We start from the raw sequence: 55,028 nt of genomic DNA, 5'->3' as shown, positions 1-55,028 counted from the left end.
AACGGCGTCTACGCGCAGGCGAAACTCGTGGGATCGCCGCGGGTCTACTGGCAGACGCACGAGACCAACCACACCGCAATGCAGCTATATGACAAGGTCGCGGACAGACCGGGCTTCGTGATCTATCGCAAGATTCTCTGAGCGAACATGCGCGGCCTGTGGATTGCACAGAGGTGTCACCGGCACGTTACAAAGCCCGGCTACGCTTTCGCTCGCGTAAGATCAGGCCCCCCGTCTCAGATCTTCGCCCCGAGCGGTCCCCGTCAGTCGCCGCGTCTGACCGGGACCGCTTTTTTTGTGACATCGAGCAGAACGATCCGCTGGAAGCTCTCCGAAGGGGACGACGGAAATCGACCGGATGACGAAGGGCTAGTTATCTGCGTCGTCCCGGCGAAGGCCTGGACCCATAACCACAAATCCTCGTAGTTGCGCCGTGCTGTGGCTCCAGCGTATTCCATCAATCGTCAACGGTGGTAATGCGTCCCGGCCCCCGTGCGCAATTGCGCACTCGGCCGGGACGACACCGAGGATGTGGCGCCCCACTCACGCCACCAGCCCCTTCATCGGCTTCGCCGGCGCGCTGTCCGGAAACACCGTGTCTGCCAGCACCCGCTCGCCGAGCCCGAACTGGTCGTGCAGCACGCCCTTGATCACGGCGCGCAGGTCGGTGGTCGGGGCGAGATCGCGCGCCTGGTAGAGGTTGGCGGGCTTCAGGCCCGGCCAGTCGGTGATCATCCGCCCGCCATTCACCGCGCCGCCGGCGAGCAGCGCGATGGTGCCGGTGCCGTGGTCGGTGCCCTCTGTGCCGTTGATGCGCGCGGTGCGGCCGAACTCGGTGGCGACCACGATCACGGTGTCGCGCCAGCGCGCGCCGAGGCCGCTCTGAAATTCCGCCAGCGCGCCGTCGAGCCCGCCGAGCAATTGTGCAAGCCGGCCGACCGGACCGCCTTCGTTGGCATGCGTATCCCAGCCGTCGAAGGCGAGCGCGCCGATCCGCGGACCGTCGTCGGCGGCCATCAGCTTGGCGGCGCCGCGCGCCACCAGCCGCATCGCCGCCGCGCCGCCGCCGCCGGGCTTCGGCTTCATCTCGTCGCCCTGCGCCTGCTTCTCGAGCTGCAGGCCCTGGGTCAGCGCGCTCGCCAGCACCGGATCGCGGTGCTGATAGAGGTCAAGCAGCCGCATCGCGGTGTCGTCGGCAGCCTGCGGCAGCGCGGTCGGCGCCCAGCCGACGGTCGGCGCAGCGCCACGCAGCACCAGCGGCGTGGTCGGGCCGACCGCGAGCGCGCTCGTCACCCGCTCGCCCTTCGGCAATGCTTCGAGCGCGCGGTTGAGCCAGCCTGACTGCACGCGGCCGGGACCGGGAAAGCCGCTCTCCAGCACGTCCTGGCCGTCGAAATGCGAACGGTCGCGATAGGAGGTCGCCACCGCATGAACCACCGCAGCCTGCTTGGCGCGGTACATCCGCGCGAATTCCGGCATCGCCGGATGCAGGCCGAAGAACGGATCGAGTATCACGGCGGCGTTCTGGCCATCGGCTTTCAGCGCGATCGCGCCGTGCAGGCCGGCATAGTCGGGATCGCCGACTGGAGCTACTGTAGCAAGGCCATCGAGCGCACCGCGCAGGATGATGGTGACGAAGCGCGGATCGCGGCCATCGGCCGCGCGCGCGAATTTCGGCAAGTAAGCCCAGGCCGCAAACGAGGCACCGCCGAGCAGCAGCGCGCGCCGCGACGTCGCCTGCACCAAGGAGCTCTCGGAGCAATCCATCGTCATCTCCTCTGGAATTCCGGCGACATCAGCAGCAGCGCCAGCGCCTGCTGGCGCGATTCCGCGCGCTCGATGGTGCGCCGCGTCTCCGACGAAGCGGCGTCTGCGGCAACCAACTCGAGCAGGTCGCGCGGGTCGAACCGGTCGGCGAGCTGGGAGCCGAGCTGCGCGGAGATGTCGAGCCTGAGCTTGATGCCTTCGGGCGCCGCCCAGGCCGCAGCGGTATCCGGAAATCCGTTCGGCCCGGCGGGCGACCACAAGGGTTGGCCGAGCAGGTTGAGGCCGTTGAGATAGCGGCCCGGGTCTTCCGGGTTGCGCGCCAGCAGGCGGCCGGAGGCGAGCAGGAATTCGTAAGGCGAGCGCATCTTTGTGAGTTGCGGCTGCCACGCCTCGTTGGACCCGACCAGCGCGGTGGCGAGCGCCCTGAGATCGCCGTCGGTCTTGCTGAAGCTGTCCTGCAGCTTCGCCACCAGCGCCGGCGGCGGCTCGTCGGCAACGAAGTGGCGGGCGAACTTGGTTGCGATGAATCTCGCGGTCGAGGGATGCCGCGCGATGTCGGACAGCACCGCCTCGCCCTGCGCGATGCCGGCCTGCGCGTAGGTCTTGCCCAGCACCTGCTGCGGACCGGGCTGGTGCGCATTGGCATTGAACACGAAGCTGCCGGGCGCACCGAGCTGGCCTTTGCGGCCGGCGAAGGTCCAGCCGGTGATGACGCGTGCCAGCGAGGTCACGTCGTCCTGGGTGTAGCCGCCGCCGACGCCGAGCGTATGCAGCTCCATGATCTCCCGCGCGAGATTCTCGTTCAGCCCGCGATTGCGGTTGATGCCGGCGCGCGAGTCCGGCCCCAGCGATTGTTGGTTGTCGAGGAAGAACAGCATCGCCGGATGCTGCTCGACGGCCTTCAGCATGTCGCCGAAGCGGCCCAGCACGTGCGGGCGGATCGCCTCGCGTTCGAACGAGCCCGCCCACATCCGTGCCAGCGCGCCCTTGTTGGCGGAGACGCAGAAATGGTTGGACCAGAACACCACGAGCCGCTCGACGAAACCGCAATCGGCGACCACGCCGCGTTGCAGCCGCGCCAGCGCCTCGGCGCGGAACGTCTTCTGGATGATGTTGAGCGGCTGCGCCGGCGGCTTCGGCGGACCGGCCACCGGCTGCATGGTCGGAGGCTGCATCGTCGCGGACGGCGTCATCGCCGCATTGGCACCATCGGCCGCCTGCGGCTGCATCGCCGAATCCTTCCCGGCGATCTCCTTGGCGGCCGTCGACAGCGACAGATTGCGCCGCTGCTGTGGTTTCGCGTCCGGTCCCTGCGGCGGCGTCTCGCTCGCACCTTGCTGCGCGGCCTTCGCAGCATTGCGCGCCTGCTGGACCTCGAACTGATAGTCGAACACCTGCTTGCCAAGCTCCGGCGTCGAGAGCAGGCCCGGCACTTCGAGCAGCGCGCCGTTCGGACGCACCAGTTCCGCCAGCACGAAACCGCGCGGATCGGACGCCGCATTGATGAAGTCGCCGGACGCCCCGCCGCGGGCGCCAAATCCAAACCGGTTGAGCGCAATCAGCGCGGCTTGCGAATCACGGGCCATCAGAATTCCCTTAACGGCCTATCCCGGCTATATCAGTTGCCGGCATCATAGCGCGGTCCGGGATGAACCCGAGATTAATTCGCGCATTAAATCGCGGTTAGAAATGGACCTCTCGTCAAACGATCGTCCCGAACAAGCCTCGCCGCGCCGGCTTGCCTGCACGGCATGCGGCAGCGAATTCTCCTGCTCGCTCACGGGATCGTGCTGGTGTTCCGACGAGAGCTTTCGCCTGCCGATACCGACCGGCGGCACCGACTGCCTCTGCCCCGCATGCCTGCGGAAACTGGCAGAACAGCAAGCTGCAGTGAGCGGCACGTGAACACACGCTGGACCGTCGACGCCGTCCTGCTCGACATGGACGGCACCTTGCTCGACACCGAGAAGGTCTACTTCGACAGCCTGATCGCGGCGCTGAATGCATGCGGCTACACCGACGACGTCGTCGCGCTGTGCCATTCGATGGTCGGTCTTCCCGGCCCGGACTGCGAGGCGATGCTGCGCGACCATTACGGCGCGGCGTTCCCGCTGGAGGCCGTCAACCAGGCCTTCCTCGACCATCGCGATCGGATGATGCGCGCGGGCCTGCCGCTCAAACCAGGCACGCTCGATCTGCTCGACGCCATCGCCACGGCCGAACGCCCGATGGCGATCGTCACCTCGTCGTCGCGCCGCTCGGCCGAACGCAACCTCACCCTCGCCGGTATCCGCGATCGCTTCGAGACGCTGCTGACGCTCGACGACGTGACGCACGGCAAGCCGGACCCGGCGCTCTATCTCAAGGCGGCTGCACGGCTCGGCGTGACCCCGGCCGCCTGCATCGCGGTCGAGGATTCCAACCACGGCGTCGCCGCCGCCCACGCCGCCGGCGCGATCACGCTGATGGTGCCGGACATGGCGCCTCCGACCGAAGAGACGCGTGCGAAATGCACGGCCGTGCTGCCGGACCTCAATGCGGTGCTGGCGCTGCTGCAGCAGCGCGGCGCGCTGTAGCCGTCATTGCGAGGAGGCCCGTTGACTGCGGCACCTTGCGGCCGCCGGAGGTGCGCGCCGCCAAAATATCGAAAACAACCCCATGCAAAGGAGCCGGCGGCCGCCAGCGTTCGGCCGGGCCGCTTGACGCGTCGGGCAAATCAGGGATACACTTCTAATATTCCGAAATCGTGAAGGTCCCTCTGGAGCTCCTATTTCGTGAATCTCGGCCTGGAAGGTGTCGGCGGCGTTGGCGCCGCGGGCTGAAGATTGAACGTCAACCAGACGTTCCAGCCTGCTGGCCGATTTTCATTGGCAAATTCGCCGTAGCCCTTCAGGTTCAAATATCCCTGCATGTCTCCGACCGGGAAAATGTAGCCGACCTGCGGGCCGACGCCAGCCACGCGCGACCGGAAGCAGCCGACGCGATCGCCGGAGCCACTGTCGCAGCCGAGCTGCTGATAGAGGTAACCGACGAGGCCGACCTGCCACTGCTTGGTCAGGAATTGCGATGCGCCCCAGTCGAGGTGCATGTCGATGCCGTTTTGATATTGAGTGGCGGGGTTGACGAAGTTGTAGGTGAATCCCAGCACCGTCGAAAATTCATGCCCGGTCTTTGGATCGAAATAGGTGTAGCCACCGCCCGCGTCGATCGCCCAGTGCCCAATCCCCAAATTCGCCAGGCGGTCCGACTGGTAGGCGCCGGCCGGGAGGTCGGCGGTAATGTACGTCATGTAATTGTTGACACCGGCATTCCAGCGCAGCGCGAACTGCGGGATCAGGTCGCCGAATGCAGTCAGCGAGCTGTCGATGCTGTCGAACCGGGAGAACGGGAACGCGGCGCCGCCCGGTCCCGTCAATGTCCCAACGAGCGATCCCGCCAGCGACGTGGAGTTGGAGCCGTAGGTCGCCAACAGGCTGGCAGAGGCCTGACCGCCCAGCACGGGCGTTGCAAAGGTGTAAGTCCCGGCGACAAGTCCAAGATTCACATTCGCATTGACGCTCGCGTTGACGTTGGCTGTCAGATTCGCGGGAAAGCGACCAAGCGTGATTTCGCGAGACCGCGCCACGTCGCCGCCGGCGGAAACAGAGGTGTGATAATAAACCGTGGTCATCGACCAGCCCGGCGCCTGCTGAGGAACGGCCGCGAGGCTGCCAAAAAATCCGGGTATCCAAAAGCTGATGCCGTTTTCATCGGCGCGAGCCGCTTGGGTGGAAAGCACCAGCAGAGCGGCAAGCGCCCCAACACTCAAATGCCACTGCGAAAAGAATCTACGTCCCAAGTTCGATTTAAAGTACCGCATCGCCGATTCCCCGACTCTCGCGATCCCACCATTGCTCCGGCGGGGTAGAAACTCGGAAACAATAAGCTGACGCCGCCGTTCGTCCACGCGAATTCGGCATACTTGCGTTCAGCCGGAGGTTTATTGAAAGGTTGTGTCCATGGCGCCACAACCCTGGCACTTTTTGCATAGTCATCAGGGGCTCGGCCGCGTGTCATGCCGAGCCGATCGACGACACCTCAGCAAGCCATGTCGGCTTCAGGTGCATCATCAGGAAGAGGATCTTGTCATGAGTAACGATACGATTCCGGAAAAGCCTGAGAATACCGGGCCGAACAGCGTGGGATTGAAACGCCGCGATCTCTTGTTGCGCGGTAGTTCGCTGGTCGCCGCTTCAGCACTCGCTGCCGCCGGGGCGACAAGCTTCGCGCAAGCGCAGCAGCCGACGCCGGTCCCGGCGCCCGCGCCGGCCGGGCAGCGGCCCAACATCGTGGCATGATGGCCGGCCGGTCGCCGAACCTCGACAAGATCGCCGCGGAAGGCATGTTGTTTACCGATTATTACGCCGAGGCAAGTTGCACCGCAGGCCGCGCCACTTCATCACCGGCCGGGCGCCCGCGATGATCCGCTGGCCGGGCAAGGTGCCGGCGGGCAAGGTCGAGAACGGCATTATCTCCGGGCTTGACTGGTTCCCGACCTTGCTGGCCGCTGCCGGCACCCGAACATTGTCGAGGAACTGAGGAAAGGCAAGCAAATCGGGGATCGCACCTACAAATGCCATCTGGATGGCTATAATCAGATGGACATGATCACCGGCAAGGGGCCGTCCAACCGACACGAAATCTGGTACTTCGGCGAGAGCGAGCTGGGGGCCGTGCGCATCGACGACTACAAGTATCGTTTCATCGACCAGCCCGGTGGCTGGCTGGGCGCAAAAACCAAGGTTGACGTCCCCTACCTGATCAACCTCCGCCTGGATCCGTTCGAGCGAACGGGCTGGCCCGACGACGGGACCAAATACGGCGCCCAACAATACTTCGACTGGTTCAAATATGAGTTCTGGCGCTTCGTGTTCGTTCAACAGGAGGTCGAGAAGCTGGCCATGACCGCGATCGAGTTTCCGCCGATGCAGAAGGGCGCGAGCTTCAACCTCGATTCCGTGAAGGCGAAAATCGAGGCCGCCAGGACCGCAATGGCAAAATAAGATTCATGATCGTGTTGGGCGGCGTCCATGCCGCTCAACACCATCTCCTCCGGCCTCGCCTTTATCAGAGCGAAGCGGACCGGCCTCGGGACTACACGCCCTAGCCTCGTTTCCGCCCCGGCCTCGCCAGCGCCGTCTCGATCAGCGTGCGCGCAGCCTCGCCGGCGGTCTCCATGTAGCTCGCGTCGCGATGCAGCAGCACCACGGCGAATGATCCGTCCAGCAGCAGCAGGATCTGCCGTGCCAGCTTGAGCGGATCGGCGATCCCCTGCTCCGCAAACGTCGTGCGCAGCCAGTCCTCGAACTTCTTCTTGTGCGCGGCGCCGATCCGGATCGCGGGATGGCCGGGCATGTTGGCAAGCTCGGCAGAGGTGCGCAGGAAGCCGCACCCCTTCCACTTCGGATGCCGCGCCGAGCGCGCGAGGTTCTTGAAGATCGCCTCGACCTTCACCGGCAGGCCGCCCTCGGCCTCCGCGAACCATTTGCGGAACAGCGCGAGATTCGGCTGGTCGCGCGCGGCGAGATAGGCGGCAACCAGATCGTCCTTGCTCTTGAAGTGATAATAAAGCGTGCGCTTGGTGAGGCCGGCCTTGGCGGCGACCTCGTCGACGCTGACGCGGCGGATGCCTTCATTGTAGAACAGCGCGCTCGCCGCCTGGACGATGCGTGCGCGGGTGGGCTCGGACGGTCTGGGCATCCGCCGTATGTATACTAACCAGTGAATATACACAAATTCCGGCCGCCGCTACATTCAATACCGACACACGCGAATGCCGGAGACTGCACCATGCCCGACCTCATCCTGCTCGAGACCAATGACGGGATCGCCCTGATCACCTTCAATCGTCCCGAACAGCTCAATGCGCTGAACTACGCGCTGATCGATCAGCTGATGGCGGCGCTCGACCGCATCGAGGGCGACGCCGACGTGCGCGCCGTGATCCTGACCGGCGCCGGCGAGCGCGCGTTCTCGGCGGGCGCCGACATCAAGGAATTCTCGGACAGCGTCAAACAAGGTGCAGCAGTTGCGGTGCGCGACTTCGTCCGCCGGGGACAAGCCATGACCGCGCGGCTCGAAGCGTTCAAGAAGCCGGTCATCGCCGCGGTCAACGGGCTCGCCTTCGGCGGCGGCTGCGAGATCACGGAAGCGGTGCATCTCGCGATCACCAGCGACCGCGCGCTGTTTGCAAAGCCCGAGATCAAGCTCGGCATGCCCCCGACCTTCGGCGGCACGCAACGGCTGCCCCGGCTGGCCGGACGCAAGCGCGGACTGGAGTTGCTGCTGGCCGGCGATCCGTTCCCGCCCGAGCACGCGCGCGAGATCGGGCTCATCAACCAGATCGTGCCGCACGATCAACTGCTGACGGCGGCGCGCGAACTCGCCGGCCGGATCACGAGGCATTCGCGCGGCGCCGTCGCCGGCACCATCACCGCGGTGACGCGCGGGCTCAACATGCCGATCGCCGAGGGCCTCCTGGTCGAGAGCGAGCAGTTCGCCGCACTGGTGCCGAGCCGCGACCTCGCCGAGGGGCTCGCGGCGTGGAAGGAGCGGCGGCCGGCGAAGTATGTCGGGGGGTGAGCTCCACTCACGCCACATCAGTCATTGCGAGGAGCGAAGCGACGAAGCAATCCATCCATCCGTTATGCCGGAGAGATGGATTGCTTCGCTTCGCTCGCAATGACGGTGGATAGGCTCGCTGCGCCCTACCGCACCACCGCCGCGGTCTGCCCGAACAGCAGCTTGCGTTCCTCTTCGGTGCGGATCGCGGGCTGGCCGAAATTCGGGTTGACCTCCTTCGCCTTGGCATAGGCGCGCTCGGTCGCCGGGCGCTTGCCGATCGTCTCCAACCAGCGCTTCAGGTGCGGGAAGTCGTCGATCTCCTGGCCCTGGTTCTTGTACGGCACGACCCAGGGATAGCTCGCCATGTCGGCGATCGAATAGGTGCCGGCGATGAACTCGCGGTCGGCGAGCCGCTTGTTGAGCACGCCGTAGAGCCGGTTGGTCTCGTTGACATAACGGTCGATCGCGTAAGGGAGCTTCTCGACCGCGTAGTTGCGGAAGTGATGGTTCTGCCCGGCCATGGGCCCGAGCCCGCCCATCTGCCAGAACACCCACTGGATCGCGTCATAGCGGCCGTAGAGATCTTCGGGGAGGAATTTTCCGGTCTTCTCGGCGAGATAGAGCAGGATCGCGCCGGACTCGAACAGGGAGATCGGCTTGCCGCCGCCCTTCGGCGCGTGATCGACGATGGCCGGAATGCGGTTGTTCGGCGCGACCTGGAGGAAGTCCGGCTTGAACTGGTCGCCCTTGCCGATGTTCACCGGGAAGACCTTGTATTCGAGGCCGGTCTCTTCGAGGAACATCGTGATCTTGTGACCGTTCGGCGTGGACCAGTAATGGAGATCGATCATGGGGGTGACCCTGCATTTCAAGGGATTGCTGAGGCATCGGCGAGAAAGATGCGAATGCATGAACTTGGGCGCAAAGCCGCGCCCGAGTCAATGGCGCGCGCATTGCACCGCGCGCGAATGTGATCTGCAATCAACGCAAGCGACCGATTGAGCCGCGCCCCGATTGCTCCTACGCTCGGCGTGCTTCGTATTGAAGAATTTTCAGAACAAGGGGGATTTCAATGACACGGGATTTGGCACGACGTGATTTCCTCAAGGGTTCGGCAGCGATCGCGGGCGCCGCGGCCGCCGGCGCATTCTCCTGCGTCGAGATCGCCAGCGCGGCGCCGATCGAGGTGCCGACCGTCGACAAACTGTCGATCCGCGTCCTGGTCGATTCCAGCTTCGATTTATTCCTGCGGCCGAAGCAGGCGCACGGCGTCTCGATCGCGCCGGCGGCGCGCGGCTCCGACTTCCGCAAATCGCTGCACAATGAATGGGGCCTGTCGCTGTGGCTGGAATCGGAGGCCGCGGGCAGCCAGCGCACGCTGATGCTGGACTATGGCTATACGCCGGAAGTGCTGCTCAACAACATGGAGTTGGTCGGCGCCGATCCGTCGAAGCTCGACGCGCTGATCGTGAGCCATGGGCATTACGACCATTTCGGCGGCCTCAACGGCTTCCTCGACAAATTCCGCGACAAGCTGCCGGCCGACGTCAAGCTCTATGCCGGCGGTGAGGACAATTTCTGCCACCGCGTCAGCCCGACGCCGACCAAGGGCCAGTTCACCGATTTCGGCACGCTGGATCGCCGCCAGCTCGCCGCGCAGCGCGTCACCACCGTGCTGTGCGAGACGCCGACCGTGATCGCAGGCCACGCCTTCACGACCGGCAAGATCACCCGCCGCAGCATCGAGCGCGTGCTGCCGCAGACCTGGGTCGAGTTCGGCATCAAGGACGGGCTCGGCTGCAACGCCAGCCACTATCTGCCGGCCGAGCTGGACGGCAAGATCGTGCCCGACGAACACATCCATGAGCACGCGACCTGCTTCAACGTGAAGGATTTTGGCCTGGTCGTGATCTCGTCCTGCGGCCATGTCGGCATCGTCAATTCGGTGAAGCAGGCGCAGGAGGTCTCGGGCGTCCAGAAAGTGCACGCGATCGTCGGCGGCTTCCATCTCGGACCGGCGCCGAAGGATTACCTCACCGAGGTCATGGCCGAGATCAAGAAGCTCGATCCCGACGTGGTGGTCCCGATGCATTGCTCCGGGCTCAACTTTGTGCAGGAGGCGACCGCGCAGATGGGCGACAAGGTGCTGGTCACGACGACGGGCAGCCGCCTCTCCTTCGGCATATGACGCCGATCCTGCGTACGCTTGCATGCGCTGCCGCGGGCCTGGCATGCGCCAGCGCCGGCCTGTGGCTGACGCCGGCGGCCGCGCTGGCCGGCGACGCGCCACAGCAGTCGGCGCGCTCGGCCGCCGAGATCATGGACATCCTGATGTGGAACAGGGAGCCGGTCGGCGGCCCGTTCGCGCTGACCGATCAGGCCGGCCATGCGCGCACGGACAAGGAGTTTCGCGGCAGCCTGATGCTGGTCTATTTCGGCTTCACGTATTGTCCCGACGTCTGCCCGACCGATCTGCAGGCGATCGGACTTGCGCTCGACAAGCTCGGCCAAGACGGCGATCAGGTGCAGCCGATCTTCATCACGGTCGATCCCGAGCGCGACACCGCGGCCCATCTCGCCGACTACGTGCCGATGTTCCACCCGCGGCTGATCGGGCTGACCGGCAGCGCTGATGCGATCCGCAAGGTCGCCGATGCCTACAAGGTCTACTACGCGCGGGTGCCGCAGGACGCCGGCGACTACACCGTCGACCACACCGCCTACATCTATCTGATGGACCGCGACGGCAATTATCTCGGCTTCTTTCCGCCGGGCACCTCGGCCGAGCGGATGGTCGAGATCATCCGGCCGCGGCTCGCCGCGCCGGCGCGCTGACGGAGGTTACTCCTCATGGTGAGGAGGCGCACCAGCGCCGTCTCGAACCATGAGGCCCGGGCGCTGGCCTCGTCCTTCGAGACGCTTGCTTCGCAAGGTCCTCAGGATGAGGGGATGGAGCTGATCGCGACGCAACTGAATCAGGACGCTCAGTGCATCCGCCCATGCGCGCGCAAGAAGGTCTCGCCGCTTGCCGTCACCATCACCCGCATACCCTCCACCGAGGGGCGGCGCGCGACATAGCCGCGGTCGACGGCGTCTTCCCAGATCGTCAGCCGCGGGCATGAGGTGCGCCAGACCTCGAGCACCTCGGCATAGGGCCGCGGCTCGCGGGCGACCCATTCCACGAGATCGAGCACCAGGGCGTCCGTGGTCTCAGTCATTTGGTCCTCGCTTGGGTCAGCAGGGATAGTCGTTGCTGCATATTTCTGCGCTGCTTGGCCTCCGCCCGCAAACTGAGTTATCTTGACCTTGCATCAGTTTTCCTGAGGGTTCATGCGGCGGCTGCTCTTTCTCAACGGCATCAAGGCATTCGAAGCCGCGGCACGGACCGGCAGCTTCGCAGCCGCGGGGCACGAGCTCAACGTCTCGGCCGCCGCGATCAGCCGCATGGTGCATCTGCTGGAAGAGCGGCTCGGCGTCGCGCTGTTCGAGCGCAAGGCGAACCGGCTCGTCACCACGCCGGCCGGACGCGCCTATCAAGGCGGGCTCACGCCGATCTTCGACGCGCTGGCGAGCCTCACCGCGCAGGTCACGGCGTCGGCGAGCGCGCGGGTGCTGACCGTCGGCGTCGGGCCGACATTCGCGATGAAATGGATGATCCCGCACCTCGCGGAATTCCGCAGAGCCGAGCCCGACATCGAGGTGCGGATCACGACCGGCGGCATGGCGGTGCCGTTCGCCGACGACTGGAGCTGCGGCATCCAGCTCGGCGACGGCCAGTGGCCGGGTCTCGTCGCCGAGCCGCTGTTCGCCGCCGACCTGATGCCGGTGTGCACCGCGCGGCTCGCCAACAGCCTGAAGCGTCCCGCCGACCTCAGGGGGCCGAGCCTGATCCGCGTCGCGCATTCGCCCGACGACTGGCCGTCCTGGCTGAAGGCCGCGGGCGTGCCGCGCCTGACCGCGCGCGGGCCGGAATTCCAGTTCTACGGCCAGGCGCTGCAAGCCGCGGTGGACGGGCTCGGGATCGCGATGGGCATCCGGCCCTATATCGATGACGATCTCGCCGCCGGCCGGCTGGTGGCGCCGTTCGGGCTCAGCGTGCCGAAGGGGATGCGCTGGTATCTCGTCTATCGCGGCTTCCACGCCGAGCAGCGCGATTTCGCCGCGTTCCGGCGCTGGATCATCCGCGCCGCGGCAGAGCCCGCCGCCGGCCGCAAGGCGACGCGCAATGCCGGCTGAGACGATCGATACGCTCGTCATCGGCGGCGGCCAGGCCGGGCTCACCATGAGCCATCGGCTGAAGCAGCGTGGCATCGGCCATCTGGTGCTGGAGCGCGGACGCATCGCCGAGCGCTGGCGCAGCGAACGCTGGGACGGGTTGATGTTCCAGTTTCCGAACTGGTCGGTGCGGCTGCCGGAGTTCGCGTTTCCGCACGGCGATCCCGACGGATTCTCGGACACCGCTGCCATCATCGCCTTCATCGAGAACTACGCCGCGTTCGTCGCGCCGCCGATCCGCTGCGGCGTCGAGGTGACAAGGCTGCGCCGCGACGCCACGGGCTTCGTTGCCGAATTTGCCGGAGGCAGCATCGCCGCCCGCAACGTCGTGATTGCCACCGGCCCCTATCAGCGGCCGCTGCGGCCCGAACTGCTTGCCGAGCATCCCGGCCTGTTTCAGGTCCATGCCTCCAGCTACAAAAAGTCCGCGCAATTGCCGGATGGCGCGGTGCTGGTGGTCGGTGCCGGCGCCTCGGGGGCGCAGATCACCGAAGAGCTGATGCGCGCCGGCCGCCATGTCTTCCTGTCGGTCGGACGTCACAACCGCCTGCCGCGCCGCTATCGCGGCCGCGACCTGTTCTGGTGGCTGGCCGAGATGGGCGTCGACCGGACGCCGGTCGAGCAGCGCGGCCCGTCACGCCTGCTGCCGGTGATCTCGGGTGCCCATGGCGGCCACACCATCGATTTCCGCCGCTTCGCCGCCGCTGGCGTGACGCTGCTCGGCCGCGTGGCGGCGGCACGCGACGGCGTGCTCGAGATCGCGCCCGATCTCGTCACCAACATCGCCAATGGCGATGCCTACTACGCGACCTTCCTCGGGATCGTCGACGACTTCATTGCGGCTCGCGGCCTCGATCATCCCGACGATCCGGCGGCACGCATCCGCCTGCCCGACCCGCCCTGCCTCACCGCGCCGCTTGCGACGATCGACCTGCGCGCCGAGCGGATCGGCAGCGTGATCTGGGCCACCGGCTATGGCCTCGACCTGAACTGGATCGACATACCGGTGCTGGACGCCAATGGAACACCGCAGCACCGTCACGGCGTCTCCGACGTGCCGGGCCTCTATTTTCTGGGCCTGCAATGGCTGTCGAAGATGCGATCCTCGTTCCTGTCGGGCGTCGGCGACGACGCAGCTGATCTCGCCGATCACATCGCGGCGCGCGGTTCCTCTGCTCCGCGGAAATAAACCAGGCGCCTTGTGATCTGGTTCACATTTCGCGCCACGCGCTCGTGCTTCCTATGAGAAGGGCATCTCGAGGTCAGACATGATTTACAGCGGTTTTGAGATCAAGTCGTTCGAAGTGGGGAAGGGGCAATGGCACGCCAGGATTCAACGGGTCGATCAAAGGCCGGTCGTCATCGATGGCATGCCGTTTCCGATGCTCGACATCGGCTTTGCGTGGTCCGATCCGGATGCGGCGATCGCCGACGCCAAGAAAACTATCGACCGGTTCCCACAGCGCTATGGCATGACGATGCCGGCAACCGGCGCGTCGGCGTAACCGGCAACGTGGTGCTCGCCGTGGTCCCGCAATGCGAGACGGATCCGGTCTGGCCCGCGCAGGTCCGCACCAGCTGCCCGGAATGTGCCGCCCAGCTCTCGCTATTGCGCGTCATTCCCGGGCGCGCCGCCGAATACTGGACCATGCGCTGCGATGACTGCGGCGGTATCCATCTCGACATCGTCGACCTGCCGCGGGCCTGACATTCGCGACCGCGCCGGCTGCTGACACCCTGCTGTCAGCAGCCTCGCCGGCCGGCAAATCCAGGCCCCCCTTTGCCCTTTTCTCGCTGCCGGACTCGTCCCATATTCCGGCCATGGCGAAGACACCGAAGACTCCGAAAAAGCCCGGCAAATCCCCCAGATCCAAAGCACACCGGCCCGAGGTCCTGCCGATCGGGCCTGCGCTCGCCGAACTGCTCAATCCCGCGATCAACCGCGGCGATGCCGGCATGGGTTCGGGCACCGGCCTGCAGCCGCCGCCGGACAATTCATGGGACCGCCGCGCCGGCGGCGAGGCCGCCGCGCATCGCGCGCGGGCGTCGACCCGCGAGACCAGCGGAGACGTCGCCAGGCGCGACGCCACTGGCCTCGAGGAGGCCCCGCAGGCCAATTACGGCACCTCGGCCACCATCCCGACGCTCGATCCGGAACTGGCGCGGCAGCTTGGGCTGCCGACCGCCGGGGATGACGAGGACGCGCTGGCCCGGCCGCCGCGCAGCAAGATGGAGGCGCTCGGCGTCAAGGCGACCGCCGACGCGCTGGAAAACCTGATCCGCGACGGCCGCCCCGAATTCCGCAAGGACGACGGCTCGATGCGGGTGTGGACCCCGCACCGCCCGCCGCGCCCGGAGAAATCCGAAGGCGGCGTGCGCTTCGAGATCAAGTCATCCTACGAGCCCAAGGGCGACCAGCCGACCGCGATCGCGGAACTGGTCGAGGGCATCCAGCGCAACGACCGCACCCAGGTGCTGCTCGGCGTCACCGGCTCGGGCAAGACCTACACCATGGCCAAGGTGATCGAGGCGACGCAGCGCCCGGCGCTGATCCTGGCCCCGAACAAGACGCTGGCGGCCCAGCTCTATGGCGAGTTCAAGAACTTCTTCCCCGACAACGCCGTCGAGTATTTCGTCTCGTATTACGACTACTACCAGCCCGAAGCCTACGTGCCGCGGACCGACACCTATATCGAGAAGGATTCCTCGATCAACGAGCAGATCGACCGCATGCGCCACTCGGCGACGCGCGCGCTGCTCGAGCGCGACGACGTCATCATCGTCGCCTCGGTGTCCTGCATCTACGGTATCGGCTCGGTCGAGACCTACACCGCGATGACCTTCGCGCTGAAGAAGGGCGAGCGCATCGACCAGCGGCAATTGATCGCCGATCTCGTCGCGCTGCAATACAAGCGCACCCAGGCCGAATTCACCCGCGGCACCTTCCGCGTCCGCGGCGACGTCATCGACATCTTTCCGGCGCACTATGAGGACCGTGCCTGGCGCGTGAACCTGTTCGGCGACACCATCGAGACCATCGAGGAATTCGACCCGCTCACCGGCCACAAGCAGGACGAGCTCGAATTCATCAAGATGTACGCCAATTCGCACTATGTGACGCCGGCGCCCGACGCTGGTGCAGGCGATCAAGTCGATCAAATCAGAATTGAAGATGCGGCTCGACCAGCTCAACGACCAGGGCCGGCTGCTGGAGGCGCAGCGGCTCGAGCAGCGCACCACCTTCGACCTCGAGATGATGGAAGCGACCGGAAGCTGCGCCGGCATCGAGAACTATTCGCGCTATCTCACCGGCCGCCGCCCCGGCGAGCCGCCGCCGACGCTGTTCGAATACGTCCCCGACAACGCGCTTGTCTTCGCCGACGAGAGCCACGTCACCGTGCCGCAGATCGGCGGCATGTTCCGCGGCGACTTCCGCCGCAAGGCGACCCTGGCCGAATACGGCTTCCGCCTGCCCTCCTGCATGGACAACCGCCCGCTCCGGTTCGAGGAATGGGACATGATGCGGCCGCAGACGGTGGCGGTGTCGGCGACGCCGAGCGGCTGGGAGCTGAACGAAAGCGGCGGCGTGTTCGTCGAGCAGGTGATCCGCCCGACCGGCCTCATTGATCCTCCCGTCGACATCCGCCCTGCCCGCACCCAGGTCGACGACCTCGTCGGCGAGGTCCGCGCCACCGCGGCGGCGGGCTATCGCTCGCTGATCACCGTGCTGACAAAACGCATGGCGGAGGATCTCACCGAATACCTGCATGAGCAGGGCATTCGCGTTCGCTACATGCATAGCGATATCGACACCATCGAGCGCATCGAGATCATCAGGGATCTCCGCCTCGGCGCATTCGACGCGCTGGTCGGCATCAATCTGCTGCGCGAGGGCCTCGACATTCCCGAATGCGCGCTGGTCGCGATCCTCGACGCCGACAAGGAAGGTTTTTTGCGCAGCGAGACCTCGCTGATCCAGACCATCGGCCGCGCCGCGCGCAATGTCGACGGCAAGGTGATCCTCTATGCCGACGGCATGACCGGCTCGATGGAGCGCGCGATGGCCGAGACCACGCGGCGCCGCGAGAAGCAGGTCGAGTACAACGAGGCCAACGGCATCACGCCGGAGAGCGTCAAGAAGTCGATCGGCGACATCCTCAACTCGGTCTACGAGCGCGACCACGTGCTGGTCGAGATCGGCGATGGCGGCATGGCCGACGACGTGATCTCGATCGGGCACAATTTCGAGGCCGTGCTGGGCGATCTCGAAACAAGGATGCGCGAGGCCGCGGCCGACCTGAACTTCGAGGAAGCCGCCCGGCTGCGCGACGAGGTCAAGCGGCTGCGCGCCACCGAGATGGCCGTGGTCGACGACCCCACCGCCAAGCAGCGCAACGTGCAGAAGCAGGCCGGCGCCTATGCCGGCACCAGGAAGTACGGCGATGCCGCCAACCTGCCGGTCAGTGCGCTGAAGAACAAATCCGCGCAGACCTCGCTCAAGGCGAGCCGCGGCGGCAAGGCCGGCTCACGCATCCACAAGCCCGATCTCGACGAGATGCACGGCCCGGAATCGCTGCCCTTCCGCCCGAGCGGCCCGCTGCCGGCAAAGCCGTTCGGCACCACGAGCCGGATCATCCAGCCGACGGATTCGCGGCAGTCGGGGCCGGAGTTCGGCCCGTCGCCGCGGTCGAGCGGCGGGGCGCCGGGGAAACGGGGCGGGTGGAAGAAGCGGTAGATCATGACGCGCGCCGGGCTTCTCAGCTCAGTCGATCTCCGCTCCCGAAGGGCCGGCGAGCGCTACGGCTGGACGAAGAACATCACATAGATCGCGAAGCCGATCGCCAGAAACGACGCCACGACGGCAACCCAGTTGTACTTGATGCCGCGCGCCCGGATTGCGTTCTTCGCGAACAGCAGCACAAGCCCGAGGAAGATCGCCGCGAAGATCTTGCCCCAGAACAGCTTCAGAAGGTGCAGGTCCGCAAATGACATCCACGCCCACAATGGCTTGCGCTGAAGCCGAAGGCTGCCGCCGACACGGGGTGTTATCACGACAGCGATCGTCGTGGAAACGGAGGTCGCCGCAGCGACGCCACGGCTCGGCTCGCCGCCATAGGTCAGTGCGCGGTCGCTGACGAAGCCGAAGCGCCCGCAATAAGCGGGATCGCCGAGCACGACGCAGCCAGGACCCATTATCCCATATGCGAATTATTGCGCGCCGCTGGGGCCGCTGTCCCGTTCACAATCAACCGCGGTGGCTATGGGTCCTGGCCTTCGCCAGGACCACGGCGAGGATGTCGCCTCGCGCGCTACCCCGACCGCTTGTTGCTGGTGTTCTGGGTCAGGTTGCCGTGCGCGGCCTGCTCGCGGATGTTGTGCTTCTCGTCGTCGCGATGGCCCTTGGTGGTATCGAGGGGAACGCCGGGGGTGCTGCCGGGGCCCTTGTGGCTCTTGTTGTCGTCGGGAACGGGCTGGATGGTCTTTGTCTTTGGTTTCGTCATCATCGTCTCCGTTACGCAACAAGACAACGCCGCCCATACGGGCGGCGTTCCGGAAACGCGACGTTACAACCAGCCGGGCCTTACAGCTTCTCCTGGCGCGAGGGCTGCGCCTGTTGCTGTTGGCGTTCCTGCTCCTTGGCGTGATGACGGCCGTAGAGGCATCCGGCGGCCGCGCCGAGCACGCCGTGATGGCCGGCATAATGGCCGGCGACACCGCCGACAACTGCGCCCTTGATGCAGCCCTTCGCGTCGGCAGGCGAAGTTGCGGCTAGTGCACTGACGGCAATAATGGATGCGACAAGAATGGATTTCATGATGCAGCTCCAATGGAATTGTCAGGCATCAACGGCCGAGCCACCCTGCCGGTTCCGGCCGCTTCGCGGCAGAAATACGCTGCGCTCAAGCCTCGATCATGCTCTAAATGCCGCCGCATTGCGGACAGTGTTTTTGAAGATCATGCGGACATCACATATTGCCTTCCTCGCGCCGGCACTTGGCGCAGCGATCCTGTTCGTCGCCAGCCAGTTCATCTCCAGCCCAGCGCGCGCCGAGGACAGCGACCGCGCGCTGCTCGCCACATTCTGCGCGAGCGCCAACATCAAGGGATCGACCTGCACGCGGGCGAAATCCTATCCCGGCGGCCGGGCCTGCGACGTCAAGCTGACCAAGGAGCATTACGCCGGACGCTTCCTCGCCGCGGGCCGCGCGCTGCTGGTCGTGAACTATGAAAGCGAGTGCGAGCCGCACGCGACCGATTTCGGCGGCGTCGCGCTGTTCGAGCAGAACGGCACGGCCACGCGCTTTGCCACCCGTTTCTTGCTCTTCCTGCCCGGCGCGCAGGGCCACGACTGCATCGTGGTCCCCAAGGACGAGCAGCAGGATGCGCTGGTGTGCACGGTCGGTCACATGGGCCAGGGCATCCTCGAAAGCGCGGTGGCGCGGATGGAGTTTGCCAGGAAGGCCGGCAAGCGGATCGAGATCGCACCCGACTTTCTGATCAGGGCCGAGGATGCGGTCAGCGCCTATGGCGCCAACGTCGTGACATGCAACGAGAGACCGAAATATTTCGGTCTCTCCAACCTCGCCGCGGGCCCGCGCCGCTACACCGTCTCGGTCGACATCGACTATGCCGACGACGAGACCATCCGCACCGCCTGCGGCGAAGGCTTTCCGAAACCGAAGGAGCTTTACCACGACCTGCTGCCCGGCGAGGCCTTCGTGCCGGAGGGTGCCGAGAGGAAGAAGCGATTCATCATCGACCTCCTGACCGGCAAGGCCGCGCCAACGGATTAAAGGCCGCGACAGCGGACTGATTGCGATCAAGCGCGCCGCGACAGCGAGCCGGCGTCGTGCTCCGGCCGGCCCCGGAGGAGCTCAAGGCCTCGGCCGGCCTCAAGCGCCGGCTCACCGTCGCGCGGCGCGCGCTCAGATCGGCTATTTGGAGACGACGTCGGCGATCTTGTGATCCGACGGATTCACGATCAGCACCTTGTCCTGCATCATGGCATAGCGATAGGGCCGCACTGCGGGCACGTCGCGGCGCGCCTGGCGCGGCAATGGATGGGTGCTGACATTGGACGGCACGGCGGCGCCGACCGTCGCATCGAAGCCCGACGGCGCGGTCTGGTTCGAGGCGTGACTGCTGACGTCGTTCCAGATCGATTTCTGCTGGGCATCGGAGAGCTGCAACGTATCGCTCGCGGCGGACATCCTGTTGCCGGCATGACCGGACATCGGTTTGGCGGCGGCGGCGCTCACGCCCGACAACGCCAGCAGCGCGGCGACCGCAAGCGGTATGGCATTCTTCATGAGGAACTCCTGATAGCGGATGCGTCGCCCGTTGCAGTCCAACCGGGGGTCCGCGCGGAGGTTTCATTAATTCGGGGCCACCCGGCCCGGCGCGCTTCACGTCTTCGAGACGCGTTCCGTGCTGCACGACCGGCGTGCCATGTGCAATTTGCACCACAATACACGTCCTGGTTGCCGAACCTAATCGCGTTTCGCGCGTCAAACATGTGTTTGATTGTGGGATGCTTCGGTTCACAATGCGGGGCCAAGGCAAGTCACAGGGCAAGTCGAGGCGAGTCGGATGGAACCGGCGGAGTCGATCATGAGCGGGGATTTGAACCGGCAGCGCGTACTGAACTTCCTCGACGTCTATTATGCCGGCGGCATCGAGGGCGCGCTCGAGCATTGCAGCGACGACGTCGCGTTTCTCGCCAACGCCCCGGTCGACATTCTCCCGCATATGGGCCAGCACCGCGGCAAGCCCGCGCTGCGCCAGATGTGGACCACGATCCACGAACGCTATTCCGAGATGCGCTACGAGGCGCCGGTCGTGGTGGCCCAGGGCGACAAGGTCGCAGCCCAGCTCCGCGTGTTCTTCCGCAAGCGCGGCAACCGCCGCGTGGTGCAATTCGACGTCGCGGTGTTCTACACGCTGCGCGACGGCAGGATCACCGAGATCCGCGAGATCATCGACACCTACGACCTCGTCCAGCAGGTGCTCGAGCGCGACATCGCCGCGGCGCTGATCGGGCAGAACGCGGAGTAAGCTGCCGGAAGACCACGGCAGCGCATCCGCCCGCCCCGTCCCGCAAATTCCCCCGCCGGCGTTGAACCTCGACGGCTGCGCGCTGACTTAATCTCTGGGCTTGTTGTGGTCGGGGCTGGAATCACCATGAAAGTCGCATTGCTCGCCGTGCTTGGTCTTGCACTGGGCGCCCTTGGCGGCGCTGCGCTCGGCATCGGAGCCGGGCTCACCTGGATCGGAATGGCCAGAACCTCAGGTCTCGACAGCGGAACGCTGGTGTTCTTCACCTTCATGCCGCTCGGCGCCGCGATCGGCGGCGTCGGCGGCGCGCTGCTGTTCGCGGTGGTGGCGATCCGCGACACCGAGATCGTGATCGAACGGCAGCCGGTGCGGCAGCGCGACCGCTGAACTGCGGTGAATTGCGGTCACAAGCGGCCGGCGGTCACATTCCGGTAAGGACCGCTGCAATTGTGCATTGCAAAAAAGTCATTTGCGTTTTTGCCGTTCCGCACTATTTCAGCCGGCAATAGCGATGTGCAGCAACCTGGCAGGGCGTCGGCGCTGACCCCCTGCCATTCGTTTGCTTTGAAAATCCAGTTTCAGGACGAGACCAAAATGACAGAGCATAGCCTCTGGCGTTTTTCGCGCGCATTGCATCGCGCGATCAACGAACGCCAGCTTGCAGACATCGAGCCGCTGCTCGATGACGAGGTCGAATGGGCCATCTATGGACCGATCGACCTGTTTTCCTTCTTCGGCTCGCGCCGCGGCAAGGCCGCCGTGCTCGAGGTGATCAGGCAGATCGGCGAGAACCTCCGGGTTCACCGCTTCGACCGGGAGTCGATCATGCTCGGCGTGGATTCTGCGGCCTCGATGCTGCGCTATTCGCTGACTGCACTCGACTCCAACAAGCCGATCTCGCTCAGGATCGCGCATTTCGCGCAGTTCAGGTCCGGCAAGCTGACGAGCTTCCGCATGATGGTCGACAGTTTCGACCTGGTCGAGCAGACCGTCGGTTACCCGATCCATCTGCCGCGCATCGCGGTCTGACGGCTTCCCGATTTCACGCCTTCGTCATGTCCGGGGCCCCCTCCCCGGCAGCGGCGGCCGTTCAGCCAGCCCCGAACGGCCGTGCCCGGGGACGCGCCATGCGCGCTTCCGTTCGTCCCGGACATGACGATCACGCGTCTATCACTTGCTTTTCGCGGCGCCGTTGCCACAATTCTGCGACACGGCAAATCTATGCTGCGGCTCTGGAATTTGCGGGCTGGGAATGACCTCCACATTGCGATTTGGCTGGGCAAGGCTGCCGGTGCTGGCGGCCGGCTTCAGCATGGCGATCGCGCTTCCGGCCGCGGCGCAGAGCCCGCCATTGCAGATCACTCCCGCCGTCCAGAACGATGCCAGGGACAATGCCAAGGACAACGCGCAGAACGCCGCCGAGGCTGCGGCCGACGAGGCGCAGCCGGCGGCCGATGCCAATGACGCCGACCTCCTGAAGGACATCGACGAGAGCAAGCTCGACTGGAGCCAGCTCGACACCGATTCCACCAGCCTGCCCACGCTGGCGCCGAAGAACGCGGCCAAGCGCAGCAGTGTCGCCGGCAACGATCCGTCCTGGACCACCAATGCCAACGCCAACGGCTCCTCGGCGGTGTCGGTCAAGCAGTCGATCTCGCCGTTCCTCGACACCCGCATCGGCGCCGACATGACGGTCGCCAGGCAGGGCACGATGACGGCGTCGGAGCAATTGTCGGAGCGGCTCGCCAATGGCGGCAGCCTGCCGCAATCCGGCGGCTCGGCCTGGGCTTCGATGTCCGCGCCGGGCGTGGCTTCGATCTGGGACAAGACCTCGGTCGAGGCGCGGGTCGATCCGGGCGCCGACCAGAGCAAGGTCGGCACCTCCCTGAGCAAGTCGGTGCCGCTGTCGGAGCAGTATTCGCTGACGCTGCAGAGCGGCTACAACCTGATCCAGCAGGGTGTGGTCCCGGTGCCCGGCGTCGAGGGCCACGCGGCGCGCAGCTACGATACCGATCAGTCAGCACGGCTGTCCGTTAACGACACCGGCACCAGCTTCACCGCGGGCCAGACGCTGTCGACCTCCGACGACAAATGGCTGCGCCGGATCGGCGCCGAACAGAAGCTGTTCGACGGCGTCACCGTCTCGGGCTCGGTCGGCGAGACCGCACAGGGCACGACCAGCAAGAGCATCAGCGCCGGCTACAAGCGCTCATGGTGAACGATCTGTTAGCCCTGTCGCGCTAATGATCAGGCATTGCCCCAACTTGGCCCAGATGCGGTCAAATTCGGCGGCACTGATAGGTCCGTAACTTCATCAATTCGTCGTGCGGGGGACACGCCGCGCTTCGCTATTGCGAACCAGGGGAAAGCCGATGAACGCCACCAACCGGACCGAGGAAGCCACAGAGGCGACTTCCGAGGTCGACACCAACCTCGCTGCGGTCTCGGAGGTCGAAGCCGGCATCCGCGATTTCGTGCGCAACGACATTGCCTATCTGCGCCGGCCGGTGGCGAGCCCGGAGACCGCGCCGGCCGACACCAACGGCGACGCCACCGTCAGCAACGTCAACTCGCTGATCCAGCGCGTCGCCGGCACCTCGCTCGCCGAGATCGAGAAACTGATCGGCGAGCTCGAGAGCCTGCGCGACCTGCTGCATGCCGAGGGCCAGCGCGTCCAGCGCGAGATCTCCGGCTATGCCCAGCTCAGCCAGGCCGCGATGAAGTCGACGCGCATGATCGCCGACAACGTCTCGCAGTGGAAGCGCGCCGCCGACGGCCTGCGCAACAGCTGATCCCGAACGGTTTCCGACACTGACTGGCCGCCGCCTCCTGACCGGGAAGCGGCGGCTTCGCTTTGCGCACCTGCTTCAGCACAGAACGATTCGTTATCGTGCGCGAGATAAACTCCGCGACGTCAATTCTTGCAGAAACCGATTTCAACTTTAGATGCCGCGCCCGCGTCCAAATCCGGAATTGCAGTCCGGACCAAGGCATTGCGGGGCATCGATTTGGAGAAGAAATTCATGCAGAGCGTCCGGCCCGATAACGGCGACCCGATTCCGCTGCGCCAGCCGCGGCAGGGCATCGGCACGATCATGATCCGCTTCGTCGGCATCCTTGCAGCCGCGACCGTCGTGATGGTGCTGATCTGGAATCGATAATGGTCTCTGGAGAAGTGTGACGCGACCTGCCGGCAGATCACATGGAAGGACGCAAGCGCGCACCGGGCGCTCCGCGAGCGCCTGCGGTTACAGACGGCTAGCTCAGCGGTCGATGCTTGCGGTGGTCTCGAAGGAATAATTGCCGTCGGCAAAGCCCTTCACGACCAAGCCGGTCGCCAGCATCACCACCAGCGTTACCGTCGCGAAGATAATGCCGACGAGTTTCAGCGCGCTGCGATCTGCCATGGTATCCCCAGTCGTACTTGCCCGAATGTCCGTGCCCTCAAACCATAGAGCAGGGACAAAGGTTCAAAATGCGTTAGCAAAAAATGAGTTCCACGCAACGCACAACTCAGCCGGCAGCAGAACTAGCTGCCAACCATGGCGTCCGTGCAACATGAGAGGCGCGCGGGCAACATCAGGAACCGGGATTCCGGCGCGGCACGAAGGCGGTCGCGAGGAACGAGAACACCACCTCGTTGCGCTGATTGACGCCGGTATTGCGGGCCTGAAGGATGCCCCATTCGGGCCGCTTCTCGGACGTCCGCTTGGTCTCGACCAGGTTGGTGAAGCTGATGGTGTCGCCGGCCAGTACCGGGCGGATCCAGCGCAGTTCGCGGAAGCCCGGCGAAGGTCCCCAGACCGCGACCGTCTCGCCGCGCGCGGCGGCCTCCGCGGCGAGCCGCTTGCCGTCTGCGACCAGGAGCTTCATGCAGACGCTTGCGACATGCCAGCCCGATGCGGCAAGCCCGCCGAACAGCGAGTTGCGCCCCTCCTCCTCGTCGAGATGGAAGCGCTGCGGATCGAACTGCGCGGCAAAGCGCTTGATGTCCTCGGGCGTGAAGGTGAATGAGCCGAACTCGCGCCGCGCGCCGATCTCGATATCTTCAAAGAAACGCATTTAGCTGCTCGCACCGTTCCGGCGACTGATGATGATCGGCGACTCCATCTCGCACAGCATCTCGCCGCGCGCGTTGCGGATCGTGCCTTTGAAGGTGACGATGCCGGTCTCGGGCCGGCTCTTCGAGACGCGCGCCTCGACGACGTCGACGTCCAGCGTCAAATCGTCGCCCGGGCGCAGCGGCGCCACCCAGCGCATCTCGTTGACCCCGGGCGAGCCGAGCGAGGCGGTGCGGCCGATGAAGCCGTCGAACAGCATCCGCATCATCAGCGAGCCGAGATGCCAGCCCGAGCCGGACAGGCCGCGGAGCATGGACTTCTTCGCCGCCTCCTCGTCGAGATGCATCGGCTGCGGGTCGAATTCGGCGGCGAAGGCGAGGATTTCCTCGCGCGAAACATGGCGCGGCCCGAACGTGCCGAAGCGGCCGGGCTTGAAGTCTTCGAAGGTCAGCGTGGTCATTGGGTGAGGATAGCCGGAGGGAAGCCCGATTGTGGCCGTTATTTGCGGCAATCACAACCGGCCCACTCGCATAGCTCGCCCCTGGACTGCCGGCGCCCGGTCCGGGGCTCGCCACAGGCGAGACGGATGGGGTTCTGCGGTATCGATCCCGGTGGTGCGGAGGCGCTTTGGCGCCGTGACGAACCATTGGCCCGGCGAAGCGCCTCGTCCCGACGGACGCCTCCCCGCAGGCTCCCGGGATGAAGTGATCGCGCCGGGGGTGACGCAGTAGGATGAACGAGACGCGAATCATATTTCGGCTGGCCGGGAGAACCAATGATGTTCGATTTCCAGGATCTCTTTCAGTGGGACCGCTTCATCAGTCCCGGCCCCATTGAACAAGGAACCTAAAGAGAACGAAGGTAGTCGCGCTGAAAAACTGTTCACTGTCGGACGATATAACGTCAGGACTGGTAAGCTAATCGACGTTCCCCTTTTTGCGCCATCACCTCCACTAACGCCGCGCGAACAGAAAGAACTTCGTGCCGCGCAATCGAAGCGGGTAAGACAAGGCAAGGAAAAAGCCGCTCGTCATCGCAAGCTACGTATTGCTGCGCTTGAGCGCTTAGCTTCCCTTTGCCCAGAGCAACGGGCCGACATCAAGCGGCAGTTCAGGGTAGCGCGAAAAGGTAGGCGCAATCCATTCTATCAGGATTGGCTCATTGAACACCTTACGCAGATCGGATTGCTAACACCACAACGGCGCTAACTATTCGCCGCGCTCTCGCCGCCGCGCCGCCAACCCGTCCTCGGCGCTACAGATAACGGCAGACATCTTCAAATCTGTAACCCCGGCCCCAGCCATTGCTCTCCTAAGAACCGCATCACCTTTCAGCGGGAACATGCCGACACCATCGCGCGGATCATTCCACACACCCCAAACCACGTCGTTTGTCTCAAATATCGTTCTTACGTAGTCGCGGGCTTCGTCATTTGTTTTCTCCCGCATTGCTTCCGCGTGCTTATTGGCGACCAATATGTTGTTCTCGATCAACTTGGTCAGCTTTGCATCCGCATCGTCAGTCCCGACATTGTCGTCGTGGCGTGGCCTTTGAACACCCTCCGTGTTCTGCTTTGGCTCCTCAGACGGCTGATCTTTTTGCGACACTTGAGGTGGCGGCGGTTCGGCTAGCCCTCGCTTCGTGTGGGGGAAGGGAATGGCGAGACCTCTAGAAAGCTCGATCATGCCTGTCAGATATGCGGCATCAGCCCCCGACATTCCCGCTCCGATCAAGGTACTACGAATCGCGCCCAAGAACTGGGCTTTCTTCCACGACCCCATCTCGTGCTCGCGAATTACTGATCCGGCTGACGAGATGAGTTCATCCATCGAAGTAGGAGCACCTTCGGCCTTCATTCTGTTCAAGATTTCGTTTCTGGCTGCCTGGTCTAGCTGATCCAACATTCTCAATTGCAAGATGATGCTCGCAACTCCTTGGCCCATACGAACAGTCACGTACTTGGACGGCCCAGAAAAGAAACCCATGATCCAAACCTACAGAAGCAGAAGGTCACAAGCTCATTGCACAAAAATCTTTCTGGCGAGACACCGATTGCGTAGCTCAGCCCGCATGGTGTCGATGCTGGTGCCCGCTGGCTGAGAATAAGCAAAATCGATGACCTCCTTGACCAAGCGGATGGACGTAGGATCAGTCATCCCTTGCATAAGCGATTCTGCTTGCGATCTCGGCACTCCTTGCGTCCGAGCGAGCAGAGTCACTGAGGACGCTTCGCTCATTGCGGTACAGTAGGATGGAAGATCTTTGAATGTCATCTGCGGAAATGCGGATGACGATGTGCAACATAGAACGATAGCTACGACGGCCATGCCTTTCATTAGCTTCCCCGTATTCTAAGCTCTGTAAGCATTATAGAGATTTTGGCCGATTTCTTTGGCCGCTTTGAAAGTTGCCGGATCGACCATCGGTTTCAACATAGACACCGCGTGGATAAATCGATTGGACGCCTCTTTGTCGTCCCACCCACATCCTTGGGTAAAGGTGAACATTTCGCGGATATTAACAAGCTTGCCGCTGGCTCCCCGCGAAACATCATATTTCGCGGCGTCCAGAATTATCAGTGCCAGTCTTTGTTGATTAGGATCGCTATTCCATTTCAGCGCACTAAACAGACCAAACATCGACCTCTCGCAGATTCATGTTGTTCAGCCAATCGCGTTCAAGCTCAGTTTCTCCGGGCATCTAAGAATCCACGCAACTTGTTCTCCACGAAAAAATGAGGACGCCAGTTGTTGATCAACTTGCCAACAAGAAAGCTATCAACGGCGCCAAGTGCAACGCTAGAGCCTGGAATTGCCATGTCCGAGAAAAATCCGGCAGCACTAAAAAGCCCAAACCGCGCGACTTTTACCGGCAGAGCTTCCAGCCAACCGCTCTTGGTCTTTTCTCGCAGCATCTCTTGAATCAAGTCCTTGTCGGGATTCTGTTCGTTCAGCCATTTCTTGAATGAGCTTGCGCTGCCGAGCAACTCAATGAATTCGCGAGGCGTCCGCTCACCGCTGTTTATGACCTCACGAACCGTGGGCGCATCCAACGAAACGAAATCATATACGGCTCTTGGCACTCTATCGGTCTGCGCGGCAGCTCCGATTGCCTTGCTGAGTATCATTTCAACGATGCGGCGATTGCCTTCGTTTCCGATAAAGGCGGCGTTATGCTCAGCTGCCAGAGATATATCGAGGCGTGCATCACCTACGGCTGGGAAAAGATGATTTGGCCCTAAGGTCGGCTCAGTAGCCAATACGAACTGGCGAAGGCGCTCGAAATCTATGTCGGTATGGATGGCAAACTTGTTCTTGTCGGTTGGAAAAATCCGCGCACTGAATTTACCTATTTCGCTAGGTGGCACGCCCAATCTTTCCAAGCTCATCCGTGCAATCGCATTTGCAAAAGCTGGGTCAGATAAATCATCGACAGCCTTAACAACTAAATCTCCGTTCTCATCAGGCTTCCTAAACGACAAGTGTTTGCTCAAACGGCGAACGTAGCTTCTAGCTTTTCCTCGATCTCCCAAAGAACGCCCGAGTTGAAGGAGCATCGCGTCGGCGGGCCGTTGAATCGGTCCATGCTGCGGGTCCGACACGACTCGAAACATCGTAAAAAAGTGCTGGCGGAGTCCACCTGTGCTCTCTGAGAATAGTACCGGCGTATCGGGCATGAAGCTTGCTGAAACATATCCGCGCTCCAACATCTCAATGAAGTCATCAAGAAATCCGTTCTCCGTGAACAGCCGGAGCGTGCCTAGATCGAGCACAACATGAGTTTTTGAGAAGAATAAGAGGGCTTCGCAGAGGACGCCCACATCGAGCCGAGCATCGGCTCCGACGGGGGTGCGAATTATGCAGTTGCCGAGCACGAACAATATCCTTGGGCGATTTGCCGTAAGTGGAAGTCCTACGAGCTGCTCAGCACCCGCTTGGCGCGCTCATTGGCAAGGACATTCGCCCTCTGCCCTCTGGTGCATCTTAGACGAGCAGATGAGTCGGCTCCACCACCGCAGCGATATCTCCCTACAAGAGCCTGAATATAGCCGCTATTTTCGGCAATCCGTTAGGTGCGCACCCGCCTCAACCGAAACAGTAAGTCTTTGATATAACACACACTTTTCTATTATGGTGGGTGTGATTCTGACCAGCTAGGGGGATTTCTTCAAATGTTTCAATGGCATGACCTCTGGCAGTGGGACCGCTTCATCACGCCCACGATCATCAAGACATTCTACTGGCTGGTGATCGCGGTCATCGTGCTGTTCGGGATCTCCGGCATCCTGTGGAGCCTCACGGCAATGGCGATCAGCCCGTTCGTCGGCTTCATCCAGCTGCTCGCGTCGATCGCCAGCGTCTTCGTCGGCATCGTGTTCTCGCGCATCGCCGCCGAATTCATCCTGATCGTATTCCGGATCAACGAGCATCTCGGCGCGATCCGCGACCGGGACGGAGGCATGCACTGAGGCCAGTCGCCGGGGTAATTGGATTGGGACTGAACTGCGGGCTTGATGAATTAGCAAACAGCCTTGCCGCCCGGCCGTGGTTAATCCGAAGTAGCGCCCCCGCGCAAATGCCAGCGAAATTCCGGCAGGGATCTTAAAGCCGCTCGCGTATCAGCCTTTCGCATTGCGCTTGAGACCAACGCGGGGGCGTCGTGAATTCGAGGAATGGTTTTATTGCCGTGAGGTCGGCCGGCGGGCCGCGCTTCACGACCGAGGATATTTTATGGGCTGTCGGCATCTGGTCGGTGATCCTGACCCTGGCGCCGGTGATCGTGTTCTATCTGCTGATGGTGGCGTGAGGCCACTCGCACCGTCATTGCGAGGAGCTCGCGACAAAATTGCGAAGCAATTTTGCGCTGAAGCGACGAAGCAATCCATCGCTCCGCACATGCGGTGAGATGGATTGCTTCGCGGAGCCTGTCATCGGGCGCGCGTTCGCGCGACCCGTTGGCTCGCAATGACGGGCCGACAAAAAACGCGCGAGAGACGCGCGTTCTTTCCGGTTCGAACCAAAGCGGCGTTGTTACGCCGCCTGCTTGTGCATCGTGCCGGACGCCGACGCCGTGCCGCGGATCGCCTTGATCGAACGTTCGATCGCGGCCCACAGCCGGTTGATCTCGGCGGCGGCACGGCCTTCCGCATAATATTCGCGAGCGCCTTCACCCTGGCCGAGCGCCATCAGAAGATCGGCGCGGTTGGTGATCTGGCCGCTCCACACCGGTGCGCGGAATTTCGCCAGCGCTTCGCGGGCGATCGCGACGATACGGCTCTCAGCATTGTCACGCTGCGCCGGCGCGCCGTTGATCACGACAGCATAGGGCTTGCGCATCGAGCGGCAGGTCTGGATCGTTTCCTGCACCGCGTTGACGTCGAACACGCCAGGCCGCGCCGGAATGATCACCATGGTGGCGTTCTTGATGGAATCGTCGACCACGGCCGACAGGTTCGGCGGCGTGTCGATGAACACCCACTCGATGCCGTCGCGCTTGGCTTGGGCAATGATGCCGCTGACCGAGTTCACCGCCGTCTTGATCGCCGGTTCGTTGGTGCCGCGCAGCTTGTGCCAGAGAGTCAGCGAGCCCTGCGGATCGGCATCGATCAGCAGACAGGGCTTCGTTGCCTTGTGCACTTGCGCGGCGAGGTGAGCAGCCAGGGTACTTTTTCCCGAGCCCCCCTTACGCGAAGCGAAAACAATCACGTTCATACGTTGGCCTCCAGATTGACCCCAGAAGGCGAAAATGAATCAGCACGCTGATTCGCGAAAGAAAAAATTTCTTGCAATCCGCAAAGTGGCCAAGATTACCGGTGCATTTTGCTTTTTGAGTCACACTGCGCTTATGACGCAACCGAAAATGGAAGCGCTAAGCGTTTGATTTGACTCAAGGCCTAGCGCTTTTCGGCAGCCTTGGCGCGTTCGCGCTCGATCCATTTGCGCTCGATCCAGCCGAGCAATCGCGCCGTGGGTTTCTGCAGGAACGGGACATCCTGCGCGAACAAAAGGAGTCCGAGCGGCAGCATCCAGAGTCCGAGCACCGGCAGGAAGCTGAAAATGCCACCGATGATCAGGAAGATCGCGAGTGGAATCCGCACGTAGCGCGATGACGGCTTGCGCAGCCACGCGACGAAGCGCGCCGGCTTTTCCGGAAGCTTTGCTTCGAACCAGGCGAAGTGCCGGTCGATCTCTTGCTGGTAGGTATCGCTCACGCGCCTCACTCCATCCGTTCCACAAGCGGGAACGGATTCTGCAAACAACACAAGCCCCACAGATGATGCTGCGTGACAGCGTCACAAGGCGTCAGTCTGTCGCGCATGACGGTCTTGAAATCGCAGCCTCGCGATCCAACGCGCGTTTTTCGCACGAAGCGTACGCAGGTTCGCGTGAAGACAATGCGCCAAATGAAAGGCGCTGGCGTGCGCGCGATGGGACCGGATCAGCGAGCGGATTTCAGTCCGTGGACTTCTTCGCCTTTTGCAACCTGGTGACCTTGCGCTTGGCAGGCCGCCGCTCGGCACGCTCGCTCGTCTCACGCGGCTCAGGATCGGCGCGGAAGAACACGCGGCAGGCCGGCGAGAGTTGGTCCTTGTTCCTGATCATGCAGGCCGTGATGCGATCGACGTCGGGAATCTCGGGGCCACAGAGCCGGAATGCATCCGGCGTGCAGGCCTGCTGCTGGTCCGGCGTGTAGCCTTGGCCGTTGGCCGGCGCCGCAAGGGCGACGGCTGATATCAGCGCAAACGAAAAACTCCTTAAACCGGCGGTCCCCATGCGTCCCCCCAAGGTGCCACGAAGGCGTCGTCGTTTCGCCAAGTGTGGGTGATGCCCCGGGGAAGTGCAAGCAGGCGAGATGACACGCTAACGGCGAGAAGGAAGATGGCAGGCAACCTTGCGATGGCTCGATCTTGCGATGGATAGGTCTTGCGATGGCTCGAACTTGCGACGCCGCGTTGGATGATCGTGTCGATGGTACAGTTGGGTGGGTACTGCCAGCCGTCAGCTTCAACGTTGATAAGCCTAGAGAATTTCGCCTTTCGCAGGGGCCTTTTGTATCCGGGTTTTGTATCCGCGTAAACCACACTCTCCCGCCGAGCGTAGGTGGTGAGGGCCAGTGGAGCGCGCTGCCGACGACATTCCGACGAGGTACGCGACCCGGCTTTGGGGCGCCTTGATGAGGCGACCATCGCGTCCCGCAAGCTCCGAAGGTTGGACCCAAGATCAACTTTGTTGCCCGCGGCGTGGTCCAAAACCCCGACAGAACGCTAATGGTGAACCTACCGCTTCCTCCGACACGCCGGACAAGAGGAAGAATATGAGACCATGATCACAGGCTACTTCCTTGCTCGACTCACCGTCTATGTCGACCGGGCACCCCATCCCGTCACCTAGCAAGACCACTAAGGCAGTCCCTCGTGGACCGGCCGCACCTGGCTCGTCGAAGAGCTTTCCCGCATATCCCCGAACCCGCAAAAAGTTTGGCAGGATCTTGCGCCATCCGCGTCCTTAGGATCTAACAGCTGTAAGTTGAGATTCAGGGGGCATTCATGGGCAGGCCTAAGGCACTAAGGGCAATCGATCTGTATTCTGGAGTCGGGGGCTGGTCGCTCGGGCTGAAGATGTCTGGGATCAAGGTGGTTGCCTCCTACGAGCGGTCGGCACTCGCAAATCTCACCAACCGAAAGAACAACCGGCATCGCACCCACACCGTGAATCTTCGCGAGTTCGACTTCGCTTCTTTACCAAAGGATGTCGACGTTGTGGTGGGTAGTCCACCCTGCATTGAATTTTCCTTCGCAAACCGTGGTGGCAACGGCGACATCTCGGACGGCTTGAGGGACATCACCTTGTTCTTTGAGGTCGTCAGTCATTTGAAGCCGCGTTTCTGGGCAATGGAGAACGTACCCCGCGTATCACAGATCATAGAGCAAGAACTTAGGCCGCGCGGTAAGCTCCGACGGTTCAGCAAGCTCCCTATGTCGATCGAAACGTTCAACATGGAGGAGTTCGGGCTGCCCCAGCGGCGCAAACGATGCATCGTCGGCAACTTCGATTTTGAACTCCTGCGAAGCTATTCCACCGCGCTGGCATCACCCACATTAGGTGACGTGGTAGCTGCCCTCGGCAAGCAGCGAGTAAGAGATCCACTCTCCGGTCTCGCAATGCCGAAGAACGAACTTACGGAACATTACACTGAGGAACCGCTTGACGAAGAAGAAGTGCGGATAAATCGATCGAGCAAGCTGCTTCACCCTGTCTACAACGCGATGCCATTCCCTGATAGATTGGACCGCAGCGCCCGCACCATCACAGCCACATGCACCCGCGTAGGGCGTGAAAGCATCGTTATCCGGAATGAGGCTGGAGAGCATCGTCGGCTAACCCTCCGCGAACGGGCATCCCTCCAAGGTTTCCCGATCACGTTTGAGTTCTTCGGCCAGCGCTACTCTGAAAAACTGCGCATGATCGGCAACGCAATGCCGCCGTCATTTTCATTTTACATCGGCGCCGCCATCCGAGGTGAGGAGAACCCTCCATCGATCAGGAAAGCATTCGAGACCCACAAGCCTCCTCAAGAGAAGCCGCCCATAACGCTCCCGGATCGGCCTGCTCGTAGATATCGCTGGAACCGAACGTTCCGCTTTTCCATTCCCGAGTTGAGGCTCAAGAGCGGCGTGCGGTTTGAGCTGGTAAATTCTGTAGAAGAGGACGCTGTTGTATGGGCCGTTTCCTTCTATTTTGGAACATCAAAGTCCATTCACGAGGTTCACCTAGATGATAGGTTGCTCAAGAAACTGCTGCGCAGGTTGCCACGCAAATATAGCGATGCAATAAACTCCGAGTTGTCTGAGGTGCGCTCGTATCTCAAACAGGCTGATCCGATCCAACTTCAACGTGTCTGGACGCACACTGGCCCTAGCTCGGTTCGACCATTCGAACTTTTGGATCGGCTGAACGCTACTGCTGCGACCGTTAAGGCCCTGCTGCTTCCCAAAGCGGCTCTCGCGGAAGAAATCCTGTCGGAGACGATTGAGACCGCTGGGACTAAAGTCAAAGGCAAGGACAAGCTCTTGAAGAACGCGATCACCATCTTGGCTGGGCTCATCGTAGGCTCATCCGCGAATGTGTGCCTGTCTCGGGCCACACCAACAACGTTTGGCCGTGCTTCAGGCGGACGCAAACGCGCCACCGGGTAAAGGATGACCGACCACCTCTCTATTGAGGACAGAAGCTGCGTAATCCGAAGCAAGCCGGCCACTGATTCCGACGCAACCCGGCCACCGATTCCGACGGAAGTCGGCCACCGATTCCGATCGAAGCCGGCCACCCTGTTGAGACCGGCCTGACGCTCTCGAAGACGGCGATCGAATCGCGGACCAGCCCCCCTTTGCGGCCGAGCAAGGGGAGGTCTGATGCCCGCCGAGAGAGCGCCGATGCGGAAGGTTCGAGAAGTTTTGAGACTGCGGCACGCCCTTGGCGTGAGCGAGCGGCAGATCGCCGTCACCGTCGGCATCAGCCGATCGACGGTTGGCGAGTATCTGCGGCGGGCTGCCGTGATCGGCATCACCTGGCCGGTGCCGGAAGGGATGGACGACGGCGAGCTCGAGCGCCGGCTGTTCACGCCGCCGACATTCGAGGAGAAGCCGGCGCGGCCGTTGCCCGACTGGACGGCGGTGCACCGGGAGCTGAAGCGGCGCAGCGTGACGCTGCTCTTGCTGTGGGAGGAATATCGCGCGGAGCACGCGGACGGCTATGGCTACAGCCGGTTCTGCGATCTCTACCGGAAATGGAGCGAGACGATCTCGCCGACCATGCGGCAGGCGCATGGGCCTGGAGAGAAGCTGTTCGTCGACTTCGCGGGCGACACGGTGCCGGTGTTCGACGCCGCTACCGGCGCGCAGCGGCTGGCCCATGTCTTTGTCGCCGTGCTGGGAGCATCCAACTACACCTTTGCCGAGGCGCGCTGGTCGGAGGGGTTGGCTGACTGGATTGCGGTGCACGTCAATGCTTTGCGGGCGATCGGCGGCGTGCCGAAGGCGATCGTCTGCGACAATCTGAAATCCGGCGTCACCGCCACCTGTCGCTATGAGCCGGGCATCAACCGCACCTACCAGGAGCTGGCCCAGCATTACGGCACCGCGATCCTGCCCACGCGTCCGCGCAAGCCGCGCGACAAGGCGAAGGTGGAAGTGGCGGTGCAAATCGTCCAGCGGTTTGTGCTGGCGAGGCTGCGGAACCAGCGCTTCTTCTCGCTTGACGAACTCAACGCGGCAATCCGCGAGGCGATCGCCGACCTCAACGCCAAGATCATGCGCAAGCTCGGCGTGAGCCGCAATGAGCTGTTCGCGCAGATCGACAAGCCGGCGCTCAAAGCCCTACCGCCGATGCCGTATCAGTATGCCGAGTGGAAGAAGTGCCGGGTCGCGCCCGACTATCACGTCGAGCTCGCCGGTCACTACTACTCGGTGCCCTCACGTCTGATCCGCGAAGAGCTCGAGGCGCGCATAACACCGACAGGACGATCGAGATCCTGCACAAGGGCATCCGGGTGGCCAGCCACGCCCGCTCTGACGTGCCCCATCGCCACACCACGATCCCGGAGCACATGCCGAGCGCGCACCGGCGCTATGCCGAATGGACGCCGGCGCGGATCAAACGAGAAGCCGCCAAGATCGGCCCCGCCACGATCGCTCTCGTCGAGGCGATCATGAGAGCCAAGCCACACCCCGAGCAGGGCTTCCGGGCTTGTCTCGGCATTCTGCGGCTCGCACGCAGCTACGGCTCGGCCCGCATCGAGGCCGCCTGCCAGCGCGGCAACGACATCGGCGCGACCACCTACGGCTCGATCAAGTCGATCCTGCAGCACGGGCTCGATCGCGCCTACGCGAATGAACAGCCGCCGGACGGGCCACCAATCCGACACGGCAACATCCGCGGCACCGATTACTACCACTGAAGAAAGGAGAGACGATGTTGACACATCCCACTCACGAGCGCCTCGTCGCGCTCGGGCTCAATGGCATGGCGAAGGCCCTCGACGAACAGCAACGACAGCCTGACATCGCCGCGCTGGCCTTCGAGGAGCGCCTCGCGCTGCTCGTCGACCGCGAGGCGACCGAGCGCGAGAACAAGCGCCTGGTCGCCCGGTTGCGGTTCGCAAGCCTCCGGCAAAACGCCGTCGTCGAGGATATCGACATGAAGGCGCCGCGCGGACTCGACAAGCCGCTGTTCCAAAAGCTCGTCGCCGGCGAGTGGATCGACCGGCATCAAAACCTGCTCATCATCGGCCCGACCGGCGTCGGCAAGAGCTGGATTGCTTGCGCCTTGGGCCACAAGGCCTGCCGGGACAACCGCTCCGTGCTCTATCAACGGCTGCCGCGGCTGTTTGAGGCGCTCGCCCTCGCGCGGGGCGACGGCCGCCATGCTCGCCTCCTCAGGACCCTGGCGCGCGTGGAACTCCTGATCCTTGACGACTGGGGGCTTGCCTCGATGACGGCCGAGCAACAACGCGACCTGCTGGAGATGATGGAGGATCGCCATGGCCGCGGCTCAACCGTGGTGACAAGCCAGCTCCCGGTCGAGCATTGGCATGAACTCATCGGCAACCCAACCATTGCCGACGCCATCCTCGATCGCCTCGTGCACAACGCCCACAGGCTCACCCTCAAGGGCGAGAGCCTGCGCAAAGCCGCCGCCAAGCGTCAGACGCTTGACGACGAGGCCGCCAACTGACCTGATGACGACGTCGTCGCGAGAGCCCGCCTCGGCAGGCGGCCGGGATCATCGGAATCCCCGGCCGGCTTCCATCGGTACAGGCGGCCGGCTTCGCTCGGAATCCACGGCCGACTTCATCGGAATGCGCACAGAAGCCGACTGATGAGCAAGATTAAGCGGGCGAATACAAAGCCCGAACTTGCCGTCCGCCGCATTTTGACTGAACTAGGGTATCGCTACCGAATCCACCTAGCAGGCGTCCCCGGTCGACCAGATGTTGCGTTTACGAAGCGTAAGAAGGCAGTTCTCGTGCATGGATGCTTCTGGCATGCGCACGACGATTGTCCCCTCTTCAAACTCCCTAGCTCACGACGAGAGTTCTGGGAGAGGAAATTCGCGAACAACAAAGCGCGCGATGGTCGTCTCCTGCAAGAAGCCCAAGCGGCAGGTTGGAAGACACTTGTAGTCTGGGAGTGTGAGGTCTCGGACACGGCCCGTGTCAGTAAGAGGTTAAGGCGCTTCCTCGGACCACCGAAGCATGGCACGGAACGCTACGGCTGATCGCTTAGAATTTTCTTCAGACGAGCCCAACTTTCTTCCGGAAGCTGTTTCATCAGTCTGACTATGTTTTGATCGCCGCTTGTCAGCACGTGCTTTCGGAGCGTGCCTGCCATCGCTTCCGCTTCTTGGACCTCCTCTTCGTCCAGATCCATACCCCTCACGATGGCGCCCGCACGCAAGGCCTCATCGAGTGTCAGCACGAACTCTGCACCGAAGCCCTCGCCACAGTGTTGGCAGGTCTTCGCTGTCATCACGTTCAGGCCACCGCATTTCCCGCATGGCTTGAACCGAGTAGGTGTTGGTGGGAACTCGAAACCGCAAGCCTCACAAAACTTGGCGCCTATCTGAATCTCGCTTGCGCACGAGGGACATTTCTTCGTCTTGGGAGGCCCCACGTCCTTCCGTTGAGCCGCGGGCATCTCCTCCTCGATCCTTAGCGCGAACGCCTCGAATACATCGAACGAAGGCATGACGACGTACGCACGCGTATCATCGTCCGGGCCGGCGGTTCGCACAACGCGACCGATGGCTTGGCGGAATGCAAGCTCTGTCAATGCATTGGGAAGATAGATGAGTACCCTGAGACGGGCGATGTCGACGCCTTCCGAGATCATCGCGACTGACACGAGCCAGCGCTTGTCCGTGTGTCGGAAGCTATCGATCCGACTATCCGCATTGGGCAGTTGGCTGTGTACGATGGTCGGACGCTCGCCCTCGACCCTCTCGATCAACGCAACCATGTATTCGGCCATTTCGATTGACGGCGCGATGACCAATCCACCTGCATTCGGCATTCTGAGGCGCAGATCGTCCAGTTTGGCGCTCGCCCATTCGAGCATGGTTCCTTGATAGCCATCGATCCGAGGCGTGTTGCCGTCCGCATCGAATTGGGCCGTGCAGGCGAGCTTGTAGAAGTTGAGCGCTCTTTGAAGACCGGGAATGCGCTTCAACGTCGGCGTGAGCTGAGCCTCTTGCCTTCCTGAGACAAAGACCTTTTCGCCGTCCTCCAAGTCAACTGTGAACTTGCCTTCATGACGATGGAACGTTGCGGGCCTGCAATAACCGAGCTCGACGGCCTCACCATAGCTTAAGGTGTAGGTACCTTCTTCTGGGTGATCTATCTGGCCCTGATCAGTATACGCCATCCAAATCGACTTCTTCCCGTCAGATCTGATCGGCGTACCTGTTAGCACCAAGGTAAATTGAGCGTCGGCAAAGGCACCACTCGCACCTGTGCCCCAAGCCGCTTCGACCGCAGCGTGGTGATGCTCGTCACATATGATCAGCACTCGTGAGGCTTGGCACACCTGCTGAAATGCGTCCTGCAAGGATTGCACGGCCGCCCAAGTGGCACAAACGTCGATGTCGATCCGATCGTCGCTTCCAGTTACCCGGCCCATGAAACGGCCAGTCACCGCATAGAAGTCCTTAGCCCACTGCTTTACGACCTCGACGCGGGGTGCAATTACGATGACCCGATCAATCTCGCCCATCTCGATCAAATTCTTTGCGATCACACAGGCAGCAATCGTCTTGCCTGCACCCGGAGCAGCATTGATTAGGAAATGCTTGTCGCTGCGCTTCTCGACCAGCCACTCCAGGGCCTTCTGGAGCGCTTGTACTTGCCATGGCCTGAGCTGCATCTGCTTAGATCCTTTCAAGAGGTTGCAACGCTCGCATAGCGCCTGCCCATTGAAGGTCACCGTGGGCCCACGCTTCGAAAATGGCTTCTTGTGATCAGCGTGAAATCCTTGAGACAGCTTTTCTCCGCATTCGGCGCAACGCCCTCCGCTCAACAGCAAAAGGATCAATCGCTGCCTCAGCGAGAAGCTTCGCCTCATCTACTGATCCAATACTCCGTAAAGACGATATCTCGAATAGGCAGATTCGGAGGCGGCTTCAGCACCGCATGCTCATTGATTCGTACCATTGCTGCGGCATATGTGACCTTGCGGGACTTAACGATAAAACCCTGCTTCTTTCGCATTTCGTACACAAGCTCTGGTAGATTCGATAGCCCAAACAGTACCAGGGCTTCTAATCGCGTTAGGGGCTTTCCTGAGAGGAGGTGTTCGCGAGCGGCACTGATGGCGAGAGCCGACCCGTCGGTTGTTGATGTTGCCATTCGGGACCAAGGTACTTTTCAATTAGGGGACGAAGCTTCGCTAAAGTCGAGATATCACGGTCCCACAGGGACAGCATCAGGTGGTTTTCATATTCCAGAACCCGCCAGCCCCCGTCCTGCATCGCTTCATCGACGGGCAACGATCCGAAAGGTTTTGAGCCCCGCCGTGTCTCGTACCCAGGATCAGCATCAGGCGGCAAATCATCTGTATATGCCCTGAGCAACACGTGTGCGAGCCGCAGGACCTCACCCGCGGTCGCGGTTGGCCCCAAGGTGCTTCTTAGCTCATGGTAGATGGCCCTTAGAAGGACTGGCCTCCTCATCCCCTCCCCGCAAAAAAGCTTTGTGCCAATAGTTTTGTTTCTCACGAACGATATCACCCACCGCACAACTATTGCTAGTGTGTGGCACCCATGGCACAACCCATTTAGTTCTAAAGTAGTGCCCGGCGAGCGAGCATGCCCAAGCTTTGTCTTTGTGAGACCTTCCGCAAGGAAGCAGGGATCGTATGGAATCGAATGCGAAGGGCAGCTCGGCTCGGGATTTCCCTCAGCGAGGAAACAATCACGGAGTGCGCACTCTTCGACATCGCCGCTGCGCATCAACAAAAGGATATTGTTATCGATCTAGCCACGAAGCCTGCTGAGAACAAACACGGCGCAGACTGGGAATGGTGGCTAGTTCACAAAAATCAGGGAATCTGCTTCCGCATACAGGCTAAGCGCCTCTATCAAGATGGGACATATCGCGCTCTAAAAAAGGCCGGACAGCACCCCTACCAGCAGCTGGATAAGCTGGTTAATCACGCGCAACAGGCCGGTGCTTTTCCCTTGTATTGTTTCTACAGTTTCCAGCATTCACACGTGAGTTTCGGCGGGCCGGATCCTTGTAACCAAGGCTATCGCGCTCCGAGCTTTTGGGGTTGCGCTTTCGCGTTTCCCGACGAGATCAAAAAGTCAGGCTCGGACCAGCTCAAAGCATTAAAGCCCCTCATGCAACCATGGCATGCCCTCGTCTGCCACGCGGCGACTTCCGATCTGCCGACAGCAGCGGCCAAATTCGTCAACGAACGGAAAGCCGGGGCGGCGCCGAAGCTTGGCGCCCTCCCCGAGCGAGTTGCGAGACTAATGCACATCGGGGACCAGAACAGAAAGACAGATGTGAGGGATCAACCGCCCCCATCGTTCTTAGAAGAGAGTGAGACCCCAGAAGAAGTGGCGGGCTTGGTGGTTTTCCGAGACTTGCGCGACTGAAGCTAACACCGCATCGATCCTTCCAAACTCATGCAAAAGCGCATGCAAGGGATTCCCAACCGGCGCTTGAACGCAACGGCTCCTGTATCTAATTCTCAGGAATAAGATACGTTTTCTGAGGGCAAACCGTGGTAAAACCACCTAAATCTGTTAAGGCATTTGCCTATCTCAGGACTTCGTCAGCGGCCAACATTGGGGAAGAAAAGGACAGCGGGCGCAGGCAGCTTCAGGCGATAGAGGGTTTTGCGAAGCGCGCGGGCATTGAGCTGGTTGGCACTTACCACGATGAGGCGGTGAAGGGCTCCGATCCTATCGACACACGGCCGGGGTTCGGCGAGATGTTGGAGGCCTTGGAGGCGAACGGCACCAAAACCATCATCGTGGAGACAACCAACCGATTTGCCCGGGACCTTATGGTCCAGGAAGTTGGTTATGCGATGCTGCGGACGCGGGGCATCGAGCTTATCGCAGCGGACAGCCCAACGTCATTCCTTGATGACACCCCCACTGCGCGCTTGATCCGACAGGTCCTCGGCGCTGTCTCTGAGTTTGAGAAGGCAATGCTAGTCGCAAAGCTCAAGGGCGCCCGAGACCGCAAGCGCAGAACGGGTCTGAAGGTCGAGGGCCGCAAGTCCATCGCAGAGCAGCGGCCTGAGACAGTTGAGCTTGCGCGGAGATTGGCCCGGTCGCGCCCCAAGGGGGGTAGGCGTTCGCTCCGCGAGGTCTCAGCCGCGCTTGCAGAGGCCGGTCACACGACTAAGACCGGGAAGCCATACGCGGCCACGGCGATCAAGCTCATGTTGAGTCTTGAGAAGCGCGAGCGCAACAGTGGAAAAAAGAAAGAGGACTGAGCACATGAAGCGCATGATGAACATCATTTCGAATGAGGGCCGTGCCTTGTGGGTGGGCGTATACGAGACACGCGAGGAAGCAATCGCCGCCTTTATCCGCGAGATAACCGTAGAGGATCAGCAGTGCGCGAGATGTGATGCCGCTGCTACGCGCTGGTATGAGGACGCGACCGACAATGATGGAACAGGAAATCTCCAGGTGCCCGTGTGTAACGAGTGCTTTAAGGCAACACTGGTCGTTGTGGATAACAAGGGCTAACGCGCGTTGAAGACCGTCGCGGTCTCATTCGAGACCCCTATGGCCGCTGCGGTGTTCGGCGCGGTCGCGTTCTGGCTCGTGGGGCACAGCGGGTAAGCATCATATTGAGGCTCCCTAGATGAGCCTCTCCGGCGACACCGGATCCTAACTTGAGCCGACCCACCCCTCCCGATTTCGAACTGCTCGGCTTTAAGAGGCCGGCCGCCGCCGAGATGACAACAGCAGGAGTTGGAGAAAGCGAGGACGTGGTGAAAGAGGAACGAAGACGCAAGCGCAAACCACCGCCGGAGCCCGGGCACACACTGCTCGCGACTGTGAAATCGGTCAAGGTGAGTTACTACGTGGGAAGACACGGCGACGGTGTTTCGGACGAAGCCATCACTGATGTGCTCTGCGGCATCGTTGCAATGACGCCCAACATGCCCAAGCACCTTGGCAAGGAAGTGACCTGCTCGCTCATGTGCTCCCGCCAGTATGGTCGCGTCGATGATCCTGACGAAGAGCGCTGGCCGCGCATTGGCAAGGGTCAGGCCGTTCCGGAAAGGCCGTTCTTACTCAACATGCGGCTCGGCAAAGATAGAGCATTGTTCTCCGCCTACCTGCCCGAGGCCGCATACTGGGCGCTGCAGGCCGACTTGAAGAGCGGCCGGTTGAAGTTCATCGAGGCGGGCTTCATCAAGCCACGCTATGGCGATGGTGATCTGACCAGCATCTACTTCTCGGAGACCCCGCCGGAGGAACCGTGAACAGCATCCGCGAGTATCGCCCGACCATCATTGGAAGCAGATGCCACCCAAGCGGAAGCCAACCGCCAGATTTGGCAAGGTATCCCTCCATTGAGGGCCGCCTTGTTTGACGGACGCGAGCGCTGCAGGTCCTAGGGGTAATCCTAGGAGAAGCGCTATGACGATTTCGCGGGCAGAGGTGATCACATCGGTCGAGCGGCGGCGTCGGTGGTCACAGGATGAGAAGGAACGGCTAGTTGCAGCATCGTTCGAGCCCGGAGCCACTGTTTCCGAGGTGGCTCGCATGGCCGGCCTTCATGTGAGCCAGCTGTTCAGGTGGCGCAAAGAGCTTTGCAAGCACGGTGAAACGAGTGTAGCGCCGTTGGTGCCGGTCGAGATTGGGCCGTCTGTGCCGCCGCGGGATGTGGCCGAAGCGCCATTGACGACGGCGCCGGCGCGTCGACGGAGGAGCCAGGGCATCATCGAGATTGATCTCGGTAGCGGACACCGCATCCGGGTCGACGGTGACGTTGATGGAGACGCGCTGCGGCGAGTTCTCGATGCCCTGGTGCGCCGATGATCCCGGTTCCGACAGGCGCGCGAGTGTGGCTCGCGACAGGCTACACGGATATGCGCAGAGGCTTTCCGTCGTTGGCACTCCAAGTGCAGGAGGTGTTGCGCAAAGACCCGCTCAGCGGTCATCTGTTCGTCTTCCGCGGTCGCCGCAGCGATCTTGTGAAGATGATCTGGCACGATGGCCAGGGAGCATGCTTGTTTACCAAAAGACTCGAGAGAGGAAGGTTCATCTGGCCATCGGTTGCCGGTGAATCGGTAACGATCTCTCCGGCGCAATTGAGCTATCTGTTGTCCGGGATCGATTGGCGCAACCCTCAAGAAACCCAGCGTCCGACGCGGGTCGGTTAGTCGTTTTGCAGGTTTGAATCTGCTGCTTGATCTGATTCAATGGCTTCGTGATATCAAAGCCGGACGATCTTCCATCGGACCTTGTCAGTGCCCTGGCGGCGCTGCAGGCCGAGCGTGAGGCGCGGCTGCGAGCTGAGGCGATGGCTGCCAGCGCGCAGGCGGAGCTGTCGAACAACGAGGCGCTGGTCGCGCATCTCGAGCTGCGGATCGAGAAGCTCAAACGCGAACTGTACGGGCAGCGCTCCGAGCGCACGGCGCGGCTGCTCGAGCAGTTGGAACTGGAGCTCGAAGACCTCGTCGCCACGGCGAGCGAGGATGAGTGCGGCGCGGCAATCAGGATGGAAGTGGAGCGTCAATCAGGATGAGAGAGCTTCGCCGGGCTCGTGACGCAGGGAGGGCGTAGCCCGACCTGAGTTACGAGCCCGGCGACGGCGCGATCCACAGGGGACCGCGCCGTCTGGTGATCGCGGCCGGCTGGTTATGCAAGTGGTTCTTCCGCCAAGAGGAATCACTCGCGTGCCCGGCCGACACATCAATGATCACCAGATGAGGCTCTACATGAAGTACCGTCAGACCGATAGCCCGCCAGGGGCCGCTGCCAAGGCGTCGTTCAGTCCGTCAACCGCGTATCGGATCGAGAAGGATCCCCGCCTGCCATCGCAGAAGAAGGGTGAGCGCGGCCGTCGCCGGCCGGACCCGTTGGCCGATGTGTTTGAGACAGAGGTGGTGCCAATGCTCAAGGCCGCCCCCGGCGTGCGGCCGGTTGCGATCTTCGAGGAGATGTTGCGGCGCCATCCTGAGCTCGGAGCTGGAATCCGCCGCACGCTGGAGCGCCGGATCCGCGCCTGGCGGGCGATCCACGGCGAGGAGCAGGAGGTCATCTTCCGCCAGACCCACGAACCGGGCCAGGTCGGCCTGTCCGACTTCACCGACATGGGCGAGCTTGGGGTCACCATCGCTGGCGTGCCGCTCGATCATCGCCTCTATCACTTCCGGTTGGCCTATTGCGGGTTTGAGCACGCCCATGTCGTGCTTGGTGGCGAGAGCTTCGTCGCTTTGGCCGAAGGGCTGCAGAATGCCCTGTGGTCGCTCGGTGGGGCACCGCGGGAGCATCGGACCGACAGCCTGTCGGCCGCCTTCTGCAATCTCGATCGCAATGCGAGGGACGATCTGACCCGGCGGTACGAGGACCTCTGCGCCCATTACGGCATGCGGCCTTCCCGCAACAATCGCGGCATCGCCCACGAGAACGGGGCGATCGAGAGCTCGCATGGCCATCTCAAGCGGACGATCGCCGATGCGCTGCTGTTGCGCGGCACTGCCGACTTCGATGATCTCGCCGCCTACCGCGGCTTCATCGACGAGATCGTCAGCCGCCGCAATGCCCGCAACGCCAAGCGGATCGACCACGAGCGCGCCACCCTGCAGGCGTTGCCAGATCGCCGCACCTCGGACTACGAGGAGGTGATTGTCCGCGTGACGTCAAGCGGCGGCTTCACCTTGCGCAAGGTGTTCTACACCGTGCCGTCACGCCTGATCGGCCACCAGCTGCGGGTGCGCCTTTACGATGATCGTCTCGACGTGTTCGTCGGCGGCACTCATCTCGTCACCCTGCCGCGTGGGCGGCCGCATCCCAACGGCAAGCACGACCAGGTCGTCGATTATCGGCACGTGATCCATTCCTTGCGGCGCAAGCCGATGGCGCTGCTCAATCTGGTCTACCGTGATCGGCTGTTCCCGCGCGAGGCCTATCGTCGAACCTTCGACTCCTTGCGCGAACGGCTGCCGGACAAGAAAGCCTGCCGGCTCATGGTCGATCTGCTCGCGCTGGCGCATGAGCGCGGTTGCGAGGCCGACCTCGCCGGTCAGCTCGCGGCTGACCTTAACGCTGGCCAACTGCCCGACCTCGGACGGCTGCGCGCCCACTTCGCGCCCGATCCTGCCTGCGTGCCGCAGGTCATGGTGCAGCTTGCCCCGCTCGCCAGCTATGAGTGCCTCATCGGCGCCGGCCAGATCGGAGACGCCGCATGAACACGGCCAACACAGTCGACACTGGGCGCCTCAATCTGTTGCTCAACGAGCTGCGGCTACCCGCCATCAAGGTGCTATGGCCACAGTTCGCCGAACAGTCCGACAAGGAAGGTTGGCCGGCGGCCCGCTTCCTCGCCACCATCGCCGAGCATGAGATCGCCGAACGCGGCCGCCGTCGCGTCGAGCGCCATCTCGTCGAGGCGCGGCTGCCCGCCGGAAAGACCTTCGACAACTTCGACTTCGAGGCCGTGCCGATGATCTCCAAGGCGCAGGTGACTGCGCTCGCCGCCGGCGACAGCTGGTTGGGCAAAGGTGCCAATCTGCTCCTGTTCGGCCCGCCCGGCGGCGGAAAGAGCCACTTGGCGGCAGCCATCGGTCTCGCCCTGATCGAGAACGGATGGCGCGTCCTCTTCACCCGCACCACCGATCTCGTCCAGAAGCTCCAGGTGGCGCGGCGCGAGCTCAACCTCGAGGCCGCCATCAATCGTCTCGATCGCTTCGATCTCATGATCCTTGACGACCTCGCATACGTCACCAAGGATCAGGCCGAGACCAGCGTGCTGTTCGAGCTCATCAGCGCACGCTACGAGCGGCGTTCAATGCTGATCACTGCCAATCAGCCATTTGGCGAATGGAACAGGGTCTTCCCGGACCCCGCCATGACCCTCGCCGCCATCGATCGCCTCGTCCACCATGCCACCATCGTCGAGATGAACGTCGAGAGCTATCGCAGGCGCACCGCGCTCGAACGAAAGCGCGGTCCAGGACGGCCGCCTTCGCACGCGACACCCAAAACTGTCGCTGATTGACGCTCCGCGACAATCAGAGTTCAACAAAACTCTTGCGCGCGACAATCATCGCGGCAATCATCACCACGCCGCGACACCGACTCGCCATCCTGATCGTCGCGCGCTTCCCACCCAGATTGTCGCGCTATAGATGAGCTTGCGGCGCAGGCCGCAGCGGCGAAGACGCAGAACGTCCGCCCCTTCACGCGCAAGCGGCCGGTGCGCAAGCCTTGGCCGGACGACATCGAACACGAGCGCGTCGTCATTGACGCTCCGACGAGCTGCGCCTGCTGCGGCGGATCGCGGCTGGCGAAGGTCGGCGAGGATGTGACCAAGACGCTGGAGGAGATCCCGCGTCGCTTCAAGGTCATCGAGACAGTGCGCGAGAAGTTCACCTGCCGCGATTGCGAGAAGATCAGCCAGCCGCCTGCGCCGTTCCATGCCACGCCGCGCGGCTTCATCGGCCCACAATTGCTGGCGACGATCCTGTTCGACAAGTTCGGCATGCATATCCCGCTCAACCGCCAGAGTGCGCGCTTTAAGGCCGAGAGGATCGATTTGCCGCTGTCGACGCTGGCCGACCAGGTCGGCCACGGGACCTTCGCCGTCATGCCACTCTTCCACTTGATCGAACGCCATGTGCTCGCTGCTGAGCGCCTTCATGGCGATGACACCACCATCCGTATCCTGGCGAAGGGCAAGTGCACGACCGGGCGGATCTGGACTTATGTGCGGGATGACCGGCCCTTTGCCGGGCCTGCGCCGCCGGCGGCGGTCTATTACGCCTCGAGCGACCGACGAGGCGAGCATCCGCAGAAGCATCTGGCCGCCTTCGCCGGCATCCTGCAAGCCGATTGCTACAACGGCTTCGAGCCGCTGTTCGACCCGCAGAAGAAGGTGCTGCCGATTACGCCGGCGTTTTGCTTCGCCCATGCGCGGCGGGGCTTCTTCGAGCTGGCTGACATCGAGAAGAATGCCCGGGAAGGCAAGAGAGGTAAACCGGTCTCTCCGATCGCGCTGGAGGCGGTCAGGCGCCTGGATGTGTTGTTCGAGATCGAGCGCGCCATTAACGGCTGCGGCGCCGAAGAGCGGCGCGCCGTGCGCCAGGAAAAGAGCAAGCCGCTCCTCGGGGACATGCACGCCTGGTTGCTGCGTGAGCGCGAAACCCTCTCTCGCTCCTCCGAGGTCCTGAAGCCTATGAATTACATGCTCAGGCGCTGGGACGACTTCGCCCGCTTCCTCGACGATGGCAGGATCTGCTTGACCAACAATTGTGCTGAGCGCGCATTGAGAGGCATCGCCTTGGGAAGGCGCAACTGGACCTTCGCCGGCAGCCAGCGTGGTGCCGACCGTGCCGCCATCATGCTGACGATGATCACGACCTGTCGTCTCAACGACGTCGATCCGAAAGCCTGGCTCGCCAACGTCCTCGCCCGTATCGCCGATCTTCCCGCATCGCGTCTGCACGAATTGCTGCCCTGGGAATGGAAGCTCCTGCGCCAAGCCGACAAGCCCGCCGATCAGCAGGCCGCCTGACCTTCACGCAACGCCATCATAGAGCTCGCCGTACCCGCGCGCATGCGTCCATCACGCGGTCCTCGTCGTATGCGTACTTGGCAAGTGCCGCACCATTCTTTGTAGGCGCTTCAGATGGCCTCCGGGGGCCGTCAAGGAATCTTTCCTGAGGACGTGCACCCCACGCTCCAAAGCGAACGCTCGCCCCACAGACCCGCTATGGCTTCCACACGCCGTCTTCAGACTAACCGGAGCGCACAGGGCCCGAAAGGAGCCTCGGAGCCATTCGTAATCGGTGTGCAACAAGTCGGATGGGGCGATGAGGGATCGGGACTTCCCACCCGGTCATTTACATTTCGGTACTATGGTGCGGCCTATCGATGAGGCCCTGCACTGCCGCAAATAATAGTGGTCCGTGTGTACCTATCTCTCCCTTGTCTTCGCTTGTCCTTCTCTCCTCCCCTCCCCTTTCTCTGTCCGCCCCTGCTGTAGTGTGGTGATCTTCAACTCCCCCCGCCTTGTGGCTCCCCTTGGTCCCCTCTGTCTTCCTGAGTATTCCTTGGTATCCCCTCTGTGACTTTTTTTAGAGGAGTTGGTCATTGATCGGCTCATTGACCTTCAATCTGGGGAGCACCTTCTGTCGGTCCTGAAATCGGCTTCTCAGAAGTTCGCTTGCCACCTCTACCTTGGAAACTGGCACGATGAGACTGTCATGGACAGACAGGCTCGGGGTTGAGTGTTCGTGCATCAACCCCAGCATGGTCGAAAACATCACGGCACTCTCAAGGTACATCAGGTCAGCCCAGCTGTAGGTGCGACCATTGAATGGCTCCCCCCAGTTCTTCAGCACCGGGTATTTGACGAAGACGGCCTTGGTAATGTCAGCAGCGCGGTGTTCAGCCAAAGTGGGATCATCATCAAGCATGTCTTTGGGCCATCTCTTGATGGGCTTGTTGTTGCCGAAGGTCCCAACGAACCACTGCTTCACAGCTCCTCGGTGCTCCAATCCAAGTCCGGGGAGTAAGTACGGGTCCTCGGTGAGGTCCAATTGGAGCCCATGGAGAGACAGGAAGATGGTCAGATAGCTTCCGCTGATGTCAATTTCAGCAACCGGTTCGCCATTGATCGTCATCTTCCGCCGAAGCTCAGACGGCATCACTTGGTAGCTGTCAGTGAAGTGCTGGCTATAGAGCCGGCCTCCCTTGTCCCAATCAAAGTCAGGATCATCACCGTTGTGGAAGATACGTATGTAGCCATGGTGCTGCCCTCCCCGCAGCGTGTGCTTGGCGAAGAACTCGTTCAGCTCAGAGATGACGTGCTCCATTCCACGCATCGACGGTGTCCTTTCGAACTCCATGGGTGCGCCGGGGATGTCGGACCTCCGGTAGAAGTTCTTGAGCTTACGCCTCCGAAGTTCGACAGGATGCTTAGGAAGGTCGTACTCGAACTCGAAATGATCGAGCACCGCCTTGGGAGGCACTCCTTGCTCCGCGCAGAACGTCAACAGTTCTGGTGTGGCACGGAAACGGGCAGCGTACTGGCCCACATCTGAGCGTTCGCTTGACACCTTGTGTCCAGGTACGTGCTGCAAGAAGCCCAGTCCATCAAGACCGTCGCGCAGCTGAAAGAAGGCGTGTCGGCCGACGGGAGCACCCGTGAAGGACGCTTTGCTCAAGGTCTTGTACACCCAGCCGCTATGCTGCTCGGCGTCGAATGGACGCAAGAGGTCAGCCAAGAACGCTCCTGTGGCGTACTCCAGCTTTGCCGATGCCGCGGCGCCTCTACGCTTCCTCTGCCGCAGTCCAATTTGGAGTGTTTTTTCCTCCACCATTGACGCGAGCTTCGCGACGAGGACTTTGGCTCGTTCCGACGTCGCATGCGCTCTCAAGGCGGCGTAACTGGCGGCTTGTAGTTCTTCTTGTGTATTGGCGAGCATCATTCTCTGTTCGCATTGAGGTTTTTGGACACCGAGCAAGGTGTTGACAGTCAATCGAGCCTGTATCGCGGGAACTTCTTCAGCGCGGTTGCCATGTCTTCGGCGGTCGGTTGTCCGTACTTCCTTCCCTCGCTCGCCGGAGCGTGGCCTGTGATAGCGTCGTGCACTTTCTCGGTTATCTCCACGCGCTCGGCGATTTGCTTGAACGTGTGCCGCCACGCGTGAGTTGGGCTCAATTCTGGGTCGCTCACTCCTTGCTCTCGCACCCATTCCGCCAAGTCTCCGCGCACATTGCCAGCGCGGCTCCGACTGGGGTTCATCGGATCGCTGCTAGCACGGTGCGGTGTCTTATCATCGTAAAATAGCGCGCCCTTCCCGACGGAGCGGACCATTTCGAGGAACCCTTGGGCGATCAGATGCTCGTGGAGTGGCACAACTCGCGCCTTCCTCGTCTTGATCGTGCCCGCATCTGGCATGAGCTTCATGAAGTAGAAGCTGCCGCGCTTCTCTATGTCCTCGGCACGAAGCTGAGTGACCTCACCTGCACGAGCCCCCGAGTACGCACACAACCATGGCACCCAGCGTTTTGCTCGCTCCCAAGGAGTCTTGGGGTCCTTGATAGCGCTGGAAGCCACGAGGATTGTCCGGGCTTCCTGCTCTGTGAACGCCTTCGTCTCGCGGCTTCTCGCTTTTCTGGGAACGTCAACCTTGATGTCCGCGAACGGGTTCTTTCTGACGTGCTTATGCTCCGCGCCCCAACCAAACACCCGACGCGACGACGAAAGCCAGACTTCACGCACAGTAGTTGCCGAACGGTCCGCAGTGACCAAGCCTCGCACCCACGAACGCGCGGTATCCTCAGTGATCCCATCGGCGCCGACGTCTGCAAAATGGCGCTGCATCCAAAGGAACACGGCACGCCACCGCTGCACCGTGTTGTCTGCAGGCTTGATGGCCTTCACGAATGCTTCGAACAAATCCCAGCAGCTAATGCCGGTGGTTCGCCGCGGCCCATCCGCGAACGGCGGGAAGGTTTCCGGGGTATCGTCTGGGGAGTAGTCGCCATTGGCGCGCCGCTCCAGCAGCGTTATGGCGGGCAAGAGATTGTCGCTCACGGCATCAACGAACAGCGCGTAGGCAGCGGCGTTTAGCGCCTTACCCTCACTGGCAAGAAACGTCGCGACACGCGCCAACTCAGCGACCTGCGGCCTCACCGCTTCGCGAACCTCAGGTTCTTTCTGCCATTCCCAGTGAGGATCGGCTTTCGGGTTCTCATGATAGCTTTCGGGGGCCTCAGGGTAGATCACATTCCAAACGAGGTGATCGCTCATCTCCCGCCAACGCTTCGGTGGCCCCGGATCGTCTTCGTATTGCCCGACAAACCAAGTGTACCACCGGCCAGCCAAAGCTAACGCGTTGAGCTTCGTGAGCGGCTGGCCTTCGCCGTTCCGTTTGGCGCGCAGCGTGGCGATTTGTGTTTCGACCTCAGAGACCCATTCGGCGAGGCGAACCTTGGCCTCGTGTTTAGGTGTGTCCGCAGGCAGCTTTAGATGAACTTCGCGCTTCACCCGATACAGGCGAGCGTATTCCTCTCGGACATCCTGAGGGATGACCTTCCGAGCAATCCATCTGTTATCAGCAAGTCGATTTAGTGCGACCATCCGCAACGCCATTTGTGCGCCCTTTTGTATTTTGCAAGGCGCAAATCCGTTTGGCTTATCAGTAAGATGCTGAGAGTGCGGGGCAATTCAACTGTAGTGGTACAGTTGGGTGGGCTCGAACCACCGACCTCCTGTTCCACAGACACCGCGAGGGGTTTGCCCGAACTACGCCAATCCCGCCTTTCGTACGAAAATCATAGTATTATCAATAAATAGGCCCGCCGCCTCCCGCCTTACCTGCGCTGCAATTGGCGCTATGGTGGTAGCTACATGGTAGCTACAAAGGCGATAAATGGCTGTTTCGAGTGTAACGATCCGCGCGGTACAAGCGCTCAAGCCAGGCGACACTATCTGGGACGCTGACCACCGCGAAGCAGTGCGCGGCTTTGGCGTTCGGCGCCAACGCGACCAAGCGACCTACGTTCTCAAGTACCGAGTGTTCGGTCGACAGCGCTTCGTCACCATCGGTCCCCACGGCGCCCCTTGGACACCCGAGCTTGCACGCAAGGAAGCCAAGCGGCTTTTGGGTTTGGTTGCCAATGGCAAAGACCCGGCCGACGAGAAAGCCAAGGCCCGTCTGCAGGCGGCCGACACACTCCTTGCAATCGCGGATCAGTATCTGCGGAACGCCAAACAAAGACTGAAGCCCCGCACCTATTCAGAAATCGAACGCTACTTATTGGTCAGCTGGAAACCTCTGCATCCGGTCTCAGTTTTCCAGATCACTCGCCGCCATATCTCGGCTCGTATCGCTGACTTCGCATCAGCTCATGGAGCGGTCTCAGCAACCCGCGCCCGTACAGCCCTGTCCTCAATGTTCAACTGGGCAATACGCGAGGGCCTTGAGATCGCTGCGAACCCGGTTCTCGGCACTAACCGACCCGCGCAGCCGGGAAGCCGCGAACGGGTGCTCACTGAGATGGAGCTATCTGCCATCTGGCACGCCTGTGGCGATGACGATTACGGACGCATTGTGCGCTTGTTGCTGCTCACAGCCCAACGCCGTGATGAAGTGGGCAGCATGCAATGGGCCGAGCTTGATACTATTTCGGGGCGTTGGACGCTGCCAAGCGCCCGGACCAAGAACCATCGCGAGCATTCGCTACCATTTGTTCCCGCGGCCCTGGCCCTACTCCCACCCCGCCGAGATGGCCGAGACTTCCTCTTTGGTGACGGACCCCGACGCAGCGGTGACCCGCATCGTGGGTTCTCCGGCTGGTCAAAGTCGAAGGCGGCGCTTGACGCACGGATCGCGGAAGCCCTCGGGGAACCCCTGCCCCATTGGACGGTTCACGATCTTCGGAGGTCGGCATCCACGGTGATGGCCGACCAGCTCGGCGTGTTGCCACACATCGTGGAGGCGATCCTGAACCACGTCAGCGGTCACCGGGCTGGCGTTGCCGGGGTATACAACCGCGCGCGGTACGCGGCCGAGATGCGCGAGGCGCTCGAACGTTGGGCAGAATACGTCGCGGCCCTACCAGCCCAAAAGCCACGGCATGCTGGCGCCCGCCCTCGCCCGGATTTCTTACAGGAGGCAGCCGGGGTCCATTCCTAGTTGAAGATAGCCCGCGGGGTCGGAGCTTCTAGCCAAGAGAGAGGCGCTCGCCCCCGCCCCAGTTCGAATCCGACGCCTCAACGGCGAGCACGCTGCTTATGTCCGAGAATCCGGCACGCAAACGCCGGACTAAGACAAATTTGTGGGCCCGCCGATCAGTGGTCGCGCGCGATAGTGATACCGGCAACTTCGGTAGGCGCTCGCGGCTTTATGTGGCACCCTCGGCTTTCAGCACGAACCTCGCTTTCGTCAAAAGCAGGTTACACGCTCAGCGGCAACGTACCCGAACAGCAGCCCGACACCGAAGAGCAGAACGAGACCGGCGGCCGCGAATTCCAGACCTCCGGACACCAACGCCGATCCTGCGTTACGTCTTGTCATCAGACGAACCGCCACGTTCTTGGCATAGACGGAGACAATGGCGATCGTCGCAACCGTGATTGCGGTCCCCAATCCCATTACGAAAGTGGCGGCTATGCCCGCCCAAAACAGACCTTGAGCCAGAGCGAATACCAACACCAGGAGTGCACCGGAACAGGGTCGCACACCGACGGTAAGAAGAGCGCCGACCCCGCGTCCCCAGCCGCCGGGTCCCGCCAAGTCGCCCGGCTGGGGACCGTGCGAATGCCCACAATGTTCGTCGTGAATGTGCGGCTGCCACGTGAGTCGATCGTCTTGTTCATGAGAATACCGCTCGTCCGCGGACATGGCGGCATGTAGAAATCGAGTTTCCGTTCGGCCATGCTCGGCGGCCTTGTAGCCCTCAAGCGAGGCATACGCGAATGCCGGGGTCGGGGTGACGGTCGATACTCGCGGAACGCGTAGCACGCGGATGAGCGCCCAGCCCTTCGTCCAGGCCAGCCGAGCACCAAAAACGGCAATGAAACCATAGCTCGCGATCTCAATCACGCGCTCCGCACCGCACATGGATCTCGCCGTCACATTCAGGATCCAGGCCCCTACGCCGACAATCACCACCGCAACCAGCGACTGCATAAGGGCCGAAGCAAAAGACAGTATGATGCCTCGTCGGGCGGTCTCACCATTGGCAACGAGGTACGATGAAATCACTGCCTTCCCATGCCCGGGACCTGCGGCATGGAAGATGCCGTAGAGAAACGAGATGGCAAGCAGCGACCAGACCGCGCTGCCGCTGGTCCTGGCGGCCCGAATAGTGGAGGAAATCTCTCGATAAAATTCCGACTGCTTCCTCAGAAGCCAGCCGACAAGACCGCTCGTCTGTGTGTCGAGGCCTGATCGCGGCGTACCTCCGAACAGATTCTGCGCCATCAAGACATGCGACAGGCCATCCATCCCTGCAGCCACGAGCAAAATGGCCGAAATCGTCGCCAGGGTTCTAATGCTAGGCAGTCTCACGGACAATCCACCCGGATCTGGTCAGCAAATGCGGCTCCGAGACTGCTATTGGTATTCCCTGACGAATTTTGCCCTTGGAGCTTCTCCGTGCTCTCGTCGTCGGTCGGACTGTGGATCGTCATCGTACACCCGGCGGGTGCGCCGACCAGCCGGACAGGCTCTCGTTCCTGCAACGCAAACTCGATGAAATAGTCCGGATCGAATATCTCCAGCGCAAGTCGTTTTGGCTTGGCCGGCGTTTGAAATGGAAGGGTGAAATGCAAGGACCAACGCCTCGTTGTTGTATTCGAAATAATAGTCGATCGGGTCGGCAAGCTTCTGCTCTTCTCCGTCAACCTCTACGGAGGTGAAATAGTCGGCATCCTTGAGCGATTTGATGTTTGTTCGCGCGAGTGGGTCTAGTTCTTCGCGACTGTAAGCGCCATCCGCCTTGGCGTGGATCCCCTGAAGCGCATAGGTTGTAAACATATCATCGAACGCCCAGGCGTGCCGGATGCCCGTGATTGCTCCATCCGCATCATAGACGATTTCACTGGCAACTTTGATCCACACATGGGGGTGAGCGTGCGCGGCGCGCGCCTGAAGGACGATGCCTGCAGCGATTGCTATGACGTAGAGGCCGCTCCGCCGGATCACCTTCGACTCCCATCGACGAAGTTACAGTCTTCCGACATTGACAGTCACGCTATGTCGGCCTCGAAAGATATCCGTCCAATGCCAATCCTATCAAAACGCTATTCTAACGCTTCTCAATGCTCCGAGTATCTGATTTGGGAATCGTTGCCAAGTCGCAGGGCAATTGCAAGTCAATTGTGGCTTTGCGGACCTATAGGCGCGTGCTGGATACGATCGAGCCAGAGCCTTTGAGGAACGGAATGCTAGGGCGGGCTCTGCGGCTGGAGCTCGGGAGCCAGGCCAGCTGTCCCTGGGTCCGGAACGATATTCGGCGCCGGCCCGGCGGGCGGTGGCGATTCGGACTTATGTTTCGG

56 protein-coding genes and 6 pseudogenes (2 of these 62 only partly in view) are annotated in these 55,028 nt (G+C 62.2%); 36 read left to right on the top strand and 26 right to left on the bottom strand.

Annotated features, from left to right (window positions below; all coding sequences use genetic code 11):
• Nucleotides 1-141: the final stretch of an N-acetyltransferase family protein gene (locus ACVILL_RS21655; protein WP_456730895.1), read on the top strand. The gene continues 321 nt to the left of window position 1, outside the view; the window shows 141 of its 462 coding nt (coding positions 322-462); its start codon lies beyond the left edge, outside the window; the stop codon is at nt 139-141.
• Nucleotides 142-543: 402 nt separating this feature from the next.
• Here ACVILL_RS21655 and ACVILL_RS21650 read toward each other — a convergent pair whose 3' ends face one another.
• Together ACVILL_RS21650 and ACVILL_RS21645 are read right to left on the bottom strand one after the other, a co-directional pair.
• Nucleotides 544-1,773 (bottom strand): DUF1501 domain-containing protein, encoded by a 1,230-nt coding sequence (locus ACVILL_RS21650; RefSeq protein WP_456730894.1) that lies wholly within the window; start codon nt 1,771-1,773, stop codon nt 544-546.
• Complete coding sequence (locus ACVILL_RS21645) at nt 1,770-3,353, bottom strand: DUF1800 family protein (protein ID WP_456730893.1); 1,584 nt, start codon at nt 3,351-3,353, stop codon at nt 1,770-1,772. Before ACVILL_RS21645 ends, ACVILL_RS21650 begins: the two co-directional genes overlap by 4 nt.
• A gap of 315 nt (nt 3,354-3,668) precedes the next feature.
• On the opposite strand from ACVILL_RS21645, the gene ACVILL_RS21640 reads away from it, so the two are divergent.
• Nucleotides 3,669-4,343, top strand: coding sequence for an HAD family hydrolase (locus ACVILL_RS21640; RefSeq protein WP_456730892.1), 675 nt, complete (start codon nt 3,669-3,671; stop codon nt 4,341-4,343).
• 191 nt (nt 4,344-4,534) lie between these two features.
• On the opposite strand, the gene ACVILL_RS21635 is transcribed toward ACVILL_RS21640, so the two are convergent.
• The gene (locus ACVILL_RS21635; RefSeq protein WP_456730891.1) at nt 4,535-5,626 is read right to left on the bottom strand and encodes a SphA family protein; all 1,092 of its coding nucleotides are present in this window, start codon (nt 5,624-5,626) and stop codon (nt 4,535-4,537) included.
• A 268-nt stretch (nt 5,627-5,894) separates the two neighbouring features.
• Between ACVILL_RS21635 and ACVILL_RS21630 the strand changes: the two genes are divergently transcribed.
• Together ACVILL_RS21630 and ACVILL_RS21625 are read left to right on the top strand one after the other, a co-directional pair.
• Nucleotides 5,895-6,104 carry a hypothetical protein gene (locus tag ACVILL_RS21630; RefSeq protein WP_456730890.1) on the top strand — a complete coding sequence of 70 codons (210 nt, stop codon included), beginning with the start codon at nt 5,895-5,897 and terminating at the stop codon, nt 6,102-6,104.
• A gap of 109 nt (nt 6,105-6,213) precedes the next feature.
• A pseudogene (locus tag ACVILL_RS21625) lies at nt 6,214-6,809 on the top strand (arylsulfatase); the annotation flags it as partial.
• 100 nt (nt 6,810-6,909) lie between these two features.
• On the opposite strand, the gene ACVILL_RS21620 reads toward ACVILL_RS21625, so the two are convergent.
• Entirely contained in the window at nt 6,910-7,506 is a 597-nt protein-coding gene (locus ACVILL_RS21620) for a TetR/AcrR family transcriptional regulator (RefSeq protein ID WP_456730889.1), read from the bottom strand.
• 90 nt (nt 7,507-7,596) lie between these two features.
• Between ACVILL_RS21620 and ACVILL_RS21615 the strand changes: the two genes are divergently transcribed.
• Nucleotides 7,597-8,388 (top strand): crotonase/enoyl-CoA hydratase family protein, encoded by a 792-nt coding sequence (locus ACVILL_RS21615; protein ID WP_456730888.1) that lies wholly within the window; start codon nt 7,597-7,599, stop codon nt 8,386-8,388.
• Nucleotides 8,389-8,513: 125 nt separating this feature from the next.
• On the opposite strand, the gene ACVILL_RS21610 is transcribed toward ACVILL_RS21615, so the two are convergent.
• Nucleotides 8,514-9,221: a glutathione S-transferase N-terminal domain-containing protein gene (locus ACVILL_RS21610; RefSeq protein ID WP_456730887.1), complete on the bottom strand. Its 708-nt coding sequence runs from the start codon at nt 9,219-9,221 to the stop codon at nt 8,514-8,516.
• A 221-nt stretch (nt 9,222-9,442) separates the two neighbouring features.
• On the opposite strand from ACVILL_RS21610, the gene ACVILL_RS21605 reads away from it, so the two are divergent.
• Nucleotides 9,443-10,558, top strand: a complete 1,116-nt coding sequence (locus ACVILL_RS21605) for an MBL fold metallo-hydrolase (protein WP_456730886.1) — start codon at nt 9,443-9,445, stop codon at nt 10,556-10,558.
• The gene (locus ACVILL_RS21600; RefSeq protein ID WP_456730885.1) at nt 10,555-11,205 is read left to right on the top strand and encodes an SCO family protein; all 651 of its coding nucleotides are present in this window, start codon (nt 10,555-10,557) and stop codon (nt 11,203-11,205) included. The genes ACVILL_RS21605 and ACVILL_RS21600 overlap by 4 nt, the downstream gene beginning before the upstream one ends.
• A gap of 149 nt (nt 11,206-11,354) precedes the next feature.
• Here the strand turns inward: ACVILL_RS21600 and ACVILL_RS21595 are convergent, their stop codons facing one another.
• The gene (locus ACVILL_RS21595) at nt 11,355-11,588 is read right to left on the bottom strand and encodes a hypothetical protein (protein WP_076861563.1); all 234 of its coding nucleotides are present in this window, start codon (nt 11,586-11,588) and stop codon (nt 11,355-11,357) included.
• 112 nt (nt 11,589-11,700) lie between these two features.
• Here ACVILL_RS21595 and ACVILL_RS21590 point away from each other — a divergent pair, with 112 nt between their 5' ends.
• From ACVILL_RS21590 to uvrB, 5 genes and pseudogenes are all read left to right on the top strand, one after another.
• Nucleotides 11,701-12,606, top strand: a complete 906-nt coding sequence (locus tag ACVILL_RS21590) for a LysR substrate-binding domain-containing protein (RefSeq protein ID WP_456730884.1) — start codon at nt 11,701-11,703, stop codon at nt 12,604-12,606.
• Nucleotides 12,596-13,834, top strand: coding sequence for an NAD(P)-binding domain-containing protein (locus ACVILL_RS21585; RefSeq protein ID WP_456730883.1), 1,239 nt, complete (start codon nt 12,596-12,598; stop codon nt 13,832-13,834). The genes ACVILL_RS21590 and ACVILL_RS21585 overlap by 11 nt, the downstream gene beginning before the upstream one ends.
• A gap of 79 nt (nt 13,835-13,913) precedes the next feature.
• On the top strand, nt 13,914-14,150 hold the full coding sequence (locus ACVILL_RS21580) for a hypothetical protein (protein ID WP_456730882.1): 237 nt from the start codon (nt 13,914-13,916) through the stop codon (nt 14,148-14,150).
• A 20-nt stretch (nt 14,151-14,170) separates the two neighbouring features.
• A complete protein-coding gene (locus ACVILL_RS21575) occupies nt 14,171-14,353 on the top strand; it encodes a hypothetical protein (RefSeq protein ID WP_456730881.1) in 183 nt (60 codons plus the stop codon).
• Between the two features lie 113 nt (nt 14,354-14,466).
• Nucleotides 14,467-17,380, top strand: a pseudogene (gene uvrB / locus ACVILL_RS21570) (excinuclease ABC subunit UvrB).
• A 62-nt stretch (nt 17,381-17,442) separates the two neighbouring features.
• On the opposite strand, the gene ACVILL_RS21565 reads toward uvrB, so the two are convergent.
• From ACVILL_RS21565 to ACVILL_RS21555, 3 genes are all read right to left on the bottom strand, one after another.
• Nucleotides 17,443-17,838 carry a hypothetical protein gene (locus ACVILL_RS21565; protein WP_456730880.1) on the bottom strand — a complete coding sequence of 132 codons (396 nt, stop codon included), beginning with the start codon at nt 17,836-17,838 and terminating at the stop codon, nt 17,443-17,445.
• Between the two features lie 116 nt (nt 17,839-17,954).
• Nucleotides 17,955-18,146, bottom strand: a complete 192-nt coding sequence (locus tag ACVILL_RS21560) for a hypothetical protein (RefSeq protein ID WP_246667805.1) — start codon at nt 18,144-18,146, stop codon at nt 17,955-17,957.
• A gap of 80 nt (nt 18,147-18,226) precedes the next feature.
• Nucleotides 18,227-18,460 carry a hypothetical protein gene (locus ACVILL_RS21555; RefSeq protein WP_456730879.1) on the bottom strand — a complete coding sequence of 78 codons (234 nt, stop codon included), beginning with the start codon at nt 18,458-18,460 and terminating at the stop codon, nt 18,227-18,229.
• Nucleotides 18,461-18,602: 142 nt separating this feature from the next.
• On the opposite strand from ACVILL_RS21555, the gene ACVILL_RS21550 reads away from it, so the two are divergent.
• Nucleotides 18,603-19,439 carry a hypothetical protein gene (locus ACVILL_RS21550; RefSeq protein ID WP_456730878.1) on the top strand — a complete coding sequence of 279 codons (837 nt, stop codon included), beginning with the start codon at nt 18,603-18,605 and terminating at the stop codon, nt 19,437-19,439.
• Between the two features lie 141 nt (nt 19,440-19,580).
• Here ACVILL_RS21550 and ACVILL_RS21545 read toward each other — a convergent pair whose 3' ends face one another.
• Nucleotides 19,581-19,955 carry a DUF1236 domain-containing protein gene (locus tag ACVILL_RS21545; protein WP_456730877.1) on the bottom strand — a complete coding sequence of 125 codons (375 nt, stop codon included), beginning with the start codon at nt 19,953-19,955 and terminating at the stop codon, nt 19,581-19,583.
• A gap of 301 nt (nt 19,956-20,256) precedes the next feature.
• Between ACVILL_RS21545 and ACVILL_RS21540 the strand changes: the two genes are divergently transcribed.
• The 6 genes from ACVILL_RS21540 (at nt 20,257) to ACVILL_RS21515 (ending at nt 23,861) form a co-directional block, all read left to right on the top strand.
• Nucleotides 20,257-20,700, top strand: a complete 444-nt coding sequence (locus tag ACVILL_RS21540; protein ID WP_456730876.1) for a nuclear transport factor 2 family protein — start codon at nt 20,257-20,259, stop codon at nt 20,698-20,700.
• A gap of 126 nt (nt 20,701-20,826) precedes the next feature.
• Nucleotides 20,827-21,087: a hypothetical protein gene (locus ACVILL_RS21535; RefSeq protein WP_456730875.1), complete on the top strand. Its 261-nt coding sequence runs from the start codon at nt 20,827-20,829 to the stop codon at nt 21,085-21,087.
• A 207-nt stretch (nt 21,088-21,294) separates the two neighbouring features.
• On the top strand, nt 21,295-21,729 hold the full coding sequence (locus ACVILL_RS21530) for a nuclear transport factor 2 family protein (RefSeq protein ID WP_456730874.1): 435 nt from the start codon (nt 21,295-21,297) through the stop codon (nt 21,727-21,729).
• 223 nt (nt 21,730-21,952) lie between these two features.
• The gene (locus tag ACVILL_RS21525) at nt 21,953-22,918 is read left to right on the top strand and encodes a hypothetical protein (RefSeq protein ID WP_456730873.1); all 966 of its coding nucleotides are present in this window, start codon (nt 21,953-21,955) and stop codon (nt 22,916-22,918) included.
• Between the two features lie 154 nt (nt 22,919-23,072).
• Nucleotides 23,073-23,492, top strand: coding sequence for a hypothetical protein (locus ACVILL_RS21520; protein WP_456730872.1), 420 nt, complete (start codon nt 23,073-23,075; stop codon nt 23,490-23,492).
• Between the two features lie 231 nt (nt 23,493-23,723).
• Nucleotides 23,724-23,861: a hypothetical protein gene (locus ACVILL_RS21515; protein ID WP_456730871.1), complete on the top strand. Its 138-nt coding sequence runs from the start codon at nt 23,724-23,726 to the stop codon at nt 23,859-23,861.
• Between the two features lie 102 nt (nt 23,862-23,963).
• Here ACVILL_RS21515 and ACVILL_RS21510 read toward each other — a convergent pair whose 3' ends face one another.
• From ACVILL_RS21510 to ACVILL_RS21485, 6 genes are all read right to left on the bottom strand, one after another.
• On the bottom strand, nt 23,964-24,107 hold the full coding sequence (locus tag ACVILL_RS21510; RefSeq protein ID WP_024584466.1) for a hypothetical protein: 144 nt from the start codon (nt 24,105-24,107) through the stop codon (nt 23,964-23,966).
• Nucleotides 24,108-24,279: 172 nt separating this feature from the next.
• Nucleotides 24,280-24,762, bottom strand: coding sequence for a MaoC family dehydratase (locus ACVILL_RS21505; RefSeq protein WP_456730870.1), 483 nt, complete (start codon nt 24,760-24,762; stop codon nt 24,280-24,282).
• Nucleotides 24,763-25,221 (bottom strand): MaoC family dehydratase, encoded by a 459-nt coding sequence (locus ACVILL_RS21500; protein ID WP_456730869.1) that lies wholly within the window; start codon nt 25,219-25,221, stop codon nt 24,763-24,765. It lies immediately after the preceding gene.
• Nucleotides 25,222-25,969: 748 nt separating this feature from the next.
• Nucleotides 25,970-26,746: a hypothetical protein gene (locus tag ACVILL_RS21495; RefSeq protein ID WP_456730868.1), complete on the bottom strand. Its 777-nt coding sequence runs from the start codon at nt 26,744-26,746 to the stop codon at nt 25,970-25,972.
• A 366-nt stretch (nt 26,747-27,112) separates the two neighbouring features.
• Nucleotides 27,113-27,400, bottom strand: coding sequence for a hypothetical protein (locus tag ACVILL_RS21490; protein ID WP_456730867.1), 288 nt, complete (start codon nt 27,398-27,400; stop codon nt 27,113-27,115).
• A 44-nt stretch (nt 27,401-27,444) separates the two neighbouring features.
• A complete protein-coding gene (locus tag ACVILL_RS21485) occupies nt 27,445-28,635 on the bottom strand; it encodes a hypothetical protein (protein ID WP_456730866.1) in 1,191 nt (396 codons plus the stop codon).
• 297 nt (nt 28,636-28,932) lie between these two features.
• Here ACVILL_RS21485 and ACVILL_RS21480 point away from each other — a divergent pair, with 297 nt between their 5' ends.
• Both ACVILL_RS21480 and ACVILL_RS21475 read left to right on the top strand, forming a co-directional pair.
• Complete coding sequence (locus ACVILL_RS21480) at nt 28,933-29,229, top strand: DUF4282 domain-containing protein (protein WP_456730865.1); 297 nt, start codon at nt 28,933-28,935, stop codon at nt 29,227-29,229.
• Between the two features lie 191 nt (nt 29,230-29,420).
• Nucleotides 29,421-29,567 (top strand): hypothetical protein, encoded by a 147-nt coding sequence (locus ACVILL_RS21475; RefSeq protein WP_456730864.1) that lies wholly within the window; start codon nt 29,421-29,423, stop codon nt 29,565-29,567.
• 224 nt (nt 29,568-29,791) lie between these two features.
• Here ACVILL_RS21475 and ACVILL_RS21470 read toward each other — a convergent pair whose 3' ends face one another.
• The 3 genes from ACVILL_RS21470 to ACVILL_RS21460 form a co-directional block, all read right to left on the bottom strand.
• Entirely contained in the window at nt 29,792-30,472 is a 681-nt protein-coding gene (locus ACVILL_RS21470) for an AAA family ATPase (protein ID WP_456730863.1), read from the bottom strand.
• A 182-nt stretch (nt 30,473-30,654) separates the two neighbouring features.
• The gene (locus ACVILL_RS21465) at nt 30,655-30,981 is read right to left on the bottom strand and encodes a hypothetical protein (protein WP_456730862.1); all 327 of its coding nucleotides are present in this window, start codon (nt 30,979-30,981) and stop codon (nt 30,655-30,657) included.
• Between the two features lie 232 nt (nt 30,982-31,213).
• Nucleotides 31,214-31,534, bottom strand: a complete 321-nt coding sequence (locus ACVILL_RS21460; protein ID WP_456730861.1) for a hypothetical protein — start codon at nt 31,532-31,534, stop codon at nt 31,214-31,216.
• Nucleotides 31,535-32,307: 773 nt separating this feature from the next.
• On the opposite strand from ACVILL_RS21460, the gene ACVILL_RS21455 reads away from it, so the two are divergent.
• The 4 genes and pseudogenes from ACVILL_RS21455 (at nt 32,308) to ACVILL_RS21440 (ending at nt 37,036) form a co-directional block, all read left to right on the top strand.
• Nucleotides 32,308-33,957 (top strand): DNA cytosine methyltransferase, encoded by a 1,650-nt coding sequence (locus tag ACVILL_RS21455; protein WP_456730860.1) that lies wholly within the window; start codon nt 32,308-32,310, stop codon nt 33,955-33,957.
• 216 nt (nt 33,958-34,173) lie between these two features.
• A pseudogene (gene istA / locus ACVILL_RS21450) lies at nt 34,174-35,717 on the top strand (IS21 family transposase).
• A gap of 14 nt (nt 35,718-35,731) precedes the next feature.
• Nucleotides 35,732-36,493: an IS21-like element helper ATPase IstB gene (gene istB, locus ACVILL_RS21445; RefSeq protein WP_456727991.1), complete on the top strand. Its 762-nt coding sequence runs from the start codon at nt 35,732-35,734 to the stop codon at nt 36,491-36,493.
• A 102-nt stretch (nt 36,494-36,595) separates the two neighbouring features.
• Nucleotides 36,596-37,036 carry a very short patch repair endonuclease gene (locus ACVILL_RS21440; protein ID WP_456734323.1) on the top strand — a complete coding sequence of 147 codons (441 nt, stop codon included), beginning with the start codon at nt 36,596-36,598 and terminating at the stop codon, nt 37,034-37,036.
• Here ACVILL_RS21440 and ACVILL_RS21435 read toward each other — a convergent pair.
• A complete protein-coding gene (locus ACVILL_RS21435) occupies nt 37,027-38,847 on the bottom strand; it encodes a DEAD/DEAH box helicase family protein (protein ID WP_456730859.1) in 1,821 nt (606 codons plus the stop codon). The genes ACVILL_RS21440 and ACVILL_RS21435 overlap by 10 nt on opposite strands.
• Before the next feature lie 772 nt (nt 38,848-39,619).
• Between ACVILL_RS21435 and ACVILL_RS21430 the strand changes: the two genes are divergently transcribed.
• The 10 genes and pseudogenes from ACVILL_RS21430 to tnpC all read left to right on the top strand — a co-directional run.
• Nucleotides 39,620-40,414: a DUF6615 family protein gene (locus ACVILL_RS21430; protein WP_456730858.1), complete on the top strand. Its 795-nt coding sequence runs from the start codon at nt 39,620-39,622 to the stop codon at nt 40,412-40,414.
• A 128-nt stretch (nt 40,415-40,542) separates the two neighbouring features.
• Nucleotides 40,543-41,265 (top strand): recombinase family protein, encoded by a 723-nt coding sequence (locus tag ACVILL_RS21425; protein WP_456730857.1) that lies wholly within the window; start codon nt 40,543-40,545, stop codon nt 41,263-41,265.
• 4 nt (nt 41,266-41,269) lie between these two features.
• Entirely contained in the window at nt 41,270-41,524 is a 255-nt protein-coding gene (locus tag ACVILL_RS21420) for a hypothetical protein (protein WP_456730856.1), read from the top strand.
• A 149-nt stretch (nt 41,525-41,673) separates the two neighbouring features.
• Entirely contained in the window at nt 41,674-42,270 is a 597-nt protein-coding gene (locus tag ACVILL_RS21415) for a hypothetical protein (RefSeq protein ID WP_456730855.1), read from the top strand.
• 157 nt (nt 42,271-42,427) lie between these two features.
• Nucleotides 42,428-42,829: an IS66-like element accessory protein TnpA gene (gene tnpA / locus ACVILL_RS21410; protein ID WP_166205105.1), complete on the top strand. Its 402-nt coding sequence runs from the start codon at nt 42,428-42,430 to the stop codon at nt 42,827-42,829.
• On the top strand, nt 42,826-43,173 hold the full coding sequence (tnpB, locus tag ACVILL_RS21405; RefSeq protein ID WP_165124204.1) for an IS66 family insertion sequence element accessory protein TnpB: 348 nt from the start codon (nt 42,826-42,828) through the stop codon (nt 43,171-43,173). Before tnpA ends, tnpB begins: the two co-directional genes overlap by 4 nt.
• Nucleotides 43,174-43,220: 47 nt before the next feature.
• A pseudogene (locus tag ACVILL_RS21400) lies at nt 43,221-43,502 on the top strand (IS66 family transposase); the annotation flags it as partial.
• 187 nt (nt 43,503-43,689) lie between these two features.
• A complete protein-coding gene (gene istA / locus ACVILL_RS21395) occupies nt 43,690-45,204 on the top strand; it encodes an IS21 family transposase (protein ID WP_456727940.1) in 1,515 nt (504 codons plus the stop codon).
• Nucleotides 45,201-46,013: an IS21-like element helper ATPase IstB gene (istB, locus tag ACVILL_RS21390; RefSeq protein ID WP_456727939.1), complete on the top strand. Its 813-nt coding sequence runs from the start codon at nt 45,201-45,203 to the stop codon at nt 46,011-46,013. The genes istA (ACVILL_RS21395) and istB (ACVILL_RS21390) overlap by 4 nt, the downstream gene beginning before the upstream one ends.
• 129 nt (nt 46,014-46,142) lie before the next feature.
• Nucleotides 46,143-47,528, top strand: a pseudogene (gene tnpC, locus ACVILL_RS21385) (IS66 family transposase); the annotation flags it as partial.
• Between the two features lie 562 nt (nt 47,529-48,090).
• Here the strand turns inward: tnpC and ACVILL_RS21380 are convergent.
• On the bottom strand, nt 48,091-49,446 hold the full coding sequence (locus tag ACVILL_RS21380) for a hypothetical protein (RefSeq protein ID WP_456730854.1): 1,356 nt from the start codon (nt 49,444-49,446) through the stop codon (nt 48,091-48,093).
• A gap of 47 nt (nt 49,447-49,493) precedes the next feature.
• Nucleotides 49,494-51,116: a tyrosine-type recombinase/integrase gene (locus ACVILL_RS21375; RefSeq protein ID WP_456730853.1), complete on the bottom strand. Its 1,623-nt coding sequence runs from the start codon at nt 51,114-51,116 to the stop codon at nt 49,494-49,496.
• Nucleotides 51,117-51,396: 280 nt separating this feature from the next.
• Here ACVILL_RS21375 and ACVILL_RS21370 point away from each other — a divergent pair, with 280 nt between their 5' ends.
• On the top strand, nt 51,397-52,662 hold the full coding sequence (locus ACVILL_RS21370) for a tyrosine-type recombinase/integrase (protein ID WP_456730852.1): 1,266 nt from the start codon (nt 51,397-51,399) through the stop codon (nt 52,660-52,662).
• A 249-nt stretch (nt 52,663-52,911) separates the two neighbouring features.
• Here ACVILL_RS21370 and ACVILL_RS21365 read toward each other — a convergent pair whose 3' ends face one another.
• The 4 genes and pseudogenes from ACVILL_RS21365 to ACVILL_RS21350 form a co-directional block, all read right to left on the bottom strand.
• Nucleotides 52,912-53,976, bottom strand: coding sequence for a nickel/cobalt transporter (locus ACVILL_RS21365; RefSeq protein WP_456730851.1), 1,065 nt, complete (start codon nt 53,974-53,976; stop codon nt 52,912-52,914).
• A gap of 59 nt (nt 53,977-54,035) precedes the next feature.
• A complete protein-coding gene (locus ACVILL_RS21360; RefSeq protein ID WP_456730850.1) occupies nt 54,036-54,302 on the bottom strand; it encodes a DUF1007 family protein in 267 nt (88 codons plus the stop codon).
• Nucleotides 54,303-54,381: 79 nt separating this feature from the next.
• Nucleotides 54,382-54,591, bottom strand: a pseudogene (locus ACVILL_RS21355) (DUF1007 family protein); the annotation flags it as partial.
• A 326-nt stretch (nt 54,592-54,917) separates the two neighbouring features.
• A protein-coding gene (locus ACVILL_RS21350) for a hypothetical protein (protein WP_456730849.1) crosses the window boundary here: on the bottom strand, nt 54,918-55,028 show its end. The gene runs 522 nt beyond the window's last position; 111 of the gene's 633 nt are visible here — the last part of the coding sequence; its start codon lies off the right edge, out of view; the stop codon is at nt 54,918-54,920.

It is taken from the genome of Bradyrhizobium sp. USDA 3364, from assembly GCF_054056355.1.
This window is presented reverse-complemented; position numbering and strand designations above follow the sequence as displayed.

What these genes read in the sequence shown, in the direction of transcription:
- ACVILL_RS21650 (WP_456730894.1), bottom strand. Translation starts at nt 1,773, where the DNA reads ATGACGATGGATTGCTCCGAGAGCTCCTTGGTGCAGGCGACGTCGCGG.
- ACVILL_RS21645 (WP_456730893.1), bottom strand. Translation starts at nt 3,353, where the DNA reads ATGGCCCGTGATTCGCAAGCCGCGCTGATTGCGCTCAACCGGTTTGGA.
- ACVILL_RS21635 (WP_456730891.1), bottom strand. Translation starts at nt 5,626, where the DNA reads ATGCGGTACTTTAAATCGAACTTGGGACGTAGATTCTTTTCGCAGTGG.
- ACVILL_RS21630 (WP_456730890.1), top strand. Translation starts at nt 5,895, where the DNA reads ATGAGTAACGATACGATTCCGGAAAAGCCTGAGAATACCGGGCCGAAC.
- ACVILL_RS21620 (WP_456730889.1), bottom strand. Translation starts at nt 7,506, where the DNA reads ATGCCCAGACCGTCCGAGCCCACCCGCGCACGCATCGTCCAGGCGGCG.
- ACVILL_RS21615 (WP_456730888.1), top strand. Translation starts at nt 7,597, where the DNA reads ATGCCCGACCTCATCCTGCTCGAGACCAATGACGGGATCGCCCTGATC.
- ACVILL_RS21610 (WP_456730887.1), bottom strand. Translation starts at nt 9,221, where the DNA reads ATGATCGATCTCCATTACTGGTCCACGCCGAACGGTCACAAGATCACG.
- ACVILL_RS21605 (WP_456730886.1), top strand. Translation starts at nt 9,443, where the DNA reads ATGACACGGGATTTGGCACGACGTGATTTCCTCAAGGGTTCGGCAGCG.
- ACVILL_RS21600 (WP_456730885.1), top strand. Translation starts at nt 10,555, where the DNA reads ATGACGCCGATCCTGCGTACGCTTGCATGCGCTGCCGCGGGCCTGGCA.
- ACVILL_RS21595 (WP_076861563.1), bottom strand. Translation starts at nt 11,588, where the DNA reads ATGACTGAGACCACGGACGCCCTGGTGCTCGATCTCGTGGAATGGGTC.
- ACVILL_RS21590 (WP_456730884.1), top strand. Translation starts at nt 11,701, where the DNA reads ATGCGGCGGCTGCTCTTTCTCAACGGCATCAAGGCATTCGAAGCCGCG.
- ACVILL_RS21585 (WP_456730883.1), top strand. Translation starts at nt 12,596, where the DNA reads ATGCCGGCTGAGACGATCGATACGCTCGTCATCGGCGGCGGCCAGGCC.
- ACVILL_RS21580 (WP_456730882.1), top strand. Translation starts at nt 13,914, where the DNA reads ATGATTTACAGCGGTTTTGAGATCAAGTCGTTCGAAGTGGGGAAGGGG.
- ACVILL_RS21565 (WP_456730880.1), bottom strand. Translation starts at nt 17,838, where the DNA reads ATGGGTCCTGGCTGCGTCGTGCTCGGCGATCCCGCTTATTGCGGGCGC.
- ACVILL_RS21560 (WP_246667805.1), bottom strand. Translation starts at nt 18,146, where the DNA reads ATGACGAAACCAAAGACAAAGACCATCCAGCCCGTTCCCGACGACAAC.
- ACVILL_RS21555 (WP_456730879.1), bottom strand. Translation starts at nt 18,460, where the DNA reads ATGAAATCCATTCTTGTCGCATCCATTATTGCCGTCAGTGCACTAGCC.
- ACVILL_RS21550 (WP_456730878.1), top strand. Translation starts at nt 18,603, where the DNA reads ATGCGGACATCACATATTGCCTTCCTCGCGCCGGCACTTGGCGCAGCG.
- ACVILL_RS21545 (WP_456730877.1), bottom strand. Translation starts at nt 19,955, where the DNA reads ATGAAGAATGCCATACCGCTTGCGGTCGCCGCGCTGCTGGCGTTGTCG.
- ACVILL_RS21540 (WP_456730876.1), top strand. Translation starts at nt 20,257, where the DNA reads ATGAGCGGGGATTTGAACCGGCAGCGCGTACTGAACTTCCTCGACGTC.
- ACVILL_RS21535 (WP_456730875.1), top strand. Translation starts at nt 20,827, where the DNA reads ATGAAAGTCGCATTGCTCGCCGTGCTTGGTCTTGCACTGGGCGCCCTT.
- ACVILL_RS21530 (WP_456730874.1), top strand. Translation starts at nt 21,295, where the DNA reads ATGACAGAGCATAGCCTCTGGCGTTTTTCGCGCGCATTGCATCGCGCG.
- ACVILL_RS21525 (WP_456730873.1), top strand. Translation starts at nt 21,953, where the DNA reads ATGACCTCCACATTGCGATTTGGCTGGGCAAGGCTGCCGGTGCTGGCG.
- ACVILL_RS21520 (WP_456730872.1), top strand. Translation starts at nt 23,073, where the DNA reads ATGAACGCCACCAACCGGACCGAGGAAGCCACAGAGGCGACTTCCGAG.
- ACVILL_RS21515 (WP_456730871.1), top strand. Translation starts at nt 23,724, where the DNA reads ATGCAGAGCGTCCGGCCCGATAACGGCGACCCGATTCCGCTGCGCCAG.
- ACVILL_RS21510 (WP_024584466.1), bottom strand. Translation starts at nt 24,107, where the DNA reads ATGGCAGATCGCAGCGCGCTGAAACTCGTCGGCATTATCTTCGCGACG.
- ACVILL_RS21505 (WP_456730870.1), bottom strand. Translation starts at nt 24,762, where the DNA reads ATGCGTTTCTTTGAAGATATCGAGATCGGCGCGCGGCGCGAGTTCGGC.
- ACVILL_RS21500 (WP_456730869.1), bottom strand. Translation starts at nt 25,221, where the DNA reads ATGACCACGCTGACCTTCGAAGACTTCAAGCCCGGCCGCTTCGGCACG.
- ACVILL_RS21495 (WP_456730868.1), bottom strand. Translation starts at nt 26,746, where the DNA reads ATGGGTTTCTTTTCTGGGCCGTCCAAGTACGTGACTGTTCGTATGGGC.
- ACVILL_RS21490 (WP_456730867.1), bottom strand. Translation starts at nt 27,400, where the DNA reads ATGTTTGGTCTGTTTAGTGCGCTGAAATGGAATAGCGATCCTAATCAA.
- ACVILL_RS21480 (WP_456730865.1), top strand. Translation starts at nt 28,933, where the DNA reads ATGTTTCAATGGCATGACCTCTGGCAGTGGGACCGCTTCATCACGCCC.
- ACVILL_RS21470 (WP_456730863.1), bottom strand. Translation starts at nt 30,472, where the DNA reads ATGAACGTGATTGTTTTCGCTTCGCGTAAGGGGGGCTCGGGAAAAAGT.
- ACVILL_RS21460 (WP_456730861.1), bottom strand. Translation starts at nt 31,534, where the DNA reads ATGGGGACCGCCGGTTTAAGGAGTTTTTCGTTTGCGCTGATATCAGCC.
- ACVILL_RS21455 (WP_456730860.1), top strand. Translation starts at nt 32,308, where the DNA reads ATGGGCAGGCCTAAGGCACTAAGGGCAATCGATCTGTATTCTGGAGTC.
- istB (WP_456727991.1), top strand. Translation starts at nt 35,732, where the DNA reads ATGTTGACACATCCCACTCACGAGCGCCTCGTCGCGCTCGGGCTCAAT.
- ACVILL_RS21430 (WP_456730858.1), top strand. Translation starts at nt 39,620, where the DNA reads ATGCCCAAGCTTTGTCTTTGTGAGACCTTCCGCAAGGAAGCAGGGATC.
- ACVILL_RS21420 (WP_456730856.1), top strand. Translation starts at nt 41,270, where the DNA reads ATGAAGCGCATGATGAACATCATTTCGAATGAGGGCCGTGCCTTGTGG.
- tnpA (WP_166205105.1), top strand. Translation starts at nt 42,428, where the DNA reads ATGACGATTTCGCGGGCAGAGGTGATCACATCGGTCGAGCGGCGGCGT.
- tnpB (WP_165124204.1), top strand. Translation starts at nt 42,826, where the DNA reads ATGATCCCGGTTCCGACAGGCGCGCGAGTGTGGCTCGCGACAGGCTAC.
- istB (WP_456727939.1), top strand. Translation starts at nt 45,201, where the DNA reads ATGAACACGGCCAACACAGTCGACACTGGGCGCCTCAATCTGTTGCTC.
- ACVILL_RS21380 (WP_456730854.1), bottom strand. Translation starts at nt 49,446, where the DNA reads ATGATGCTCGCCAATACACAAGAAGAACTACAAGCCGCCAGTTACGCC.
- ACVILL_RS21375 (WP_456730853.1), bottom strand. Translation starts at nt 51,116, where the DNA reads ATGGCGTTGCGGATGGTCGCACTAAATCGACTTGCTGATAACAGATGG.
- ACVILL_RS21370 (WP_456730852.1), top strand. Translation starts at nt 51,397, where the DNA reads ATGGCTGTTTCGAGTGTAACGATCCGCGCGGTACAAGCGCTCAAGCCA.
- ACVILL_RS21365 (WP_456730851.1), bottom strand. Translation starts at nt 53,976, where the DNA reads ATGGATGGCCTGTCGCATGTCTTGATGGCGCAGAATCTGTTCGGAGGT.